The organism is Paenibacillus sp. FSL R7-0345, assembly GCF_038595055.1.
Taxonomy (GTDB): domain Bacteria; phylum Bacillota; class Bacilli; order Paenibacillales; family Paenibacillaceae; genus Paenibacillus_AQ.
The window spans coordinates 5,896,028-5,953,698 of the sequence record NZ_CP152002.1; the positions used below are offsets into that span (position 1 = coordinate 5,896,028).

39 protein-coding genes (2 of these 39 running past the window's edge) are annotated in these 57,671 nt (G+C 54.1%); 13 read left to right on the forward strand and 26 right to left on the reverse strand.

Annotated elements, in window-relative coordinates; genetic code table 11:
• The 4 genes from NST84_RS25470 to NST84_RS25485 all read left to right on the forward strand — a co-directional run.
• On the forward strand, nucleotides 1–636 hold the 3' end of the coding sequence (locus NST84_RS25470) for a DUF6385 domain-containing protein (protein ID WP_342562888.1). 912 nt of this gene lie to the left of the window's left edge; 636 of the gene's 1,548 nt are visible here — the last part of the coding sequence; its start codon lies off the left edge, out of view; the stop codon is at nucleotides 634–636.
• Nucleotides 637–791: 155 nt separating this feature from the next.
• Entirely contained in the window at nucleotides 792–2,879 is a 2,088-nt protein-coding gene (locus NST84_RS25475) for a glycosyltransferase family 2 protein (protein WP_342562889.1), read from the forward strand.
• Nucleotides 2,876–4,600, forward strand: a complete 1,725-nt coding sequence (locus NST84_RS25480; RefSeq protein WP_342562890.1) for a glycosyltransferase family 2 protein — start codon at nucleotides 2,876–2,878, stop codon at nucleotides 4,598–4,600. The genes NST84_RS25475 and NST84_RS25480 overlap by 4 nt, the downstream gene beginning before the upstream one ends.
• A 16-nt stretch (nucleotides 4,601–4,616) precedes the next feature.
• A complete protein-coding gene (locus NST84_RS25485) occupies nucleotides 4,617–6,575 on the forward strand; it encodes a glycosyltransferase (protein ID WP_342562891.1) in 1,959 nt (652 codons plus the stop codon).
• A 755-nt stretch (nucleotides 6,576–7,330) separates the two neighbouring features.
• Here NST84_RS25485 and NST84_RS25490 read toward each other — a convergent pair.
• From NST84_RS25490 to NST84_RS25530, 9 genes are all read right to left on the reverse strand, one after another.
• A complete protein-coding gene (locus NST84_RS25490) occupies nucleotides 7,331–7,507 on the reverse strand; it encodes a hypothetical protein (RefSeq protein ID WP_342562892.1) in 177 nt (58 codons plus the stop codon).
• A 251-nt stretch (nucleotides 7,508–7,758) separates the two neighbouring features.
• The gene (locus NST84_RS25495; RefSeq protein WP_342562893.1) at nucleotides 7,759–8,496 is read right to left on the reverse strand and encodes a glycosyltransferase; all 738 of its coding nucleotides are present in this window, start codon (nucleotides 8,494–8,496) and stop codon (nucleotides 7,759–7,761) included.
• Nucleotides 8,483–9,760, reverse strand: coding sequence for a hypothetical protein (locus NST84_RS25500; protein ID WP_342562894.1), 1,278 nt, complete (start codon nucleotides 9,758–9,760; stop codon nucleotides 8,483–8,485). Before NST84_RS25500 ends, NST84_RS25495 begins: the two co-directional genes overlap by 14 nt.
• Nucleotides 9,757–11,307: a glycosyltransferase gene (locus NST84_RS25505; protein ID WP_342562895.1), complete on the reverse strand. Its 1,551-nt coding sequence runs from the start codon at nucleotides 11,305–11,307 to the stop codon at nucleotides 9,757–9,759. The genes NST84_RS25500 and NST84_RS25505 overlap by 4 nt, the downstream gene beginning before the upstream one ends.
• 387 nt (nucleotides 11,308–11,694) lie before the next feature.
• A complete protein-coding gene (yunB, locus tag NST84_RS25510; protein ID WP_342562896.1) occupies nucleotides 11,695–12,993 on the reverse strand; it encodes a sporulation protein YunB in 1,299 nt (432 codons plus the stop codon).
• A 150-nt stretch (nucleotides 12,994–13,143) separates the two neighbouring features.
• A complete protein-coding gene (locus NST84_RS25515) occupies nucleotides 13,144–13,755 on the reverse strand; it encodes a VTT domain-containing protein (protein WP_342562897.1) in 612 nt (203 codons plus the stop codon).
• A 234-nt stretch (nucleotides 13,756–13,989) separates the two neighbouring features.
• Complete coding sequence (locus NST84_RS25520) at nucleotides 13,990–14,865, reverse strand: glycine betaine ABC transporter substrate-binding protein (RefSeq protein WP_342562898.1); 876 nt, start codon at nucleotides 14,863–14,865, stop codon at nucleotides 13,990–13,992.
• Nucleotides 14,866–14,891: 26 nt separating this feature from the next.
• On the reverse strand, nucleotides 14,892–15,728 hold the full coding sequence (locus NST84_RS25525; RefSeq protein ID WP_342562899.1) for a proline/glycine betaine ABC transporter permease: 837 nt from the start codon (nucleotides 15,726–15,728) through the stop codon (nucleotides 14,892–14,894).
• Nucleotides 15,725–16,924: a glycine betaine/L-proline ABC transporter ATP-binding protein gene (locus tag NST84_RS25530; protein WP_342562900.1), complete on the reverse strand. Its 1,200-nt coding sequence runs from the start codon at nucleotides 16,922–16,924 to the stop codon at nucleotides 15,725–15,727. Before NST84_RS25530 ends, NST84_RS25525 begins: the two co-directional genes overlap by 4 nt.
• A 256-nt stretch (nucleotides 16,925–17,180) precedes the next feature.
• On the opposite strand from NST84_RS25530, the gene NST84_RS25535 reads away from it, so the two are divergent.
• On the forward strand, nucleotides 17,181–17,738 hold the full coding sequence (locus NST84_RS25535) for a GbsR/MarR family transcriptional regulator (protein WP_342562901.1): 558 nt from the start codon (nucleotides 17,181–17,183) through the stop codon (nucleotides 17,736–17,738).
• A 156-nt stretch (nucleotides 17,739–17,894) separates the two neighbouring features.
• Here NST84_RS25535 and NST84_RS25540 read toward each other — a convergent pair whose 3' ends face one another.
• Nucleotides 17,895–22,784 (reverse strand): carbohydrate binding domain-containing protein, encoded by a 4,890-nt coding sequence (locus NST84_RS25540; RefSeq protein ID WP_342562902.1) that lies wholly within the window; start codon nucleotides 22,782–22,784, stop codon nucleotides 17,895–17,897.
• 232 nt (nucleotides 22,785–23,016) lie between these two features.
• Between NST84_RS25540 and NST84_RS25545 the strand changes: the two genes are divergently transcribed.
• Nucleotides 23,017–24,033, forward strand: a complete 1,017-nt coding sequence (locus NST84_RS25545; RefSeq protein WP_342562903.1) for a LacI family DNA-binding transcriptional regulator — start codon at nucleotides 23,017–23,019, stop codon at nucleotides 24,031–24,033.
• Between the two features lie 1,079 nt (nucleotides 24,034–25,112).
• Here NST84_RS25545 and NST84_RS25550 read toward each other — a convergent pair.
• The 8 genes from NST84_RS25550 to NST84_RS25585 all read right to left on the reverse strand — a co-directional run bounded on the left by NST84_RS25550 (nucleotide 25,113) and on the right by NST84_RS25585 (nucleotide 36,490).
• Nucleotides 25,113–26,123, reverse strand: coding sequence for a ketoacyl-ACP synthase III (locus NST84_RS25550; protein ID WP_342562904.1), 1,011 nt, complete (start codon nucleotides 26,121–26,123; stop codon nucleotides 25,113–25,115).
• Between the two features lie 775 nt (nucleotides 26,124–26,898).
• Nucleotides 26,899–28,236: a glycoside hydrolase family 28 protein gene (locus tag NST84_RS25555; protein ID WP_342562905.1), complete on the reverse strand. Its 1,338-nt coding sequence runs from the start codon at nucleotides 28,234–28,236 to the stop codon at nucleotides 26,899–26,901.
• A gap of 156 nt (nucleotides 28,237–28,392) precedes the next feature.
• Complete coding sequence (locus NST84_RS25560) at nucleotides 28,393–29,514, reverse strand: glycoside hydrolase family 88 protein (RefSeq protein WP_342562906.1); 1,122 nt, start codon at nucleotides 29,512–29,514, stop codon at nucleotides 28,393–28,395.
• A gap of 17 nt (nucleotides 29,515–29,531) precedes the next feature.
• The gene (locus tag NST84_RS25565; protein ID WP_342562907.1) at nucleotides 29,532–30,407 is read right to left on the reverse strand and encodes a carbohydrate ABC transporter permease; all 876 of its coding nucleotides are present in this window, start codon (nucleotides 30,405–30,407) and stop codon (nucleotides 29,532–29,534) included.
• A gap of 30 nt (nucleotides 30,408–30,437) precedes the next feature.
• Complete coding sequence (locus NST84_RS25570; RefSeq protein ID WP_342562908.1) at nucleotides 30,438–31,406, reverse strand: sugar ABC transporter permease; 969 nt, start codon at nucleotides 31,404–31,406, stop codon at nucleotides 30,438–30,440.
• Between the two features lie 119 nt (nucleotides 31,407–31,525).
• Entirely contained in the window at nucleotides 31,526–33,094 is a 1,569-nt protein-coding gene (locus NST84_RS25575; RefSeq protein WP_342562909.1) for an extracellular solute-binding protein, read from the reverse strand.
• A 1,215-nt stretch (nucleotides 33,095–34,309) separates the two neighbouring features.
• Nucleotides 34,310–34,861, reverse strand: a complete 552-nt coding sequence (locus NST84_RS25580; protein ID WP_342562910.1) for a CueP family metal-binding protein — start codon at nucleotides 34,859–34,861, stop codon at nucleotides 34,310–34,312.
• 111 nt (nucleotides 34,862–34,972) lie between these two features.
• The gene (locus NST84_RS25585; RefSeq protein WP_342562911.1) at nucleotides 34,973–36,490 is read right to left on the reverse strand and encodes an extracellular solute-binding protein; all 1,518 of its coding nucleotides are present in this window, start codon (nucleotides 36,488–36,490) and stop codon (nucleotides 34,973–34,975) included.
• A 201-nt stretch (nucleotides 36,491–36,691) separates the two neighbouring features.
• Between NST84_RS25585 and NST84_RS25590 the strand changes: the two genes are divergently transcribed.
• Nucleotides 36,692–39,013, forward strand: a complete 2,322-nt coding sequence (locus NST84_RS25590; protein WP_342562912.1) for a helix-turn-helix domain-containing protein — start codon at nucleotides 36,692–36,694, stop codon at nucleotides 39,011–39,013.
• Between the two features lie 98 nt (nucleotides 39,014–39,111).
• Here NST84_RS25590 and NST84_RS25595 read toward each other — a convergent pair whose 3' ends face one another.
• Together NST84_RS25595 and NST84_RS25600 are read right to left on the reverse strand one after the other, a co-directional pair.
• Nucleotides 39,112–39,852 carry a hypothetical protein gene (locus NST84_RS25595; RefSeq protein ID WP_342562913.1) on the reverse strand — a complete coding sequence of 247 codons (741 nt, stop codon included), beginning with the start codon at nucleotides 39,850–39,852 and terminating at the stop codon, nucleotides 39,112–39,114.
• A gap of 60 nt (nucleotides 39,853–39,912) precedes the next feature.
• Entirely contained in the window at nucleotides 39,913–41,676 is a 1,764-nt protein-coding gene (locus tag NST84_RS25600) for a helix-turn-helix domain-containing protein (RefSeq protein ID WP_342562914.1), read from the reverse strand.
• A 459-nt stretch (nucleotides 41,677–42,135) separates the two neighbouring features.
• Between NST84_RS25600 and NST84_RS25605 the strand changes: the two genes are divergently transcribed.
• The 4 genes from NST84_RS25605 to sdaAA are packed head-to-tail and all read left to right on the forward strand — an operon-like array spanning nucleotide 42,136 to nucleotide 46,460.
• Nucleotides 42,136–43,422: an MFS transporter gene (locus tag NST84_RS25605; protein ID WP_342562915.1), complete on the forward strand. Its 1,287-nt coding sequence runs from the start codon at nucleotides 42,136–42,138 to the stop codon at nucleotides 43,420–43,422.
• Nucleotides 43,423–43,424: 2 nt separating this feature from the next.
• Nucleotides 43,425–44,882: an amidohydrolase gene (locus tag NST84_RS25610; protein WP_342566522.1), complete on the forward strand. Its 1,458-nt coding sequence runs from the start codon at nucleotides 43,425–43,427 to the stop codon at nucleotides 44,880–44,882.
• Nucleotides 44,872–45,540 (forward strand): L-serine ammonia-lyase, iron-sulfur-dependent subunit beta, encoded by a 669-nt coding sequence (gene sdaAB, locus NST84_RS25615; protein ID WP_342562916.1) that lies wholly within the window; start codon nucleotides 44,872–44,874, stop codon nucleotides 45,538–45,540. Before NST84_RS25610 ends, sdaAB begins: the two co-directional genes overlap by 11 nt.
• 41 nt (nucleotides 45,541–45,581) lie before the next feature.
• Nucleotides 45,582–46,460, forward strand: coding sequence for an L-serine ammonia-lyase, iron-sulfur-dependent, subunit alpha (gene sdaAA / locus NST84_RS25620; RefSeq protein ID WP_342562917.1), 879 nt, complete (start codon nucleotides 45,582–45,584; stop codon nucleotides 46,458–46,460).
• 78 nt (nucleotides 46,461–46,538) lie between these two features.
• Here sdaAA and NST84_RS25625 read toward each other — a convergent pair whose 3' ends face one another.
• Entirely contained in the window at nucleotides 46,539–48,365 is a 1,827-nt protein-coding gene (locus NST84_RS25625; RefSeq protein WP_342562918.1) for an APC family permease, read from the reverse strand.
• 461 nt (nucleotides 48,366–48,826) lie between these two features.
• On the reverse strand, nucleotides 48,827–49,243 hold the full coding sequence (locus NST84_RS25630; RefSeq protein WP_342562919.1) for a MarR family transcriptional regulator: 417 nt from the start codon (nucleotides 49,241–49,243) through the stop codon (nucleotides 48,827–48,829).
• 138 nt (nucleotides 49,244–49,381) lie between these two features.
• On the opposite strand from NST84_RS25630, the gene NST84_RS25635 reads away from it, so the two are divergent.
• Entirely contained in the window at nucleotides 49,382–49,855 is a 474-nt protein-coding gene (locus tag NST84_RS25635) for a DUF2798 domain-containing protein (RefSeq protein WP_342562920.1), read from the forward strand.
• Between the two features lie 68 nt (nucleotides 49,856–49,923).
• Nucleotides 49,924–50,292, forward strand: a complete 369-nt coding sequence (locus NST84_RS25640; RefSeq protein WP_342562921.1) for a hypothetical protein — start codon at nucleotides 49,924–49,926, stop codon at nucleotides 50,290–50,292.
• Nucleotides 50,293–50,383: 91 nt separating this feature from the next.
• On the opposite strand, the gene NST84_RS25645 is transcribed toward NST84_RS25640, so the two are convergent.
• The 4 genes from NST84_RS25645 to NST84_RS25660 form a co-directional block, all read right to left on the reverse strand.
• Nucleotides 50,384–54,187 (reverse strand): GH32 C-terminal domain-containing protein, encoded by a 3,804-nt coding sequence (locus tag NST84_RS25645; RefSeq protein WP_342562922.1) that lies wholly within the window; start codon nucleotides 54,185–54,187, stop codon nucleotides 50,384–50,386.
• Nucleotides 54,188–54,296: 109 nt separating this feature from the next.
• Entirely contained in the window at nucleotides 54,297–55,181 is an 885-nt protein-coding gene (locus tag NST84_RS25650) for an ROK family protein (protein WP_342562923.1), read from the reverse strand.
• 18 nt (nucleotides 55,182–55,199) lie between these two features.
• Nucleotides 55,200–56,684: a glycoside hydrolase family 32 protein gene (locus tag NST84_RS25655; protein WP_342562924.1), complete on the reverse strand. Its 1,485-nt coding sequence runs from the start codon at nucleotides 56,682–56,684 to the stop codon at nucleotides 55,200–55,202.
• A gap of 114 nt (nucleotides 56,685–56,798) precedes the next feature.
• A protein-coding gene (locus NST84_RS25660; protein ID WP_342562925.1) for an ABC transporter substrate-binding protein crosses the window boundary here: on the reverse strand, nucleotides 56,799–57,671 show its 3' portion. It continues 738 nt past the right edge of the window; the window shows 873 of its 1,611 coding nt (coding positions 739–1,611); its start codon lies beyond the right edge, outside the window; it ends in the stop codon at nucleotides 56,799–56,801.

The following is a 57,671-nucleotide window of genomic DNA, read 5'->3' on the forward strand; positions in this document are numbered from 1 at the left end:
ACGAACCTCTTGAATGGTACGATCACAAGCGTGCTCGGAGCTACAATTACCGCTGGTACATTAACCAACCTACTTGACGGTACGATTACTAGCGTGCTTGGCGCAACTATCACTGCCGGTTCGCTGACCTCTGCCGGTACAGTAACCAATCTGTTAAACGGTACAATCACCAGTGTGCTCGGAGCTACCATCACTGCCGGTTCGCTGACCTCTGCCGGTACAGTAACCAATCTGTTAAACGGTACGATTACCAGCGTGCTTGGCGCTACGATTACTGCCGGTACGCTCAGCAGTGTAACCTCCATTTCACAGCGCAGCTTTATTGAACAGGCCACACTGGCCATCCCGACCGCTGATGCCTACACGCCTCTGCCGGCTAATACAACAAGCGTGCTTGGCACCTACTCCTATTTCATCTTGAATACCGGGCCCAATCCGGTGAACACGCGGGTGGAGATCAGCGCGGATGGAACAAACTATTTTGTCGATACCACCGGAGATAATCCGCTGCCTGCCGGTTCGGTAGATGTCATTGTGCCGGCCCGCTTCCTCAAATACACCCGTCTCTCGTATCAATCGGCAACACCGGGTGCAGCTTCAACGATTAATGTCATTTTTGACGCCCAGGGAACGTAAGCAAGTCGTCTGTCATATCCTGTAGAGGCAAAAGAGTACATGGTTCCTCATGTGCTCTTTTCTTCCGCTGGTAACCTTTCACCGGATACATAGGCCGGACATAGACGGCTGATTGCCGCAGAAACCATTATTTTGCCTGCTAAGGAGGAAGCTTCGTGAACAGACCTACAATTGGAGTTCATCTGATTATCCGCAATGAAGCCGCGCTGCTGCCAGCCTGTTTCCAGAGTGTCGCCGGAGCTGACGAGCTCATAGTCGTAGACACCGGTTCGGAGGATTATTCGATAGCTGTCGCTGAAGCCTATGGGGCCAGAGTGCTGCAGTACAAATGGGAGGATGATTTTGCAAAAGCCCGTAATACCGGACTCGCCCACGCCACAGCCGACTGGATTCTGGTCCTTGATGCCGATGAGGTGCTGAACACTCCGCTGGAAAAAATACGGCAGCTGCTGATAGGCGCTACAGTCGAGGCTTTTACCGTCAGCATAGACAATTTGCTCGGCCGCCGGGCAGAAGAACGCCTGCACCACCGGGCTGTACGCCTGTTCCGGGGTGGACAGGGCTACCGCTATTCCGGCAAAATCCACGAGGGTATAGATCAGGCAATTATCAGCAGGCACGGCACTTCAGTGATCGGACATAGTTCCGTCCAGCTGGTACATTACGGATATTTACCTGAGATCATGCTGCAGAAAAATAAAGCGGCACGCAACTTAAAGCTCCTGCGCACTGCAGCTGCAGAACATCCGGAGGATGACTTTTACCGCTACAATCTGGCGGTGGCCTGCTGTCAGACCGGACTGCTGCAGGAGGCGGAAGAACTGCTGCGCCACACCCTGAACCGTGCTCCGCTGCAGGCCTCGTACCGTCCGGCAATGATCCGCGATTTAGGCAAAATCTTTCAGTCCGCCGGTAAAATGACCGCCATAGACGCATTGCTGGCCCGGGAGCTCGAACGGTACAGTGACTACCCGGATCTGCATTACCTGCAGGGCCAGTCCTGGGAGAGCCAGGGGCTGCCGGAGCGCGCTTTTCAGGCTTATCAGCATGCTGAGGCACTTTCAGCGAATACCCTTGCTCAGGAAAAATACGTCAGCGAGCAGGGAATCTCCACCTTCCGCCCGCTGCATCGCATGGGGGAAATCGCCCGGCAGCTGGGAAAACCGGAGGAGGCCGCGAGGCTGTTTCACCGTTCACTGCAGCATTTTGCACTGTACGCTCCGGCACTGTCAGGAATTGTTGCAGCCTTTCGCTCCCTCGACGTACCGGACAGCGATATTGCCGCGTTGTTGCAGCAGCTGGTTCCGGGTGATCAGCCTGCGGGAAGAGCAGCGATTGTCGGGACCTTGTATGAAGCAGAAGCTTTTGAAGCAATATGCGGTCTGCCGCACAGGGAATTCCCGCTGGAAAAAGAGACGCTGCTGCCGATAAGCACCGCATGGATGGCTACGGGGAATCCGGACACGGCCTTGTCGCTCATCCGCAGCGGCCGGGATCTCCTTACTTCCGGAGACACAGATTCGGGACTGCTGCAGGACCTGCGTGTGCTAGAGGCGTTGTGCCTTTGGAGCCAGGGTTTAACGCTGCAGAACAATCAGCTGGCTGCTATGCCAAAAGGCGATCGGAGCGCCTGGCACAAGATCAATCAGCTGCTGGTCAGGAAATCCGAAAATCCTGCCGGGGAAATGACCGGAGATTTTGCTGGAGACTTTACTGGAGACCTAGCCGGAGATCCGGCGTTATCTCTGCTTTTGACAGAGCTGATTCACCTTGCGGTCAAGCTGCACCTGGATCCGGTTGCTGAAGCGCTGGCCGGGCTCTCGTCTGTTCATCAAGCTGAGCAGGCAGTAGCGCTGTATAAGGCAGGCCGGATTGAAGAAGCCGGAGAACGTTTTATAGAGCTTGCAGGTGCAGGGGATGAACAGGCGGGGAAGCGGATTGCTTTTTATATCGGGGAAATGCTGTATGACAAAAGCCATTATGAACAGGCTGCCGGCTGGTTTCAGCAGGCGCTCACAGTAACGGGGCAGGAGGACGCTGCACGTACCGGTCTATCGGTCTGTTATCTGCAGCTGGCTGCGGCCGATCTGGAAAAGGTGCGTGCAGGCTTCGGCAAAGATTACCCTCACGGGCCGGTACTGGAGGATTTGGCTGCAGTCAAAAATGCCATCGCTGTCCTGAACCGCACGCCTTGGCGCACCAGCCGGGACAGACACAGACAGCCGGGAGGTGCTAAGCCATGAGCAGGCTGCAGCGGAAACCGCTGATCTCGCTCTGCATGATCGTCAGGAACGAGGCCGATACCCTGGCCCGTTGCCTTACAAGCGTGCACGGAATCGCAGACGAACTGGTCATCGTCGATACAGGCTCTACAGATGCCACCCCTTCCATTGCCCGCAGCTTTGGGGCGCGGGTTCTCTCTTTTCCCTGGACGGGAGACTTCGCTGCCGCCCGCAACGCCGGGCTGGAGCGGGCACGGGGGACATGGATTCTCGTGCTGGATGCAGATGAGGAGTTGGATGCGGAGAGCAAGGGAGAGCTGCTGCTGTGTGCGCAGCATACGGAGTATGAGGCGTTTTTTGTGCGGATCCATAATCATAAAGGGACAGAGCATGCTTCACCGGTCATTACGGTTAATCCGATTCTCCGGATGTTCCGCAACCGCCCGCAATACCGGTTCAGCGGCATTATCCATGAGCAGATTGCTTCTGTAATTGTCGGGGCTACTCCGGCAGCGGCCATGCACCTGAGTACGGTAACCGTTCACCACTACGGCTATGCCGACGGAGTCGTAGCCAAAAAAGACAAAATCAGCCGCAACCTCAGCCTGCTCAAAGAGCAGCTGAAGCTGAACCCGCGGGATGCTTTTCACCAGTTCAACACGGCAGTCGAATATATGCGGCTTGGTGATTACACTCAAGCCCTGGAGCATATCCGGCTCTCGCTGGCTGAGGCAGAGCGGGACACCAGCTTCACCCACCTGCTGTACAAATATGAAGTCCGCTGCCGGATCATGTCCGGCGACCAGGCAGGTGCACTGGATGCCTGTATCCGGGGCTGCAAGCTTTTTCCCGATTACCCCGATTTACACCATATCAGAGGGGTTCTGCTGCTGCAGGCGGGAGCCTTTGCAGCGGCCAGGCAGGCGTTCCGGCAAGCACTGGATATCGGTATTTCGCCCCCGGGCTACCATACCGAATCCGGGTTAGGTACTTATCTGACCTACGCTGCGCTCGGGCAGCTGTGCCAGGAAACCGGTGAAGCCGGCGAAGCGGCCGCCTGCTTCACCAGGGCAGCCGGGCTTCATCCCGCCCCCGCTCCGCTCCTTGCGCGGCTGATTCGGATAATGAAATGCGCCGGCCGTGAGCATGAGCTTGCCAACTGGCTGGAGGCCCATCTTCCGCAAGTGACGGCAGACAGGTCCCGGCTGGCCGGGCTGCTGCTGGCAGAGGGCTGTTTTGCGGCCGCAGCTGAGGTTCTAGGTGGCACAGGGACAGAAGTACCGGGTAGAGACATAGGGACAATGGATGCCGATATGCCAAGTGCAGCAGACGTGAAAACGCTAAGTGGAGATACAGAGGCAACGGACATGAGGCCACGGGACGATGGCGCGGGAGCGGCGGATGGGGGGACGAAGACGCATCTGCCCGCTAAGGTGCCCGCTGGGCATGAGGCAGTGCCAGATGCAGATGATGCTGCTGCAGACCTGCTACGCTTGCTGCGGCAGATCAATGCCTCGCCGGCGGACCCGTTGCAGCACCAGGACATCACCCTGCTGCTGAACCATCCCGCTGCTGCCGGGGCGGATTTTGATCCTTCATCGGCAGGTCCGGCAGCCTTGTCCAGCCGCGCCTGGCTGCTGCTGGCCGACCGGACGTTGGCCGCCCTGCCCGCTGCTGCCGGCTACAGCCCTGCAGCAGCGAGAGCACGGCTCATATTGCCGCTTCCCCGGACTGGTGAGTAAACAGGAGGTCTTTTTCATGGATATTCCATCACTCTCCCTCTGCATGATCGTCAACAATGAAGCCCGGCATCTGAGCCGGTGTTTAACCTCCGTAGCCGGGCTGGTATCGGAAATCATCATCGCTGACACCGGCTCCACTGACGGAAGTATGGACATTGCCCGCAGCTTTGGTGCCAGAGTAATCGATGTGCCCTGGGAGCATGATTTTGCCAAAGCCCGGAATATTACTCTGCGCCAAGCCGCCTGCCCGTGGATTCTGGTCCTGGATGCGGATGAAGCTGCTGACGGCTGGCGGAGGGAGGATATGCTGCAGCTTTTGGATAACTCTGCGGTTCAAGGCTATTTCCTGCCTTTTATTCATTATGTGGGCAGCAGGGCCGGAGAGGAATATGTCACGGATAACGTCTGCCGGCTGTTCAGAAACGATCCGGGGATTGTTTTTCACGGGACCATTCATGAGGAGGCTGCCAGCAGTATTTGGGCGCTGCCGGGCGGCCGGATTGCTTATGCGGATCTGTCTATCCTTCATTACGGGTATGTGAACGAGGAGCTGCTGCTCAAAAATAAAGCCTCCCGCAATCTGGACCTCATCCATTCCGCCTTACAGCTTGACCCGCAGAGCTATTCTCTCCGGTATGCGCTAGGCACCGAGTATTATCAGCAGGGGGAATACGCATCTGCCGCAGATCTTCTGCTCCCACTGCTGCGGGAAGCTGTAACCGGACACGGTTATACTGCAGATATCTACCTTAAAGCCGCTTATGCCCTGCAGTCTGCCGGACGCATTCAGGATGCTAAGGCCGTTTACAGTGACGGTCTTGCTAAGTTCCCTGATTTTACCGACCTGCTGGAGAGCTATGCCCGGCTGCTGCTGGAGGAGGGCGCGTTGGCGGCATCCTACCGGCTCTTGCTTGAGGCATTGCGCTGCGGAAATACAGCCCATAAATATCCCTCCTCTTCGGGCAGCGGCACCAGCCGTACCAGCCTGCTGGCCGGGCAGGTCTGTGAGCGGCTGCATCTGTATGAGGAAGCGAAGGCGAACTATATGCAGGCTATCTGCTTCTCGCCGGATCTGACTGCCGCCTGGGCAGAGCTTGCGCCGCTCTGCCTGCTGTCCGGTGATGAGCAGACACTCATCACGGCAACCCTGGCAGCCGGCGGCATACTCTCGCCGGGCACGCTGCGCCTGCTCGTACCGGCTGCGCTGAACGCGCAGGCAGCCGGCTGGCTGCAGGCGCTCGCCGGGGCCGCGCAGCTGCCCGCTGCTGTGCAGCGCGTGCTGCAGGTGCTGCCGGAGCTGTTCCGGCAGCAGGCAGACCTCCCGGCAGTTGCCGCCTGCCTGGAGCGGCTGCTGCCGGAGCATGAGGCCGAGCAGCCGTTTATCCACGGCTATCTCTGGGCCCTTGCCTGCCGCGCCGGGGATGCGGCTGGCGCAGAGCAATGGCTCGGCAGCTTATCCTGCTGCCGCCCGGGCTTGCCGGCGGTGGCCCGGCTGCTGCCGGCAGAGTTCACGGCGCAGCCTGCTGCTGTGCCGCCGCCGGCTGCCGCCGAGCTCGCCTATGCCGCGCAGCTGCTGCTCCAGACAGGTGCCTGGAGCAGCCTGCTGAGCTTATACCGCAGCGCGGGGCTGGGGCTGCAGTGGGCGCGCCTGCCGCAGCCGGTGCTGCGCAGCCTGCTGCAGGCACCGGCCGCGGCACAAGAGCAATGGTGCTCCATCTACGAGGAGCACCATTACGGCACGCCTGCCGGCGCAGCGGAGTGGCTGCTGTATGCAGCCATAGCCGGCTCCTGCGGCAGGCTGCCCCGGCTTGAGCCCGCAGCTGAACAAGCGCTGCGGGGCTCGGGTAGCAAGGCCGTGCTCACCGGCCTTGCTTATCACAAGCTGCAGCTGGCAGCCGGCGCTGCAGCAGAGTCCCTGCCCGCCGGCAGCATCCCCAGGCTGCTGCTCGTACGGTCCGCCCTCGGCGAAGGCTAACGTGTGGCGCATCCCAGGCGGCAGGTTTGGGCGGCGGTTTCCCCTCGCCGCTCGGCGGCCCTGCGGCAGAGCGTTCCGCTGACCTACTCCCAATCTGCTCGCCACGCTCATCTACTCCAAATCTGCTCGCCACGCTCATCTATTCCAAACCAGCACACCCTGCTCACCTACTCCAAACCATCTCGCCCCGCTCACCTACTCCAAACCATCTCGCCCCACTCACCTACTCCAAACCATCTCGCCCCGCTCACCTACTCCAAACCATCTCGCCCCGCTCACCTACTCCAAACCATCTCGCCCCGCTCACCTACTCCAAACCATCTCGCCCCGCTCACCTACTCCAAACCATCTCGCCGCGCTCACCTACTCCAAACCATCTCGCCCCGCTCACCTACTCCAAACCATCTCGTCCCGCTCACTTACTCCAAACCATCTCGCCCCACTGACCTACTCCAAATCTGCTCGCCACGCTCATCTACTCCAAACCAATTCGTCCCGCTCACCTACCTTGCGTTAACTTCCCATCATCCCGCGTATGATTTTCAGACTAAGTGGATTTTTGCTACCTAATTTCCCGCTAAACGCTGCAACCAGGAAACTAGGTGGAAAAACGTCACTTAATTCCGTCAAAACTGTCCTCAGAGCGATAAACAGCCCAGAATAGATGACGTTTTTCCACTTAGATTATGAAATTGTTGGATTTGAATGAAATTAAGTAGCAAAAATCCAACTAGTTTTTTCGATAGCGTTACGTATCAGCTTTCAAGTAACTCTGCGCATAAATCCTCCACCTTGGCGTAGAAATCCAGTCCAATTTTGCTCTTTACTTTACTGCGACCGGTAATCCCTACTTCAAGCCCATCTGCTTCACTCCATACTCCATACTCCATACTCCATACTCCATACTCCATACTCCATACTCCATACTCCATACTTCATACCCCATGCCCAACATTCACATCTGCACTCCCCCACCAGCTTTCCCCCCGCAACACAGCAACACCCCCGCTCCGCAACGGACCAGGGGTGCTCTTTTTCCCGCCTTTATTTAGTTTACACTTAGTTTTTATTTAGTTTCTATTTAGTTTCTATTTAGTTTTTATTTGACTTCTATTCACTTTCTATCACCTTCTAGTGCCTTTTATCCAGCTCCCAAACAGCCTCCTGCCAGCTCCAAACCAGCCTACCCCCGCCGCTCCTGCCACTCCACCAGCCGCGGGTGCTCATCGAGGATGGAGCGGTACTGCTCCAGACTGCCCCATAGGCCTTCGGGATCAAAATCCATATACCGCTCATATTTGCGCCGCAGCTCTTCCGGGGACAGCGCCCAGCCGTAATGCTTCACCCGCAGCTCGGCAAGGAAGCCGGGCAAGGCCGCATAGGACAGCGGAAGCCGGGGCACATGATGGTTCATCCGCGGCGTAAAATAATGATAATCCGGCAGATAGCGGACCAGCGTGCGGGTATGCTTCGTATGGATATTCCAGTGTTCGTCATCGCGGTAATGGGTGGTGCCGCCCCAAAAATCGTACAGCCGGAAGGCTACCCAGTCATAGGCATCCTGATCGATCAGCCGGCGCATCTCCCGCTTTGCCGCTTCCTCGTAAAATTCGTCGGCATCTACCGCGAGCAGCCAGTCGGGCTCCGTGGATACCGCGAGCTCCCACAGCTTTTGGCGCAGCTCCCATTCCCGGCTGAATAGCGGGCTTTCCAGCGATACCAGCTTCGTGACTTTGGCAAAAGAGCGGCACAGCCGCGCCGTACCATCCGTACTGCCGTCATCCACAATAACAATTTCATCGACGAACCCGCTCAGCTCCTCCAGCACCTGCTCCAGATAACGTCCGGTCTCATTGCGTACCTGCATCATCGCGGTCAGGCGGTTTCCGGCGGTTTTGCGCAGCGGCTTAGACGTCCTCATCGGCTGTTCTCCCCCTTAATCGTCCGACAGCTTCCTCCAGATCAGCCATTTCCGCAAAAAGCGTGCGGGCCCCCTGCTCCGCCCCCGCCGCCCGCAAAAAACTGCGGATAGCCGCATGCCTTTTTCCGTACAGCAGGTGCAGCGTTCCTTCCACCACCGGGATCTGGGCCAGGATGGACGCGACTGCGCCGCTTCCCTGGAGGACTACGGAAGCCGGACCACCGGCTGTAGTTTCCAGCTCCTGCTGCAGCAGGAGTGCTTTTTCCCACTGAAAGGCGTCCATATAATTCAGCAGCAGCAGCGACCTGGCCTCCAGACCATCCAGCTCTGCCAACAGCCTTACCGCTGCAGCACCGTCCTCATTCATCCGGAAAAGCTCCGCCTGCACCAGCCCGCGCTGTCCGCTTTCGAGCCAATGCTGCAACTGTGCAGACACCGCCCGTTCCTCAGCTGTAAAAGCCGTTATTTCATACTGGCGGACCGCCAGCTCCAGATTACCGCGCCGAGCCTCGATCGCCGAGAAAAAACGGTAATGGGAATGCAGACAATCCGTATAATCATGCAGCAGCATCAGCTCAAAAGACTGTGTCAAAAGCTCCGCCGCACACCCGTCACCAAGCAAATACAAATACGACGCTGCGAGATAATGTACAGTCGGCTGCTGCGGCAGCTTTTTACACATGGACAGGTAGTAACGGGCCCGCTGCCGGAGCTGAATTTTGGCCCACGGCTCTTCTTCAGCGTTTGTCTCCTGAGGGCACCAGAGCTGTTCGAGCGCTTTTTTCCACACAGCCTCAAAATCCGCAAGAAAATATAACCGCTCCCCTCTGCGGATCATCCCGTAGGACAAAGGGTCATCCCCGCTGAGATATACAACACCGCTACGGCGCAAAAGCTGCTCCAGATACAGCCGCTCCGAGGCCGTTCCCACCAGATCGGCTTTGGCGGCAAGCAGGCCGCTGTATTTATCCCACAGGTTTCCGTCCTCCCCTTCCGGACAGCGCTCCAGCAGGGCTACTATATAGCCGGGCGAAAGCGCCAGCACATCCTGCAGCCAATAGGGTGAGGAGACGAGGACCGTGTAATCTTTTGCCGGGAGCGTGTGGACTTCAGCCAGAGATAATGCGCGGATACCGCTGTCCGTCTGCTGCGGGGGAGTCATTTTTCCGGTAAAAATAACATCTTCCCGTTCCGGCAGCACCTCCAGCAGCCTTTTGTAGCTGTACTCCTCCCAGGGGACTCCGCTGAAAATAATGTAATTCACCGTTGTGTCCCCCCTTCTCCGTCAAAAGCCCTGTCATCGCCGGGGGCCCGTTCTCCCGGAGCAGGTCCCCCCGCAATGTAACCTACCGCCAGCTCCGGTTCCGGGCAAAGCAGCAGACTGCGGCGGGAGAACTCCCGTTTTATAATCCGGCCCGGCATGATGCCGCCCCGATGCGCAGTACGCTCAAGCGGCAGCACTGCGGCCGCCCCCCGCTCCGGATTGCCCGGCAGCTCAGATTCTGCAAGCCCCGGCGCCGCGCTGACGATCAGGGATGCAGAGCTGTGCTGCAGAGCCTTCACGATCCGGGTCACATATTCACTGTCGTAGCTGGCCGAGGCAGACAGGTAGACGGTCACTTCGCTTTTGTACATAGCGGCAATATTCTCCATTGCATGCAGCCACGGCTTCTCTCCCTGCACCGTAATAACGGTATCCTGTTCATGTACGGGAAAATCGGGCGAGCTGTCACTCCAGCTGTCCCGGACGCTGACCCAGCGGATATTCCCGTAGCTCTGCTGCCCCTGCAGCAGAAGCTGGCGCTGAATCGCAGCCGCAGCCGGCCATTTTTCTTCAGAATATACCACTGCCGTCACAAGCGGCAATACTGCCGCGGCGGCTTTGCCAAGCGGAATTACCGGCTGACGCTCCAATGCTGAAGGATCTGCCGGAACCGGCAGGCCGGTTTCGTGCAGAGACTCATCCGGCAGCTGCCATTTGGCGCAGTAGGCCCGCCCCGCTTCTGCCTCCGCAGCCTGTGCCTCACTGCCCGGAAACCCGGCTGTGCCTGACAGCGGCTGAAGCACATGCACATATGAAGCAGTGCTGAGCACAAGCCTTGCACCCTGCTGCCGGGCACGCAGGCACCAGTCGGCAATGATATAGCGCCGCTCACCAAGCGAGAAATCCAGCCCGCCGGTCCGCTGCAGGATTTCCCGGGTAACAAGCAGGCAGGGTCCGCCCAGCACTTCAGCTTCCCTCCATTCTCCCCGGCGGCGGCTCAGCTGGTGACGGACATAAGCAGACAGTTCAAGGTCGTTGCCAAACCGCAGCACCTCCCTCCCCTCCCGCATCTCTGCCGCGGAACGGGGTGCCACCACTTCAGTTCCCGGCTCATCAATGACCGGCCACAGCAATTCGCCCAGCCAGCCCGCTGTAACCATTACAGAATCCTCCAGCAACACGACAAAAGAGGTCCGGGCATCTGCCAAGGCCTCATTCGTCCGGTAACTTCCGCGCTCATAGGGAAGCAAGGACAGCCCCGCCTCTGCGGAGAACTGTTCTACCAGCGGCTGCAGCGCAAAATCCTCCTGCACAGCTACACCGATCACCCGGACAGCAGGCCCGGAATGCAGCAGCAGCCGCTTCAGACATTCTTCTGCCCATTCCTCATGTGCAAGCTCGACCACAATTGTCACCCCATCCTTGGCCGGCAGCGGCAGCAGCCCTTCCCGTTCAAGGTAACTGTATCTTCCAGCCAGCCGTTCCGGACTGGCCGCATCCGCTTTAGCTTCAGTATCATAAGACATCCCCGGTTCACACTCCATCATTTTAGAAACTTTGCTACCTATAGTGTATGAGCCGGTTACAGTGATATCCCTATTTTCTTCCAGCTGCCGTTATCTGCAGCACACACGATCCGCTACCGCCTGTTCACGGTGGAAATCTGCTACCCTGGCAACCTAACGGACAGAGATGACCTTATAGGACGCCTGTGCCCTGCCATTCAATGGCTAACGGACACCTTATTTGCCGAATTTTCTGCGAAAATGGTCCACTAATCAGCGAATAAGTACATCTGAGTCCGTTAGCCTACAGAAACGGGCCAAGTTACGAGAATAACGGCTGTACGGTCCGTTAGCACCGCCGAGGGCTGACGTAAGGCGGTTTGATGCCCGGTGTTTGGTGTTTGGTGTCCGGTGTTTGACGACCGGTGGCTACTCCCCGGCACCCCCGCCGGCATTGCCGCTGTTCCCCGTGTTCCCTCCGCTGCCGGCATTGTCTGCGCCGGAGGACGGAGCGCCGGTGTTGCCGCTGCCGGACGGCACATCCTTGCCGCCGTTTCCGGCACCGCTGTCTGCGCCGGAAACGTTACCCGCTCCCGCATCTGTACCGCTGCCCTCCGCTGCTCCGCTCTTCTCCCCGCCCGGGCTTGGAGCAGGTATCGCAATTCCCGGTGCGCTGCTGCCGTTCTCGCCGACAGGGTTGCCCTGATTGTCGTAATAGTACATCGGCACATCGCCGACCACCATCAGGTAGGATACCGGAATCTCGGTGTCGACCACCTGGGGCTCCATGTCAAAAGGAACAACAACCGCAACCTCGGTGACAATATGGATGTACACCTCGACCAGGATCATATTGATCCCCGCGTTTTTCTGGCGGGTATTCAGCTCTACTTTAACCGCTCCCTGCGGCTCGATCTTAATCGGAACATCCGGTCCGAAAGAGGCAATCAGCGGGCTGTCAAGCGCCTGGCCGAGCGGGATATGCTCCGTCCGGTTGTGCAGATCCTGCAGGGTGGTCTGGATCACCTCGGCAGCCTGCGAGGTGATCCGCATATGCTCCCTGTAATTGAGCATAAACCCAGAGATTTTACCCTCTTTATCGGTCTTCCAGTCGATAAGAGCTTCGGCATCACCGCCGTCCGCAACCTGCGAGGTAATCGCTTTGTTAATGGATTCAGTAGCGATCTGCTTCACCCGGATCTGCGCCAGATGAATGATCGGCGGCCGCAGATGCTGCTCCACATACCGCAGCCCCTGCAGCACTCCGATGACCAGCACCAGGCTCAGAATGAGCCAGAAGCGGCCCCGTCTGCGCGGACGTGCCGGGCTGCCTCCGTTACCTCCGCTCCGGGCAAACAGCTTTCTTCTTCCCCGGATGCCGCCGTTATTCCCTTGCTCCGTGGACAATACGCCCTGGCTTCGGACGCTGCCCTGCGGCCATGATCCAGACAAGCTGCTGCCCTCAAACAGCTTCCCCTGGCCAATACGCTCTTTCTGCCCCGCCGTCCATCCTGTCCGCGTCTTGGACGGCTTGGCTTTAAACGCCTGACTTCGCCCCGCGGGCCGCAATGCCATACCTGCCCGCGACGGCTTAGCTTTAAATGCCGGACTCCGCCCCGCAGGCCGCGGCATGCCGGTCCAGCTGATTTTCGGCAGCCGCAGACGGCCCAAGCGGCGCAGATCCGGCAGCGCTGCCCGCCGGCTTCCCCATTTTCGTATTCTGCCCATGCTAGTAAGTCCCCTCCCGGTATTGCTGCGGCCAAGCCGCCATCGATTACTATAGGGTATTCAGGCATGGGACAAAAAAGAAGAACGCCCTCCCGGTGACAGCCGTCACCCGGGAAAGCGTTCTTCTTTTACGATTTACTGCACATGTTCCTACTGCATCCTGCTGCGTTTATCCTCCTGCAGATGTCCCCAGTGGCGGCGCACAAAGACTGCCAGCAGAACAGCGATGAACACCGCGTACCAGCCCAGAAATCCGCTCCATTCCTCACGCGGCACAATCAGTGAAGAACCGATTGTCCCGAACAGCCAGATGTAAGACAGATTGCCCAGCACCGTTCCCCAGATATAAGCAGAAACCTTAATCGGCGAAACGGCCGCCATAAAATTAATAATATTGCTGGGCATAATCGGAACCGTACGCAGCAGCACAAGTGTCCAGATCCCATACCGGTCCAGGTATCGCTGCCACTTGTCGTAGCGCTTCAGCCTGGATCTCCATTTGCGGTCAAACCAGCCATACAAGTACCTGCGGAACAGGAAATAGATGAGGACCGAACCCAGGTTGCAGGCCATCCAGCTGACCAGCATGCCGCCAATGATATCAAACTCGGACACATGCAGCACAATTAATATGGCCAGGGGAAAAAAACCGAATAAACTTTGCAGCAGTGTAAGCGGTACTGTCGCCAGCAAAATATAGGGTCCGCTCAACCCCAGACTCTGCAGCAGCCAATCGATCCAGCCGTTAATAACATCTGTCATGGAGCTGTCTCCTTTCGCGGCTAATTGCAGTATCAGCTCCGCTGAGTACTTATATATGGTTTATTTTTCAAGAAAAACACCCCTTACGGGGTGTTTATTACGGATTGTAGCTTACGTATTAAAATGTATGTAAAGAACAATTGCCGGCTGAAAAATTACATTTTGTAGCCATATGTTCTTTAATCATAACACACATTATTTGCAGCTGCAAAAGTCACATGACCTTACAGTCCGTTATTCCTGTACTGCAGCAACCCAGGCGTTGACCTGCTCCGCATGCTCTTCAACCCATTTTTTAGCCGCTTCTTCAGGTGACTGGCCGCCTGCAATATCAACCATTACCTGCTCCATATCTTCAGGAGTCCAGTTAAACTGGTCCAGGAAGCTGTACACCTCAGGCATATCATCCTTCAGGCCCGTACGCACCATAGTATGAATCTGTTCTGCCCCGCCGTATACGGCCTTAGGGTCTTCCAGATATTTCAGGTCCATGTTGGCAAACATCCAGTGCGGAGTCCATCCGGTCACAACAATCGGTTCATTGTTCTGGTAAGCTTTTTCGAGCTCCTGCACCATAGCTGCGGACGAGCTTTCGAGCAGTGTGTAATCACTCAGGCCGTACGCTTCAAGCGCCTTTTCAGTAGCCATCATTATACCTGCTCCCGGCTCAATGCCGACAATCCGGTTCTGCAGCGTTCCCGCCAGCTCCGCATTTTTCAGATCCTCGATAGAGTTAATGTCCATGTAGGTTGGAACAGCAAGACCTGTTTTCGTGCCGTCCAGATTCGGGCCTAAATCTTCAAGCTTGCTGCCGTACTGCTCCAGATAGGAAGCATGCGTGCTTGGCAGCCAGGCGGCAACCATCGCATCAGCACTGCCGTCAGCTATGCCTGCCCACATTGGGCCGGCATCGACCTGCAGCATCTCAACAGACATGTCAAGCTTGGATTCCAGTACTTCTTTTACGACATAGGTGCTTGCAATCTCTGAATCCCAGGCGACATAAGCCAGCTTCACCGTCTTGTTTCCGCCTGCTCCGGACGAACATCCGGCTAAGGCAGCCACCACCAGCAGAACAGTCAACAGTAATCCTATGCTTTTCTTTTTCATCAATCACTCACACTCCCATGGTTTGATTAGTTTTGTTGTTTGGTTTTGAACAGCTTCTGTGTAAGACGGTCGAGCAGAATGGCGATGATAACAATCGCGATCCCCGCTTCAAAGCCCGCACCGGTTTTAGCCTGTGATACGGCACGGTAGACATAAGCGCCGACACCCTGGGCACCGATCATCGACGAGATAACGACCATGGACAGCGACAGCATAATCGTCTGGTTGATCCCGGCCATAATGGTCGGCATCGCAATCGGCAGCTGCAGCTTGAACAGCTTCTGTCCCGGTGTGGAGCCGAAGGCATCTGCAGCCTCAACCAGCTCCTCCGATACCTGGCGGATACCCAGATTGGTCAGCCGGATGGTCGGCGGAATCGCAAATATAACAGATGCGATGACACCGGGTACGACACCCAGCGAGAAAAAGGATACCGCCGGCAGCAGATAAACAAACGCCGGCATCGTCTGCATGAAGTCAAGCACCGGAGTAACGATATTCTGCACAGTCTTGCTCTGGGCGCAGAGTACACCGACCGGTACGCCGATCAATACGGCCAGCACAGAGGCGGTCAGCACCAGCGCCAGCGACTGCATCGACGGGTCCCATAAGCCGAGGTTGTCGATCAGCAGCAGCCCGATCACCGCAAACAGCGCCATCCGCCATTTGCCGATCCAGTAAGCAAGTGCAGCTATAATAATGGTCAGTACAATGGCCGGGAGAAAAGTCAGTGCCGCTTCGATCCCGGTCACCATACCGCCGATAATAGCGTGAATGAGGTCGAACAGCGGACCAAAGTAAGTCATCAGCCAGTCCTCAATCCATTCTACGCCCTTACCTATAGGAATTTTGGGAATGTTCATGAGAGTGTACCTCCTTCCGGAACCGCGTTGCCGGCCAGTGCGGACAGCACGGCCCCTTTAATAACAATTCCTTTGAGCCGGTCATTCTCATCGACTACTGCCACCGGCAGATGCGTCGCTGACATCAGCTCAAACAGATCATTCAGCAGGGTTTCCGGACTTACACGGGGAATTTCCCGCTGCATAACCTCCAGAATACTCAGGTTTTCTTTCAGCGCTCTGGACGCATCATCAGCCGTCACAACCCCCTGCAGCTTCATTTCATTGTTCGCTACATACAGGCTGGACACGCCGCTGTCCCGCATCAGCTGCAGGGCTACACGCGGTCCGCGCTCCGGCCGGATCATTTCCGGCTGGCGCATTACATGCGCCGCAGTCAGTACCTTGGACAAATCCACGTCCTCGACGAAGCGCTCCACATACTTGTTGGCCGGCTGAATCAGGATTTCCTCCGGTGTACCAATCTGTACGATTACACCGTCCTTCATCAGGGCAATCCGGTCACCGATCCGCAGCGCCTCGTCCAGATCATGGGTGATGAACACGATAGTCTTCTTCACTCTCGCCTGCAGCTCAAGCAGCTCCTGCTGCATATCCTTACGGATCAGCGGGTCAAGCGCACTAAACGCCTCATCCATCAGCAGAATATCGGGATCATTGGCGAGGCCCCTGGCCAGGCCCACACGCTGCTGCATACCGCCGCTGAGCTGATCGGGGCGGTGATTCTCCCAGCCCTTCAGTCCAACAAGCTCCAGTGCCTCCATGGCACGCCGGGTGCGCTCTTTTTTATCTACACCCTGCACCTCAAGTCCGTATTCGGCATTGGCCAGCACTGAACGGTGCGGAAACAATCCGAACTTCTGGAAGACCATACCGATATTTTTACGCCGGAATGTCCGCAGCTCCTCCGAGCTCATCTTGACTACATCCTTGCCTTTAAATAGTACCTGGCCTCCGGTAGGCTCAATCAAACGGTTCAATAGCCGGACAAGCGTCGATTTCCCGCTCCCCGACAAGCCCATAATGACAAAAATCTCGCCTTCACTGATGCTGAATTCAGCCTTATTGACTCCTACAGTCAGCTTGGCCTCACGGGCAATCTTCTCTTTGGACCATCCCTGCTCCAGTAATGGAAGGGCGCGTCCTGCATCGTTACCGAATACCTTGGTTAGTTGTTTCACCTCTATAATTGCCATGGTGACCTCCTTTTCCCCTTTTCGTTATTCAGGCAGTTGCTCCTCAATAAGTGTAGCGGAGTTGTGAAATGAGACGCAAAGCCCATATACGCTAAAAATTTAGTGTACAGTTTTAACTTTACGTACTTTACATAAAGAATACTCTGTTTTTCGCCATATTCCGTTTCTGTTGCATTCTTTACTTATAGAAGAGGATTTGTTTACAATACATTTGAGAGGTTTGCAGTTTATCAGCCTATTCCTCAGGAGGGACACCATGAATGATTTAGAAGGGCTTGAGCCCGAGCAGATAAAGAGAATCAGTAAGGCCCGCGAGCGGGTAATTGATTCCATCGGCAAAAACATGGATTTATACGGAATTACGCTGTCTATCGGACATTTATATGGTTACATGTACTTTAATGAAGGCCCTGTAACCCTAGATGATTTGAGCCGTACCATGGGAATGAGCAAGACATCCATGAGTACCGGTGTGCGCACCCTGCTGGATTTGAAGATGATTGATAAGGTCTGGGGAAAAGGCACACGCAAGGACCTGTTTGAGGTCGTCCCCGACTGGCATCAGAACTTTAGCGACTATTTCTCAATCAAATGGAGAAAAGCGGTTGAAGGCAACATGATCGCCCTATCGAAATCGCTGGCTGAAATTAAGGACATGCAGGCTGAATATGCGGACAACGCGGAAATACTGCAGCTTTTGACCAATGATGATGAAAAAATCATGGAAGCGATCAAATATTACCGCTGGCTGCTGAAGCTGATTGAGTCGCTGGAAACCGGCAAGATTTTTGAGCTGATTCCTAAGGAAACCTAAGCGCTTATTTAAGTATGTCTTACATTCACCGAAAAAATTACGCAGGTCCCCTTTACTTCCCCCTATACACAAAAAAAGCCGCGGTCCCTCCAAGGGGCCGCGGCCTTTAGTGTTTTTCCTTTATTGGCTTAGTCGCATTCCGGTTCCGTTCTCTTGTTACAACACTTCTGCGAGCGTCACATTATCTATTACAATCTGGTTGCCGGCGCTGATCGCCGTGTTCGTTGCCTGGCTGTTGCCCGTAATCAGCCCCATCAGGAACACCACATGCACCAAGGTGTCCGTTCCGCCGTTCATAGTGAAGGTATAGCTGTATTCCTTCATTTCACTGGTCAAAGCGACACTCTCCGCAGGCAGATACTTCGTATAATCCCCGCCTTTATGCTCGACAGCCACTTCAATCAGCCGGTCTACATCGGAGCGGGCCTGAAAGGTCAGCTTATAGGTTTTACCCTGCTCCAGCTTCAGATCAGCATAATCCACCTGTGCTCTGAAGCTTGCGTTGCCTGTTCCGGTCAGACTGACGGCCAGTTCCCCGTTCAAAGCCCGGGCAGAGCCTGTTCCGTCAAAATACTGCGTCCAGCCCGCCAGCCCCTTCGCCGCATCAAAGGTTCCGTTATCCAAAGTGCCGCTTGCCGGCTGTTCTGGTGTACTGCCGGTTACCTCGGTAATAACGATATTGTCCAGAGACAGGATATGCGCAGTGCTGTTGGCTGTTTTATCCGCACCTGCAGTGGCCCCGATCAGATAATTCAGCTTCAGCGGGCTGTTGTCAGCGACGGTAAATTGCGTACTGTAAGTCGCCCAGGTAGCAGTAACATCGAATTTTGCCTGCAGGGAAGCAGCAGAAGTACCGCTGTATTCCACGATAATCTGCCGCGGTACGGTCGATTTGGCCTTGAAGCTGAGCTCATAGGTTTTGCCGGCCTGCAGCTGGATGCCTTCCTGGTATAACTGGTTAGCCCAGGTCTGGCTGCCGGCCGAGCTGATGTCTATATTCGCAGTACCGTCCACTGCACTTAACACTGCCGCTCCGCCTTCACCGGACCACGTCCTCCAGCCGGTAGTTCCGCTGGCGAACGAGCCGTTCACCACCAGATTGCTGCCTCCGGCCAGAATCAACTGTGTGACCGCTGCAGAGACATACCCTTCCGCTTCTACCGCAATGGTATAGCTGCCTTCTGCCGGGAAAGCTGCGGCATTAATCGTAATCACGCCGGGCCCAATGCTGTATTGCGCCGGAGTAAGTGCTGCTTCATTCACTTTAACGGCCTGAATTTTGCTGCGCCAGGCCTCATTGTCTGTAAATTGAAGCTCAATCGGCTGTCCCGTGCGGTTATTGCTGCTGTCAGCAAACAGCTCCTGCGGCTTGGCCGGGGCACCTTTGATTTCGAATTTCACATTATCAATAATGACATCATGTGCACCCGGTATACTGACGCCATCTACCTTGCCCAGGAGGAATTTCAGCGAAAGTGTATCCTTTATGCCTTGGCGGAATTCGTATCTGTAATGGCCGCCTTCCGGTGTCACTTCAACGAGCTTAGTAAGCGAGGCTGCATACGACGCATTCTCTACGTTCACGCCGATCTTACGGGCAACAGTAGATTTGGCATCAAACTCAATGACGTATTCCGCTCCTGCTGCTGCCTTCAGTCCGTTCTGGAACAGCATTACGGAGTAGTTCTGGCTGCCGGTATTGGTAATGCTGAATTTGGCTGCACCGTCCGTTACCGCAGCCGTGCTTTGTCCGCCCTGCTCACTCAGCAGGCGTTCCCAGCTGCTGAAGCCGAAGCTGAAATCCCCGTTCACCAGCGGATAGTAGACAAGTGACGGATCATAATAGGTGCTGGTCCGCAGCAGCACGAAATTATCGAGCTGCACTGCGCCAGAGGCGCCGCCGAGCCGGAGGACAAACTGGCCCTCATGGTCGGTGACTCCGGCCAGTCCCTTGAATTCGGCACTGATCTCCTGCGCTCCTGCCGCAAGCTGCACTTCCTTGGATGCATATACTGCGCCGTCTTTGCCTAGCAGCTCAATCACGGCTGCCCTGGCGGAAGATGCCGTTGCGTCAAAGGTCAGCTTGTAATCCTGGCCGTTCACCAGGTAGATGCCTTTCTGCAGCAGCTGTACATCGGCTCCTGCTGCGCCGCTGCCCGTAATCTGCAGCTGCAGATGCCCATCTCCGTCCACGGCGCTGCTGACTTGCGCCCCGCCGGATGCGGCGGTATGCCAGAAGCCCAGACGGTCAACTCCGCCGAGGTCGAAGGTGCCGTTGTACAGATGATTGCCGCTGCCCAGCGGCGTTTTGGCACTGTCATGCTCGAACGGAATGCTATCGATCTCTTCCAGCCGGGCATTGCCCAGCCACACCGGGGATGTATTCGTACCCAGGTTGAACTCAACCCGCGCCGCGATATCGGAATTCTCCTTCATCTGGAACATCGTTTCATAGTGAGTCATCGTCCCGGTCAGCTCAGCCTTGAGTCCCCGCGAGTAAGCCTGAAAGCCGCGCGATTCCCCGCCTGTCAGCCTGACATTGATACTCCGCTCCGTGTCTGTTTTGGCGTCAAAGCTGAGCTTGTAATATCTTCCTTTAGCCAGCGATACAATGGCCTGCGGCTGAATGGAGTAAGAATTTCCGCCGGCGCTGCTGATATCCACCTTCAGGAAATTTTGACCGCCGACCGGTTCAAGGCTCACCGCTGCTGCAGCTCCTGCTTCCTTGTACAATACCCAATGTGCTGTATTCGGAATGCCCATGCCGGCATCCCCTTCCTTCTGCTCGGTGAAGCCGTTGTTATGAATGAGGTTGCCGTCTTCCGTTGGAGCCAGGGAGCCTTCCAGATACGGCTCCTTCGCAATCGTTACCGGCACCGGCTCACGGTATTCCCGCCCGGTCAGCTCATATACCCGTACATAATCGACGGACATCGACTGCGGGAACACCGTCTCTGGAGTCGGATTGCCGTCAAAGTTACCGCCTACGGCCAGATTCATCAGGAGATGGAACTCCTGATTAAAAGGTGCCGGGTAAGCATTATTCGCCGGCTGGCCGACGCTGATGCTGTACCAGTCATTTTTGGTCTGGAACAATACGCCGTCCACGTACCAGCGGAGCTCTCCCGGCTCCCATTCTAGGGAATAAGTATGGTAGTCGGCGATGGTTCCATTATCCGGGAAAACATATTCTTTGCCGGAATATACATTATCCGGCCAGAAGCCGCCGTAATGAATGGTACCGGCAACGGTGTCCGGCCGGCTGCCCCAGCCCTCCATAATATCAATCTCACCTGAAGCGGCCCAGTTTCCGTACTCATAATTCTCCGGCAGCATCCAGATTGCCGGCCACATGCCTTTGCCGGTCGGCGCTTTCGCCCGGATATCAAACTTACCGTACTTCTTGCTGAACAGTCCTTTGGTCTTGATCCGCGAGGAGGTATAGTCCTTGCCGTTCACTGCTTCTTTGCGGGCAGTAATAACCAGATTGCCGTCTGTTTCCTTAACATTCTTCTCATCGTCGGTGTACCATTCCAGCTCGTTGTTTCCCCAGCCGGGATTGCCGACCGCAGAGCCGTCGCCCAGATCATAGGTCCACTTCTCTGGGTCAATGACGCCGTCGTTGAACTCATCGCTCCAGACCATCGTCCACTGGTCTGCGGCAGGTGTATTTGTTGGCAGTGGCGCAGGGGCCGGAGTGGCCGCCGCAGCCTTCAGCTCGCTGCTGTTGCCTTTGGCAACGGTAACACCGCCGCTGGTGACACCGTCGGCATTATTGGTTACTATTCCAAAGCTGCCGCTTCCCTGCAGGGCCGTCCCTGAAGCGTTAACGGAGAGCAGCAGCTCCGCTACTCGGGTGTTGTCTGCCAGTGTAATCCGGCTAGGTGTATTGATGGTAAGTTTGCCCAGCTTACCGGAGAGATTAAGCACCAGGCTGCCTGTCTTGTCATCCGCTGTGCTGACTGCATTGAATTCCCCTTTCAGGGTTACTGTCTTGGCTCCCGGGCGGAGCTCGACATCAGTAAAGCCTGCTCCGGTCAGATTGCCTTCCTCCAGCGTTGCCCCGGAAGCCAGCTGTACAGCTCCAACTGCCGTACTGCCGGCGGCATACAGGCGGATGCTTCCGGCCGGTTTCGCCACTTCTGCCTTTCCAAGCTTGCTGTTCTGCAGGCTCACGCTATGTTCTCCGCCTCCGCGGATGTAAGTCATGCCTTTTACCTCTACCCCGTCCAGCAAGGCATTTCCTTCACCAATACCCTCAGAGAGATAAAGGTTTCCTTCAACAACCGTATTCTGCAAAAGAATATCCGCACTGCTGAGCACAACATTCCCCTTCACTGTTCCCAGAGTAGTCTCGCCCGCAGAGGTAACCAGCCCTGCGATCATCAGATCTGTAACCCGGGCCAATTCCGCGCGGGTGATAGCACCGTCCGGCTTGAATAAGCCCCCGGGATAACCCTGCATATAACCTGCTGCAGTAAGCGCCGTCACCGCTTCAGACAACTGGCTGTCAGCAGAAGAAGCCAGATCAGTATATACTGCCGATGACTTGCCCGACTCCAGCTTAAAAATCTTCTGCAGCGCCACAGCCGCTTCTCCGCGGGACAGATTCGCGGAAGGGTGAATCCTGTTGTCCCCGTCTGCACTCAAATAACCGGCAGCGATGGCCTTGGCAATGTCCCTTGTAAACCAGAGACTGCCGGCGGCATCAGAAGGAAGTGCTGTTGACTCTGTTTTGTAATGGAACAGGCGGTTTATCATTACTGCGAATTCCGCCTTCGTAATCTGCTTATTCGGCCGGATGGTTCCGTCCCCGTAGCCGCTCATAACGCCGATTTCACTCCAGCGCTGCAGTGACCCGGCAGCCCAATGATCCGGCTTCAAATCAGTAAACGCTTTCAAATTACCTGCTGCAGCGGACTGCTGGACATTAGTGTCCGGCGTAACGGATGCAGCTGCTGCTGACATGGCCCCGCCCCCCATAGGTGCCAGCAGGCCTGTCGCAAGTACAACGGCAGCAATCGCTGCCGAAACATTCTTTTTCATCCTCTGTTTTCCTCCTCGGGTTTCGGTCTTCCTGAATCAAAAAGTCGAAATCGGTTTCGTCTCAATCATGCACCAGCCCCCGTAATAACCGTTGACTTGCTTCAGGAAGTTGAATAGACTTAACTGTAACTATTTGGAGTACCGGACAAGGCTTAAAATGCAGTAAATAACGTCCGTTCGGCAGTTTTCCGGTCAGGGTCATTATGAAGTGGAGGGTCGATTAGTTATGCAGGTGAATATCAAAAAAATTGCCGAAATGGCCGGAGTTTCCGTATCCACTGTTTCGAAAATCATGAATAATTACAATGATGTTTCCGAAAAAACAAAACAGAGAGTCCTGGAAATTATCGAACAAACCGGATACTCACCCTCTAATTCCGCCAAAACACTGGCCACCAAAAAGTCCAATCTGATCGGTGTCATTTTTGCCGGTGAGCTCAATGTGGAAATCACGCATCCGTTTTTTGTCGAGGTGCTGAACTCGTTCAAGAAGCAGATGGGCGTACTTGGTTACGATCTGATTTTCTTTTCCAACGAAAAATTTGTCAGCGGCGGAGATTACTACTCCCGGTGTGTGCATTTTCATGTAGACGGCTGTGTCATCATTTCCGGGGAGAAAATGGAGCCGGCCATCCGCGACCTGGATATGAGCAGCATCCCCTGTATCGGTGTTGACCTGGAGCTTAAAGGCAGCAAGTCGGGATACGTGATGTCCGACAATTATCAGATCGCTTCCAAGGTGGTGGAGCATCTGTATCTGCTGGGGCACAGAGAACTCGGCTTTATCGGCAGTACCGGCGATTCTGACATTTCCAATCAGCGTGAGGCCGGATACGTCAAGGCGATTGAGAGCTTCGGCCTGTCTCTGAATATGGGCTGGTTCGTTCATGGTGATGACTTTTTTGAGACAAGCGGCTATGCAGCCATGCAGCAGCTGATTCAAGGCGGCAGTCTGCCAAAAGCGATTTTTGCCGCTTCGGACCTACTCGCTCTCGGAGCCATCCGCGCGCTGAAGGAGTATGGGCTGCGCGTTCCTGAGGATGTAGCCGTCATCGGCTGCGACGATATCGAGGCCTGCAAATATACCAGCCCTACGTTGACCACGATCCGCCAGAACAAGGAGCGCCTCGGCGTGCTCGCCGCCCACATGCTGTTCGACCTGATCAACAACCAGTCCGAGGGCGGCTCCTTCGTCGTCGAGCCCGCGCTGATCGTCCGCGAATCCTGCGGCAGCGGTCTGCGGGGCTGAGGCCGGGGTCGCTGAGCCAAGCTCTGCGGGCGGCCCGGCGGTTGCCGCTCGGCGGCAGGCCGAACGCTACTTGGCAGCAGGCGGTTCGCCGCTTCGCAGACGCTTACTACATGTGCAAGGCATACTAAGTGGAAATTCGACACTTAGTTCTCCAGCAAAAGCCCTAAAATGCATTTTAGTTGGAAAAATGCTACTTAAATGTTTAGAATTCACCGCTAGCAGGCAGGATTGGCCGAATTAAGTGTGCTTTTTCCAACTAGTTACTCAGAAGTACAGAAAAACCGCAAAATAAGTAGCAAAATTCCAACTAAACTAAACCCGGTAACACCTTGCCAGCTTAATAGCCATCGCAAATATAAAATTTCCCCAAAACGCTAGACTACACCAGCCGGGCATGCATGCCTGCCACCTGCATCTGTAACTACAACAGGATTTACTACGCCACTATTCACATTATCTACGCCGTACTTATCACAGCAACGACCGCATACCTGCACCGGATTTGTTAAAGGAACTAAAACGCCACGGCATCCGCCCATACCTGCCACATCAATACTCGCAACACCTTTTTCCAGCGTCTAACCCGCTTTGGTTACAGTACTTATCACCGCACAAAAGTAACCACTATGCTGTACTTGCCGCAGCACTTACCGCTACAGCAACACCGTTCACCACACAACAAACGCAGCAACTACGCCCTAATTCTTAGCACCACCCTAAGTACCTTTTTCTACTTGTGATCGCACAGAATTCAACTTCCCTCCTTCTCCTGTTACGAGCAGCAAACTTCGAATACTTTCGATTTCCATGCCCATTTAAGCGCCGAAAATAGCCCGATTTTATAAATAGGGGTTACTTAATTGACGAAAACGTTTTCGATAATATAATCTCTCATTTTATGCAGGCATTCAAGGTACCGTTTTTCCGGTTTCGGGTACGATTTTTCGGTTCTTCCGGGGAAAAAGAGGGAGGAAACATAGACGGATGGACAGCGAAAAATGCCCCTTACCGGATTTTAGTGAATACGGCAAGGGGCTAACCCGGCTTATAAGTTACCTAAACAGCAAGCTAATTATAGGCTATAAAACTTCCGGCGGCGCCACCTGTTCATCCAGCTGGAGCTCCGTCAAAATACCGGCATGCGCCAGTCCGGCGCCGAAGCCATAGAGCAGAACACGCTCCCCGCTCTGCACCTTTCCTTCACGGATACCAAGATCGAGTGCAAGCGGAATACTTGCGGCAGAGGTATTGCCGAAATACTCCAGGCTGTACAAAGCCTGTTCCAATGGATAATTTAGCCGCTCACAGACCGGTTCAATGATCCGCAGGTTGGCACTGTGCGGAATAAACCAGTCTACCTGCTCGAGTGTTGCTCCTGCACTGTCCAGCACCTGCTGCACGCCATGCGGAACCGTGCGGACCGCCCATTTGAACACTTCCCGGCCGTTCTGCACCAGCTTGCCTGAACCTCCAAGCTCCACACCATTAACCGAATGTGACAGACCCGTGCGGTAAACATGATGCGCTCCGCTGCCGTCACTGCCGAGATAATAGCCGAGGAAACGGTCCTGCTGCTCATCTGCTTCTACAAGCACCGCCCCAGCCCCGTCCCCGAACAGGATACAGGTGCTGCGGTCGCTGTAATCGGTAATTTTCGATAAGGCATCCGCTCCGACAACGAGCACTTTGCGGTGCAATCCTGAAGCTACGTAGGCATGGGCAGTATGCAGGCCATATACAAAACCTGCGCAGGCTGCGCTCAAATCCACCGCCCCTGCTGTCAGCGGAATGCCAAGCCTGTGCTGGATGATGGAAGCTACCGAGGGAAAAGAAAAGTCCGCCGTGCTGGTAGCCACAATCACCATATCAATATCCGCTGCAGATTTTCCGTAACGGGTCAGCAAATTCCGGACAGCAGCCACACAAAGATCACTGGTGTACTCATCCTCCCGGCTGATTCTGCGCTCACGGATTCCCGTCCGCTGGACAATCCACTCATCATTCGTTTCCACCATTTGCTCCAGATCACTGTTAGTCAGTCTGCGGACCGGAACATAAGAACCGATGGCTGAAATTTTTGCACCCTTCATTTTCTGATCACCTCGTATAATATATTTAATAGTATCTGATATTAGTACCTGGTACTAAGTATATCTCTTCCTCCTTCTATTTGCAAAGCAAACGATTAGAATTCACTTAGTAATCATTTACACATATTTGAGCCCGATTTGACTGGCAGTAGTATTTTATACATGATCTGAATTAATGATTATAGCCGGAATAATACAGCTGAAGCTATATTTAAATAGTATTAATTTCCATTTATAAGCGAAGGGAGTACCAAAAACTACGAATTACGAGTTTATCATTACATTATTTTCATGCCAAAGGCAGAACTGGGGCATTGGTACTCTGTTCCATAGTTTTAGCGATATCGATTGGTATTATCCCGCTCTGTACCAGCTTCACTTTGCAGCTTATCAACTCTATAATCATTGGATTCGCTATGGGACTGGCGATACCTCTCAGTAATACTGTTGTTGCGGATAGTGCGGATCCGGAAGAACGGTCCATCACCATTGCATCAGCCAGACAGTAAACAGAATTGGACAATTACTAAGCCCGATCATTTTCGGCATATTTTCGCAGAATCCGGGCGTCCATTCTTCTTTCTATCTTGGCGGCTCTCTCCTGCTGCTTATCTCTATAGTTGTTATTTATTTACTGCTGCTCGGAAATAAAAAAGAGGTTTTACAGGATGAAAATGGAGTTGGACTATAAAAAAGAACCATGGCCTCATATGAGGCCACAGCTCCGATTAATCTTGTTATACAGTTAACCTTTACTGGACTATGAATCCTCTACTTATCCGCGTACTGCCTCAACCTGTTCAATCAGTTTTTCCGGTTTGGCCGTGTTTCTGGAGCGGCAGTTCAGGATTTCTACATTCTCGCCACTCTCAATATAAAAGGCAGGCCCTTCGTGATTCGCGACCGTCACATGCTGAAACTTTACATACCTTACGTTGCCGAGGAAAAAGCCCCTCTGCTTCATATCCGCAAGCCCCGCCATCATATCCGGCTGTCCGGGCACAGCATCCTCAGCCATGGAAATATCGATATCGGTAAAGCTGATTTCCGAAACATACTGCTCGGCCAGCCCATACAAAAAGCCTGCGGCGGCATGGACATTACGGGCGGTAATATTGGCAAAATGTATCCGCCGGAAGCACGGCGTTTCATCCGTCACCGGATACGGCTGTTTATCCCAAACGTATTTGTCTTCCCCCCTCGGCCCGCAAAAATAGTACAGGTTCATCGTAAACGGGCAGATCACGCCCTCCATCACGATATTACTGACCCGAATATCCTCAATCGTTCCGCCGCGCCCGCGCCGCGACTTCATGCGTATGCCGCGGTCAGTCTCTTTAAAAACGCAGTTGCTGATCGTCACATTGCGGATGTCTCCGCTCATTTCACTGCCCAGCACGACCGCTCCGTGCCCGTGCACCATGGTGCAGTTCGTGATGGAGATATTCTCACAGGGGATTCGCTCCGCTGTATCTTCGGTTCCGGCTTTGATAGCGATGCAATCATCGCCTACATCTATGTGACAGTTACTGATCCGCACACCGGAGCAGGATTCCGGGTTAATGCCGTCCGTATTCGGTGAATCCGCCGGATTCAGGATGTTGACATTGTCGATTGTCACGTTGCTGCAGACAATCGGATTGACCGTCCAGCTCGGTGAATTGAGCAGGGTGATATCTTTCACCGTAACCCGGCTGCAGCGGTTCAGGCCGATCAGTGTCGGCCGCGGATATTCCAGCTCCTCCGGATGCTCCCGGAACTTGCTCCACCAGGGAGCTCCATTTCCCTGCAGCGTTCCGCTCCCGGTAATAGACACATTCACGGCATCCTCCGCATAGATGCAAGGGGAATGCACCTCACGTCCGACGCCTTCCCAGCGGGCCTCCACCGCGGGGTAGTCTGCCGGATCGGTGCTGAAGCTCAGCACCGCCCCTGGACTTAAGTGCAGCTCAATATTGCTGCCAAGCCGTACAGCTCCGGTATGAAAGGTGCCAGCGGGAACATAAACCGTCCCACCCCCATCCCGGATGGCAGCTGCAACCGAAGCAGCAATAGCTTCAGTCGCCGCCGCGCTGCTGTCCCGCCGCGCTCCAAAATCCTCAATATTGTACAACTTCTATCTCCCCTTTCCTTAATTCGCAAATCTGATACACAGTTTGTGATATCACCATTAAAGATCTGGCCGAAAATCCAAAAAAGTTTGGACTTCCGGCCGTTGTTGGTTTTGTTTCTTTTCAATTCAAGATTTCCAATTCCTGCCACCAGCCGCTTACTCCGTACCGCCAGTCGTCACCCCGTACAACGACTCCATTTCCACACAAGCCATCACCAGCGCCCCAACGCCGTGAAGGTCATTGCTTACTTTTGGTCGGGTCACGTAATTCTCGTAATCCCCTGCCGAGGTGCCGATGCAGATATCCGGCAGAATCAGCCGTCCCTGTTCATCCTCCTGCAGCACCTTAATTAGGCCTTCGTAGCCTTTCCGGGCAGCTTTCATAGCCGCTGCCTCATCAGTCGCAAGGCCGAGCTTTACGGCCTTGGCAATCGTATACACGAACAGACATGACCCGGAAGTCTCCAGCCAGTTGTCCGGCTCATTGCCTTTATCAACCACCTGATACCAGAGTCCGCTCTCCTTATCCTGATAACGGGTCAGCGCCTGTACGAATTCGCCGAGTGCAGCGGCAAGCTCTGCCCGCCCCGGCTCCTCCTCTGGCAGCAGCGTCAGAAACTGTGACAGCGCCAGCCCGTACCAGCCGAGTGAACGGCTCCAGAACTCGGGAGAGCAGCCGGTCTGCGGATTCGCCCAAGGCATGCGTCTGCTCTCATCCCAGGCATGATATAAGAGCCCCGTTGTCTCATCCTTCATATATTTACGCATCAGCCTCTCCTGATGCAGCACCGCCTGCCGCAGCTCCGGCTCGCCATAGGCATCCGCATACTTCAGCGAGAACACCCCGGCCATATACAGGCCGTCAAGCCACATCTGGTAAGGATATTTATCCTTATGCCAGTATCCGCCCTCGGCCGTCCGGTTGACGGTCCGCAGCAGATTCCGCAGTTTGTCTGCGGCAGTCTTGTACTTCGCAAAGCCGGTCCGCTCATGCAGCGTGAACAGCAGCAGCCCCGCCTGAACCGCATCCAGCTCGTCACGGGCAAAATAAAGATTCCCATGCTTATCCACCAGATCATCCACATACTCCTGAATGTAGGCTAGATAACGTTCTTCACCTGAAGCAGACCACAGCAGCTCCATCCCGCACAGGAATACGCCCTGATGGTAGTGCCAGCGGTGGGCAGGAGGAAGCTCTCCCGCCCGGTAAGTATCCATTAATGAATCACAGGCCTTGCGGGCCCATTCCATCGGTGTTGCCGGCAGACTGCCTATCATCCTTCATCTTCCTTTCCTTAACCCTTCATTGAACCGAGCATAGCCCCTTTGGCAAAATGCTTCTGCAGGAACGGGTACACCATCAGAATCGGCAGTGTCGCTACCACGATAACAGCCATTTTGATCGACTGGTCCGGCGGAGGAACAGCCGCATCCAGTGTGGAGCTGTGATCCATCCCGCTGGCCAGGACAACAATCTGCCGCAGCAGAACCTGAATCGGCCATTTGGCACTGTCATCCAGATACAGAATCGCGGTCATATAGGTGTTCCAGTAAGTCACCGCGTAGAACAGGGAAATCGTAGCAATCGCCGGCATCGACAGCGGCAGCACGATCCGGAACAGGATGCCGAAGTCGTTACAGCCGTCGATTTTGGCGGATTCCTCCAAGCCTTCGGGGATGTTCTGGAAGAAGTTTTTGAGAATGATCATGTTAAACGCACTGATCGCCGACGGCAGGATAAGCGCAGCATAGGAATCGATCAGCCCCAGCTCTTTTACAACCAGGAACGTCGGAATCATCCCGCCATGGAACAGCATCGTGAACACAACCAGGAAGTTAACCACATTGCGGCCGTCGAGATCTTTTCTGGAGAGCCCGTAAGCCATCAGCGCCGTAATGAACATACTGAACAATGTACCAATCAGCGTAATGCCGATCGAGACACCCATTGCTTTGAAGATCGTATTCGTGGAAAAAATAAATTTATATGCCTCCAGACTCCACACCTTCGGAATCAGCACAAACTTGCTCGCCGCGATCTCCGCACTTGTCGTAAAAGAGCCCGCCACCACATGCACGAACGGCAGCACGGTAATCAGCGCAATCAGCGCCAGCAGCGTAAAGTTAATAGCGGCAAAAACTCTCCCGCCCAGCGATCTGTCCTCTACCATCTTTCATTCCTCCCGCAGTCTCTCAGTAACTTAATAAACGCCTTCTTCGCCCATTTTTTTGGACAATTTGTTAACAGACATAACCATAATAAGTCCGATTATCGACTTGAAGAATCCGATAGCCGTACTGTAACTGAACTGTCCTTGTCTTAGTCCTGCGGTATAGACATACGTATCGATAATTTCCGCAACATTCCGGTTCATGGAGTTCAGCATCAGATAGACATGCTCGAAGCCAAGATCCAGTACGGAACCAATTTTCAGAATAAGCAGAGTAATGATGACACTCCGGATCGCCGGAAGCGTGATATGCCAGATCTGCCGTATCCGTCCCGCTCCATCCATGCGCGCAGCTTCATACAGCCCCGGGTCAATAGCAGCGATCGAAGCCAGATAAATAATTGTGCCCCAGCCCGCTTCTCTCCAGATAATTTGGATGATGTACATCGGCCGGAACCAGCCCGGATTCAGCAGGAAGTTCACCTGTTCGAAGCCAAAGTAACTCAGCAGCTCGTTAATAATCCCGCCGTCCATCGTAACCATAACGTAGGTAATGGAGACGATGATAACCCAGGACATGAAGTGGGGCAGATAAACCAGCGTCTGGAAAAACCGTTTGAAAAAGCTGCCTCTAAGCTCATTCAGCATCAAGGCCAATATAATCGGCACCGGAAAATAAAGCAGAATATTCATGGCGAACAAAATGAGCGTATTGCCGAGAATCTTCAAGAAATCCGGCTCGGTGAACAGGCGCTTGAAATGCTCCATCCCAACCCATTCACTGCCTGTAATCCCCTGGTAAGGCTTATAATCCTGAAAGGAAATAATCAGGCCGTACATCGGCAAATATTTAAAAAGCACGAAAAACAATATACCCGGTATCAGCATGATGTACAGATACTTGTTTCTCCATAGCCGCTTTTTAAGCTCACTGCTGCTCTTGTAGCTTTTGGGCTTTAGCTTGGAGACCGTACCCGGCTGAGCGGTAACATCCTGCATAGTTCTCTCCCTTTCTGTTTCAATCTCTTATCTTTTAAAAGAAGGCCGGCGAAACGGCTCGGCTTCGCCAGCCTTCAGTATCACGCGATGCCCCGTAGGACGCTGTTCAGGAGCTCCGCTTATTTTTTATAGACTGCGTTGTACTCCTCGATGATGGCCGAGCCGCCGCGGCTCTTCCAGGACTCTACTTCTTTTTCAAAACCGGCTTTGTCCAGCTGTCCATAAATATAGTTGTAAGTAGCATCCGTAATAATCTGCTGCAGCTCTACGCCCTTCGACGTATAAGTGGCAGAATCCAGGGCGGCAGTCGGGTCAGCCACACCTACCTTCACATTTTCAAGAAGCAGCTCTTCCGCATGAATCCGGCCAGGCAGCACGTTATAGCTCTGGTACATGCCGTTGGTTTCGGACTCACCGATTACGCTATCCTTGTAGCCTTTGACTTCGCGTTCGATCAGCTCTTTGTCGTCAGTAGGTTTAGCCTTGCCGTCTACAACGGTATAGTGGGTACCTTCAATACCCCAGTACATCAGGTTGGATACTTCAGGGGTCATCATTTTGTCATAGAAGGCGAGAATGCTCTTCAGCTCAGCTTCATCTTTAACCGCAGATTTCGGGAACAGCACTACGTTGTTGTAGCCTGGAATCATCCACTGGGCGAACTTTCCGTCCGGTCCGGCAACCATACTATGCGTATCGAGCACGGCATCCGGGAAGTTTTTGATCAGATCCTTGTTCAGGGTGTCGATGTCCTGCATCGAGCCGCCGATGTACAGCCCGGCTTTGCCGCTGACGAACATATTTACGGCATCTGTCTTACTTGTAGCTGCAAAGTCTTTGTTCATGTAGCCGCCGTCACGCAGCTTTTTGAAGAAATCCATCGTATCGATGTATTGCGGGAAGGTGAAATCCGGTGCCAGCTGGCCGTCCTTCTCGCCCCAGGTGTTCGGTGTGCCGAACCAGGCGGAGATGGTTTTGAAAGCGCCGTAGACCAGCTCGTTACGGTCCACAACGCCGATGGTGTCTTTTTTACCGTTGCCGTCAGGGTCCTTCTCAGTAAAAGCCTGCGCCATCGCGAACAGCTCATCCACGTTAGCCGGAGCCTGCAGGCCCAGCTTATCCGCCCAGTCCTTGCGGTAGATGATACCCTGGCGGGCCAGCGGCCGTCCGATGTACAGGGTGTAGAGCTTGCCGTCTACTTTGGTGTTATTGAGAATTTCCGGCTTCAGCTTGTTGAGGTTCGGGAATTCGCTCAAGTAAGGGCCGATCTCCCAGAACTGTCCGTCCTTGATCGCTTCTCTCATCTGTACGAACGTGGTCTGGTTCTTCAGGTACGTTACCTGCGGCAGCGAGCCGGTGGCAAAGGAGGAGTTCAGCTTTTCTTCATAAGTATCGGCCGGGAAGAACTGGTAGGTCAGCTTCGTATTGGTCAGCTTCTCCAGCTCGGTCTTGATCGTATCCGGCGGGGTTTCCGCTGTATTCAGCGGGAGCATAATTTTGATTTCTGTCGGCTTCTCCGGCTCTGGCGCCGGTTCTGTAGTTGCGGCCGTGGTTGTGTTCCCGCCGCTCGTGCCTGGATCTTTAGTAGCCGCCGCTTCATTTCCGCTGTTGTTGTTGCCGCACGCTGCCGTCAGCATACTGAATGTCAGCAGTGAGCTGAGAAGCAGGGTGAAGGATTTTTTTGTCATACCTGTTTGACCTCCGTTTGGCTTGTAATTGGTTACACGCCTCACACTACAGCCCCGGCCAGGTTACGAAAACAATCATTTACTCATTATGGGGGCTTTTGGAGGGGAGTCTGGGGAAATGATTATCGGGTGATGGGGGCGGATAAGGTTTGTTTAAAAGCTATTGGGTGACGCTATTCGCTGCTGCGGGGAATGTTTGAACTTCCGGCCGCTGTTAGGTTTGGATTTCCTCATTTAAACCGCTCTTCGCGGTAGAAATCCAAACCTAAAGGCGGACGCTACCGCTCCTTCAGTTCCAAACTTCCCCTCCACTGCTCCCGCCTTCCCGGAAGTTTCCTCTCACCTTATCCGGGTGAAGGGAGGGCAAGGCGGTTCCCGCCGCTTGGATTTGCGGCGGGGAAATGCTGCGGGCGGGGCGATGAAGCCAAGGCAAAGGTCAGAAGAGCACGAATGCAAGTTTGTTTAACCGATCTGTGGAGATAGTTGTGCGATATACAGTTACGTAGTGCAGGGACTGGGTTTGGTGCTTTATGTGTTGAACACACTAATCCCTTGGCTGCTGATCCATTAGCACCCTGGTGCTGCTCAGAGTATAAGTCAATGTTACTGTGAAATCCCATACCCCCGATGCTTGCACTCACTCCGCCAGTCTAACGGAATCAGATGACGTTATTTCCGGGATTTCGAAGTCTCGCAGAGTTTAACGGACACCAGAGACGCTATTTGCTGCTGAAAGGTCCATTTTGCTGCTTTTCACCATGAATAGCGTCATCTGAGTCCGTTAGAAATCCAAAACGTGCGCAGAGCACCGGATAACGTCTCCTGGGTCCGTTAGAATTAGCGAAGCTCCCAGGAACAGAGCCAGACGCATTCATGGCAGCCTTCCGGTCCATTGGCCACTCGTGACACTCTAATAAACAGCGCCAATGTCAGACTCTCTGCCCTTGGCATCCGCCCCGCCAAAACACAGCCTTGCACCGGGCAATGCTGCGGGCGAGACGGATGAGGTGAGGCAAAGAACAGAAGAGCACGAAAGCAAGTTTGTCCTCTGCCCTAAAACCCCAAAAAAGCAGAACAGGGCCACTCCCATAAAGGGAGCACCCTCGCTCTGCTAATCTTTAATGTTACTTACCGGCCCCATACTTCTGCGCATTTCCCACAAGAAGATTGGGGCCCAGCCGAATTTCAAGCTCAATTATACTGCCTCGCCTAACCTCACCCCAGCTGCATCGTAGTCACACAAGTATCATTCTGCTCAAAGGTCGAGATTTCCGACTCTGCCTTTTTGCCGTCCTGCTCAATAGTAACGTTGTACGTTTTATCCCGCGGCAGCCACAGATCGATGAAGCCGTTAGGCTGGGACTTTACGGTCTGCTTGTCCATCACTTGATTGCCCTCGGCATCCTGAACCGATACACTGAACTCCTCCTCTGTCATTTCCCCCTGGCACCCGGTCAGACTGTGTATGGCGCATGGATGCGTCTTGTTTACATAAGGGGCAATGGAGACAATGAACTCGTCCTCCGGCAAGCTGTAGCTGGCAGACTTTCCGTCTGCTTCCTTCACAATAAGCTGTGTAGATGAAATGGATGCTGATTCAGCGGTCAGGCTGCGGCTGCTGTAATCCTGCACCATCTGTTTCAGGGCTGCTGTATCTGTGGAAGCGTCTGAAGCTGCACCTTCCCGGCTGCCATTCCCCGCGTACAAGTAGGCCCCTGCAGCAATAATTACTGCTAACCCGGCAGTCAGCACGACTGTCTTTTTCATGGAATAATCATCCTCCTGTCCCTATTATTATAGTCCAGCCAGTGCACCCGCAAACTAGACGAATCTATGACAAAAATACATCATCTATACCTGTCTGTTCACTGCTCCGCATTACCTGCTGCTCTCCGCTCCGGCCAGCGCGTGTGCATATTCCTGCATAATCAGAGCGCCGCCGCTTGATTTCCACTTTTCCACTTCCGCATTGAAAGCTGCTGCATCCATATTGCCGATAATATAGTTGTAGGTGGCATCCGTAATAATCGTCGACAGCTCGACGTTCTTCTCATCATAGGTCGGGGAGCTGAGCGTCAGCGTCGGATCGTCCACAACAAACTGCTCATTGTCCCGGCTGAGCTGATCGGCCAGGGCGGTCAGCTGCTCTTTTTGCGCGACCTCCAGAATGTTCTTGTTGCTGATATCAGCGATCATCAGGGAATAAAGCGGATTGACCTCGTTGACCCGCAGCTGTGAGGTTTCCTCAGGCAGGATCACCTTGCCGTTCTCCAGCTTGTAATGGCGGCCTTCGATCCCGTACATCATCAGATTGGCCACATCCTTATCCATACTCCTGTCAAAAAAGTGCAGTACCTCCTTCAGCTCCTGCTCGGTCGCAATCGCCTTCCGGGAGAACAGGTACAGTCCGTTATAGTTCGGTATCGACCATACCCTGTACCCTTCCGGGCCTTTAATCCGGTTAATGAGCGTAAGCTCAGCCTGCGGGTTGATGGCCTGGGCTTCAATCGAAAGCCGCTGCACATCCGTCATACTGCCAATGAAAATCCCGGCCGTGCCGCGGATAAATTTATCGCGCTGGACCTCCTTGCTGGTCAGGGCAAAGTCGCGGTTAATGATTTTTTCTTCATATAACTTATGCATAAAGTTCATCGTGTCCATATACTCACGCGTAGCAAACTCCGGGATGAACTGCCCGTTCTCCAGCTTCCAGTTATTAGGTGCGCCGAAGTAGGAGCTCAGTGTTTTGAAAACCCCGTAGACAAGGTCGTTGCGGTCCACCAGCCCGATCGTGTCCTGCTTGCCGTTGCCGTCGGGGTCATTGTAGGTGAACTGCTTCATCACCTCATACAGCTCATCCAGCGTCTGCGGTTTACCGAGCTGCAGCTGATCCAGCCAATCCTGGCGGATAATAATTCCCTGTCTCGAGGAAGGGCGCTCCGTATACAGGCCGTAAATTTTGCCGTCCACCGCTGTCTGGCTGAGAATAGCCGGGTCCAGCTGCTGCAGATTCGGAAAGTCCGCCAGATAAGGGCCGATCTCCCAGAAGGCGTCGGAGCGGACCGCATTTTTGACCAGATTATAGTCGGTGAATTTGACAAAAGTGACCTTGCCCAGCGAATTGGTCGTCAGCGCCGTGTTCATTTTATCCGAGTAGACGCCCTCGGGCACCCAGGTAATCGCCAGCTTCACTCCTGTCAGCCGCTCAATTTCGCTCACGATTTCCTTCGAAGGCTGCTGCGGAAAATGCAGCGGAGCCAGAATGGAGACCTGCGGCAGAGCCTGATCCGGCTGGGCAGAATCTGCATTACTGCATGCACCTAACACGATTAACGGGAGCAAGCCTAGCAGACAGCCATACCGGACTGCCAATCTCCGCATGAGTCCTTCAAACATTCCTGCGTCCTCCTCTTAAGCTATGTATAGTTTAATATAACTGCTAATTATTGAAAAATATTCAAACAGCAGTCATTATTAGAGAAAATGATTATTGCGGCACCAGATGATTATTGTTATTATCCTCCGTGATGCATACACTTAAAGCAGGCTGTTTCTACTAAAGAAAAGGTGTTGAATGCTGTGAAACACTTGAGCTTTTTGAGCAAATTAACGCTGTTTGCCTTTCTGATCAGCACGATTCCGGTACTGTTCATCGGTTCGTTCTCTTATCTCACATCCTTAAGTGAAATTCAAAAAAATGTTAACAAAAGCAAAATGGAGCTTATCTTACAAATTAACTCAAATGTAGAGCATAAGCTGACTACTGTCAATCAGACTTTGAATCAGGTCGTCAACTCATCAGTGCTCAAAAAAGCATTGAATAACCCGCTAAATGTAACCGATTTCATTTTATATAACGAGCTGAGAACCGAAATCCGCAACATGCAGTCCTTTGATACCAAGCTGGAGGATGTCATTCTGCTGAATCAGCGTGAGAACTGGATGATCAAAAACTCCGGGCTCTACCGCCTGAACGAATACCGCAATTATGAGCAGCTGGCCAATTTAATGAATGTGCCGGACTCGGCCTCCTGGGTGCTGAACCCTTCTTCCCTGTTCTATAGCGAGGAGAGCGTCAATGTTACCGGCTGCGATTACAGCATCAGTCTGATCAAGAAGCTGCCGACCAATAAGCTGCAAAAATACGGGCTCGCGCTCGCCAACATTCCGGCCTGCAGCCTGCAGGACTTCATCAATTCAGAGGTTGATCCGCTGGACAGCATCATTGTACTGGATGAATCGGGCCGTATTCTGCTGCATCCCGACAAAACACTGATCGGCAGTCCGGCAGCGGCCAGCGGCTTTGATGATTTTGCGCTTGTATCCGGCATGAGCAAATCAAACGGACAATTCAAGACGGTTATCGGCAAACAGGATTATTCCGTCACTTATCTGCGCTCGCAGCTGAACGGCTGGACCTATCTGTCGGTGACCTCCATTAAAGGACTGACCAAGGAATCCTCCAAAATCGGAACCTATACCCTGCTCATCTGCACCTTCATGCTGCTGCTGTCCATCCTGACTGCGTGGCTCGGTTCGCGGCGGATGTACTCTCCAATCCAGCGGCTGCTGAATCAGATGGGGCTGCGCCGTCCCGGAATCAAGGCCCGGTTTACGGACGAGTTCCAGTCCATCGGCGAGCAGATGCATCATCTGTTCCAGTCCAAATCACAGCTGGAAAAAGAGCTGAGCCAGCATACCCGGCAGGTCCGTACCTTTTTTCTGACGAAGGCCTTTCAGGGTAATCTCAAAAAACGTGAGCTGCTGGAAGAGCTGGAACAGTACGGCTACCGGCCTTTAGTGGACGACTGGGGAACAATGGCCGTCATTACGCTCAGTATCGACTATTCAGCCGAAAGCAGCTATGACAAAAAAGACCTCCATCTGCTGCTGTTCGCAGCCCATAATATGATCGAAGAGCTGGTTCCGCCGGGCGGACGGCTGGCCCCGGTTATCATCGACCACACCATCGTTACGCTGATCGGGAGCACGGAGGGTGATGCCGAAGCTTTTCACAGGACGCTCTACGCCTTCACGGAGAATCTGCAGCAGGAAATTAACAATTACCTCAAGCTGCAGGTGAGTATAGGGATGAGTCTGCCGTTCCACAACATCGATAAGCTGCCTATTGCCTACAAAGAGAGCCTGGAAGCGCTGAAATACCGGATTACACTCGGCAAGGGCATCATTATCCAATACGAAAATATCAACTCAGGCAATCATTATCTCAACCTGAACTATCCGGTGCACACTGAAAATGACCTGATGGATGCCATCAAGCTGGCGGATGCCGATAAGGCGAAGGAGCTGCTGCATAAGCTGTTCGGCTGTATCTTTAAGCCCGGGCTGTCGCCGCAGGAATACCAGATTCCGCTCAACCGGCTGCTGGGCAACATCCTGATTATGATGCAGGAGTCGGGGATCAGCCTGAATCAGATTTATCATGTGAACGGCTCGCTGTTCGAGGAGCTGACGGATCTGCATATCGTTGCCGAGATCGAGGACTGGTTCTGGAGTATTGTAATTCTGCCGATGATCAAGATTTTTCACAGCCGGCAGAATGCGCAGTATCATAACATTTCCGAGAAAATCATTGATATCGTGCAGCATGACTACGATAAGGATCTGACGCTGGAGGAATGCGCTTCGCGCCTGCATTACAATGCCAACTACATCAGCAGTGTCTTCCGCAAGGAGACACAGTATTATTTCAGCGAATACCTGGCGATGTACCGGTTCAAGATGGCCAAAAAATGGCTGGAGGAAACCGATATGCCGATCAAGGATATTGCCGCACGGCTGCGGTACAACAATTCGCAGAATTTCATCCGCTCTTTCCGCAAGCAGGAGGGTATGACGCCGGGCCAATACCGCGAGAATGCGTCATTCCGGCAGCGGGCGGTGCCAGATGATTACTAATCCGGGCAGACGAAAGCCGCCGGCAGTTCAGCATGGAATGCTGAACTGCCGGCGGCTCCTATACAATCGCTATAGACGGTAATGGACAGCCTGAGTGACTACTGCTTCACCTGTCTGCTTTTTCTCACCCGGACATACCATACCGCCGCTGCGCCAAGCAGCAGCACCAAGCCTCCGCCCGCGATGGCAATATTCTGCACCTGCGGCACGTAGACTACCAGCCGGACAGGCTCGGTATCCGCCATACTGATCCGCCAGGTCAGGGTGTTGCCTTCCTGGGTGTCTGCATTGTTAGGCCCGTACAGGTTATACGGCAGCGTCAATTTAAAATTGACCGCCAGATTCTGCAGCATCAGCCGGACCAGCGATTCCGGCACGTTCAGGCTGCCAATGCTGTCAATAATCTCATCCGTGTAGGCATTCAGCTTTGGCTGGGCCGTGACCTCATAACGCGTGTACAGCCATTTGTCTGCCTGTGCGACTTCAGTATCTATAATATCCAGACTGCCGGCGTTCTTTTGCAGCTCCTCAAACGACTTGTAGGTCTTAAAAAACTTATACTCCGTTGCTTTACCGCTTTGGCTCTTGTCCAGCTCTATGCCTGCGGCCGCCAGCTTGTCCCGCAGCACTTCCTCCAGCTTGCCGCCGGCCAGCGACTCCGCCCGTGCACTCAGCAGCATACTGAAAGCCAGCTCCAGGCTTCCGTTCTTCTTAACCGTCACATGCGCTGTTCCGCTGGCACAGCCGCCCAGCAGCAGGGCAGACAGCAGAAGCATTACCAGGCCGGAAGCGAGCAGCTTTTGCCGGAAAGCACCAGCCTGTACCTTTATCTTTTTCAACGCCATTCCTCCCGCTCTCCGTCTCCTGTCCATTATACCTGATTTACAGCCACTCTTTCTTTACTGTCGTCTTCCTTGAGGCAGCGTCTGCCGCAGATAGCAGGCCAGCTGAAGGTGCAGCAGCTGTTCCTGGCTATTAAAGGACATCCCGAGCAATTCTTCAATTTTGCGGATCCGCTGATACAGGGTGTTGATATGAATATGAAGCGCCGCTGCCGCCTGCGAGGCCGAACTGCTGCAGGCCATATAGGTAATCAGCGTCTCCTCAAGCATAGCAGCTTGTCCTTTAGCCGTACGCAGCGGCTCGAACACTTCAGCGATGAACGTTTCCAGATCCTCGGCAGGCTGCCGGATAAACAGCCGGTTGACCCCGATCTCTGCATAACGGATAACTAACAGCTCTCCTCTTGCCTTCTGGTAAGCCAGTGCTTTGTCCGCTTCCTGGTAGCTGGTATTGACCGCATCCATCCCGGCTCGGATGGAGCCCAGACCGCCGTATAGCGGCATCCCTGATTTTTTAACCCAATCTGCAATACAGGTAATCAGCTTCCGCTCCAGCTGTCCTGCTCCATAGGTTTCCGGTGAGATCAGCAGCAGTGTAACCCGACGTTCACTGCCGAAAGCCACCGGCATTACCGGAAGCGTCATGGTGTCCCGCAGAAAAGAAATCAGCTGCAGCGATATCGTACTGAGCGCCGCAGGATCAGCGGGTTCAGGAAACTCCAGCAGGCCGACCGAAATCCGGGTAGCCGGACCGATACCAACTTCGCCGGACCTTTCCCAGTACTCTCCCGATTCCTTGCTCAGCCTCAGATCATTGAAATACTGCTGCGTTTTTTTGAAGTAAAATTCAGCCAGCGACTGCTTGCGCATCAGCTCCAGCGCCAGGATCGAGCTCCCCTGCTCCAATGCCATAAGCTGCAGTGCTGTGAGCGCCCCTTCTGAACGGAGCATGAGATACCCCAGGCACTGGCGGGCGGAGGCAATCGGGTAGAGATGGAGCGAAGGTTCTTCCAGTGCACCGGGGACAACGGTCAGGTAATCCGGGGAACTAAGGGACTGGTAAAGCTTCAGCAGCCGCTGCATGCCCCACTCCTTTTCAGCCTCAGTACGCCGGGGGTGCCATTCATTATCGATAAAGTCCACAAAGGTCAGCGGCAGGCCGATGACCTGCGACAATTCGCCTACTATTGAGCCGACCCCCTTATTCTGCAGCGACAGTTTCATTAGAGAAGAATGAATTTCATCCCGCCGGATCAACGCTTTGTTCTGTTCGCTCAGATGCGCATAAAGCTTCGCATTGGTAATCGCAATGGACACCTGGTCGGCAAAGCTTTGCAGCAGCCGCACTTCGGCCCGGCCGAACAGGGGAACAGCCCCTTTTTGATAAAAAATCAGTACGCATTCGGTTTGCCCCTCTACCTTAATCGGCACCGATATAATGGAACAGACATCCTCAAATTGATAAGCTGCATACAGATGCCGCTTGTTCTCCTCGGACATATTGCCGATATCCTCTTCCAGAATGCGCATGTTGTCGTATAGGCGCGGCTCCCCCCTGACGTAGGTTTTACCGATGATCCCCTCCCCCGGCTTCATTTGCATCCGCAGCATCTCTTCGCCCATTTCCCCTGCCCGGGCTTTTACCTTAAGGGCGTCCAGTTGCGGATCATAGCTCCACAGCACACCGATGCTTTCATATGGAATCACAGCAAGCGCACTCGCCAGAATCCGTTCAAGCAGCTCTGTCAAATCCAGCAGCTGAGTGACATCCCTGATTCTGTTCATCATCTCATTAAGGGCATGCTCATGTCTGACTGCCATAAATTCGGTATAACACGGGTACAGGAGAGATGTAAGAGCCTCTAACTGCCCCCTTGCAAGCTCCCATCTTCTAAAAATGCGGATTACGATGCATACATTATTCTCATATGTCAGGTATATTAACGTACAATCATCCTTTTCCACATTTATTAGCGCCTGCCTTAAAGGCAGTCTGATATCCATGACAGGCGGAGCTGTCTTCCGGTCTCCAGCGTGATAAACCTGTACCCAATCCGTCCAGTTTCCGCTGATCCACACGGAAAATCCCGTGGTCTCCAAGTATTCACTTAGCATTTTTTCAAAGAAAGCCTGCATTCCGCCCACCCCTGTCAATGTATATTTTCCTATTAGATTAGACTTTATTATATAAGAACACATATTGTAAAGAAACCACTGATCCTGTAATTTTGATATAACAAAAGAACTTAAATAACATTTAATGAGAAAGAAGGTAACATGATGTCGAAGGTGATCCACAGCAAGCATTTCAAGCACATTATACTGGCCCTGTTGTTTCTTGGTTGGTGCCTCGGAAATCTGGACCGCTTCGTCATCAACTACGCCGTAGTCAGCATTTCTGAGGACTTAGGGCTGAGCGCTTCTTCGCAGGGGATTATTCTCAGCAGCTTTTTCCTCGGCTATGCGATTATGCAGATTCCCGGCGGCGCCCTGGCAGACAGGTTCGGCTACCGTAAAGTAATCCTGTTCTCCCTGTTCTCCTGGTCCGTCTTTACAATGATAACCGGCTCGGCCTGGTCTCTGGTTTCCCTCGTGCTCGTCCGTTTTCTGTTCGGGATCGGTGAGGGCGGCTTCTTCCCGTCGGGCTCAAAGGCCATTGCCGTCAACTTTCCAGTCAACCAGCGGAGCAGCGCCATGTCTGTCATGCTCGCTTCCGGCGCCATTATGGGTGTTGTTACCCCGATTGTCTCCGGCTTCGCTTTGGAATCCATCGGCTGGCGCACCCTGTTCCACATCTTCGGCATTATCGGCCTTATCATTACCGCCCTGATGTTCTTCTTCCTCAAAGAACCTGCCCGTACTCCCGCTCCCGTTCAGATTTCTTCGCCTGCATCCAAAAAGAATGCTTCGTTAAAAACGGTGCTGAAAAGCCCGATTATCTGGGGCCTGTTCCTTAGCTATTTCAGCATCTATGCCGTCAATTGGGGACTGTCCTCCTGGATGCCTACGTACATGGTCAATGTGCGCGGACTGAATCTGAAGGAAATGGGTATGCTGTCAGCCATTCCGGGCCTCATCGGCATCATCACCATGCTGCTGGGCGGCTACTTGATGGACCGTATTCCCGCAGGCAAAGACCGTACAATATCTGCCGTGTTCGGACTTATCGTCGCCGCCTCCCTGTACCTGATGAGTACAGCGGAGAGCATCGCCCTCTTTATTACCTATGAGACTATCGTCAGAATCGCCGCAGGCTTCGTGTCTACGCTGATCATTTCCAAATCCGTGAAAGCAATGCCCGAAACCGTTGCGGCGACAGCCAGCGGGTTCGTCAATACCGGGGCCCAGCTGGCCGGCTTCCTTACCCCGATGCTGATCGGCTTTCTGGTCGATGCCTCCGGCGGGTCATATAACACTGCCTTCCTCATGCTCATCGGCTTCGCTGTCATTTGTTCCATTTCCCTGCTCTTAACCGCCGTACACAGCCAGTCCTGCCGGCCGAGCCGCAAACGACCTGATCATCTACGCATGCCCTATTCTACGAAAAAGAGGTGTCTTCATTCATGAATATGACCATCGATTTAACCCGTTTTGTATCCGAAGCCATTGAGCGTAAAAAAGAAGTGTTCACTTCAGCCAGCGACCAGATCTGGGGCTTCGCGGAAACGCGTTTTGATGAATACCAGTCAGCCGGTGTACTAATCCGGGCACTTGAGGCCGAAGGCTTCAGTATTGAAAAGGGAGTGGCCGGACTTGCGACAGGCTTTATAGCCTCGTTCCGCGCAGGCTCTGGGGGTCCTGTTATTGCACTGCTAGGCGAATATGACGCTCTGGCCGACCTGAGCCAGGAGTCAGGTCTCAGCGAATACCGGCCGGTCCAGCCGCGCGGTAACGGCCACGGCTGCGGCCATAATCTGCTGGGCGTAGGCGCGCTCGCCGCCGCCGTCGCCGTCAAGGATTATATGGCCGGGCATCCGGAAACAGCCGGCGAAGTGCGCTTCTACGGCTGCCCCGCCGAGGAAAGCGGCTACGGCAAGACCTATCTGGCCCGCGAGGGTTATTTCAGGGATGTGGATGCTGCCTTCACCTGGCATCCGCATGCTATGAACGCAGTGATGCACGGCAGCTCGAACGCCGTTATCCATGCCTCTTTCTCTTTCAAGGGAATCAGCGCACATGCGGCCGCCGCCCCGCATTTGGGCCGCAGCGCACTGGACGCCGTCGAGCTGATGAACATCGGTGCCAATTACATGCGTGAGCATATGCTCGACCAGGCCCGCCTGCATTATGCCATTACGAATGCGGGCGGCTTTGCCCCGAATGTGGTCCAGGCTGACGCGGAAGTGACCTATCTGGTACGGGCACCGAAATCGGCACAGGTCCGCGACCTGTTCGCCCGGCTGGTCAAGGTCGCTGAAGGCGCCGCTCTGATGACCGGCACGCAGATGCAATTCCGTTATGAGGGGGCCTGCGCCAACCTGATTCCTAACAGCACATTGGAGCGGGTACTGTTCAAGCATCTTAACGCTCTGGATGCTCCAGCTTACAGTGAAGAGGAATACGCTTTTGCCAAAGCGATTTACGAAACCTTGCCCGAGAGCAACAAACAGGAAGCGGCGGCGATGGTCGGTCCCAAGCTGGCGCCTCTGCTTGCCGAGCGGCCGCTGAGCACCTTCATCGTTCCTTATTCGGACGAGAAGGAAATGTTCATGGGCGGATCGACCGATGTCGCCGACGTGAGCTGGAACGTGCCAACCGCCCAATGCGGAGCAGCCACAATGGCATTCGGAACCCCGCTGCATGCCTGGCAGACAGTGGCCCAGGGCAAAGCATCCTACGCACACAAAGGCATGCTGCTGGCGGCCAAGGCCATGGCAGCTGCAGCTATCGAGACGCTTCTGCATCCCGAGCTCGTGGCGAAGGCGCAAGCCGAGCTCAAGGAGCGGCTCGGGGGTGAGGTCTACGACTGCCTCGTACCTGCAGACGTGCACCCTCCCAAGACAGGGGCGGCTGAGCTTGCGGTTTAGAGATGTATTCTCGATCATCGGCCCGGCCATGGTCGGGCCCTCCAGCTCCCACACGGCCGGCGCTGCCCGGATTGGACGCGTGGCCCGGCAGATGTTCGGAGAATGTCCGGGCTCAGCCGATATTCAGCTGTATGGCTCCTTTGCCGCCACCTACCGCGGCCACGGAACGGATACAGCACTTGTAGGGGGCCTGCTGGATATGACAACCGATGACCCCCGGCTGCCGGATGCCTTTGCGCATGCCGAAGCTGCCGGGATGACCATCAGTATCCGGCCCGGTAAAGGGCTCTACCCGCATCCCAATACAGCCGAGCTGACGCTGGTTAATGCTGCCGGAGACCATACCTTCACGCTGACCGGCACATCGATCGGCGGCGGAAATATTGAAATTGTCAGGATCAATGGCTTCAGCCTGAAGCTGACCGCTGCTTATCCGACCGTTATTATCCGCCATTTTGACGAGCCTGGCGTCATTGCCATAGTCAGCGCTTTACTTGTGGACAGCGGCATTAACATCGCACGCATGGCTGTTGACCGCCAGAGCAGGCGCGGCGAAGCTATGATGGTTATGGAGTGCGACGCAATGCTTGACCGTGATCTTACAGACCGGATTTCACGGCTCCCCGGTGTACAGAAAATCAGCCTGTTAGCAATGTAAACAGCACAGCCTTCCAAATTGAAGCGAAAAGGAGCGGCATCATGAACTTTCGGACTTTAAAAGAGCTTGCCGGATTAGCGGAAGCCCGTTCCATTACCCTGGGCGAGCTGATGCTGGATGAGCAGTGCCAGGAATCAGGCGAGGACAGGGACAGCGTGTTCCGGCAGATGTTTGAATATTATCAAATTATGAAAACGGCAGTGGAGCAGGGAATCCTGACCGATACCGTATCCAAAAGCGGTCTAACCGGCGGCGACGCACGCCGGATGGCGGCTTACCGGGAGCAAAGCCCATCCCTGCTGGGAGAGCATGCCAGCCTGGCCATGACTTACGCCCTGGCCGTTTCTGAAGTGAATGCCTCCATGGGCCGGATTATTGCATCACCAACTGCGGGGTCCTGCGGGATAATCCCCGGCGTGCTGATCAGTAGCCAGGAGCGGTTCGGCTGGAGCGACGACCAGATGGTGTACGGACTGTTTGCAGCTGGTGCCATCGGCTATGTTATCGCTAATAATTCCTTCATCTCCGGCGCCGAAGGCGGCTGCCAGGCAGAGGTCGGGTCAGCCATCAGCATGGCTGCCGGAGCGCTTGTAGACATTAGAGGCGGTACCCCGGCGCAGGCGATCCACGCCGTCGGGCTCGCCCTGAAAAATACGCTCGGCCTGATCTGCGACCCCGTCGCCGGCCTGGTTGAGATACCCTGCATCGTGCGCAACGGCTTCGGGGCCATTACTGCACTTGGAGCCGCTGATATGGCGCTGGCCGGGGTGCGCAGTGTCATCCCGTCCGATGAGGTTATTCAGGTCATGCTGGAAGTAGGCTCGGCCATGCCCGAATCGCTGCGTGAGACCGCCGGCGGCGGGCTGGCCCAGACTCCGACCGGACGGCGGATTACCCGTGATTTGCAGCAGCGCTCCTGACCTCGTAAATTGCATTACAAAAACACCTTCAAGCAGATACCACCCGTTAAGAGGAGGCGGCCTGAAGGTGTTTTCCGGTTATTTTTTCAAATGATAGGGCACTGTAGTAATAATTACATTTCTGCGGTACAGCAGATGCGTACGGATCAGCAGACTGGACTGGTTATGCAGAATGTTATGCCAGCCTTTCTTGGGAATGAACTGCGGCACGATCACCGTCACCTGGTAATGCGATTCGTTCGCCTTGCGCTGGACGGTATCAATAAACTTGATCAAGGGATGGATGATGCTGCGGTACGGTGAGTACAGCGACACCAGCCTTACCTCAGGGTGGAACTTTTTCCACTTCTCTTCAAAAGCATGCTCTTCTTCCCGTTCAAAAGGCACATGCACCGCAATAATCTGGCTGGCAGACAGCGACTGTGCATAGCGCAGCGAGTTCTCTACGACATGTGTAATCCCGGCCACCGGCAGGATAATGACATTCCCTTCAATCGCCAGCGGTTCCTCTTCACAGGTGGAGAGGCGCAGCTGGTCGGCCACAGTCTCATAATGCTTGCGGATCCGGTAAAAGAGCAGAATAATCAGCGGCAGGAAAACCAGCACCGGCCACACCTGCGGGAACTTGGTCAGGAAGAACACGATCGTAACCACGAAGCTGATCAGCGCCCCGGTTGTGTTAATCGCCAGCTTGCCTGCCCAGCCCTGCGGTTTTTCACGGATCCATTTGATCATCATCCCGGTCTGGGACAGGGTAAATGGAATGAATACACCGACCGCGTACAACGGAATCAAATGCTCCGTGCGGCCCTCGAAGGCAATGATCAGAATGATCGACAGAATTCCCAGGCTGAGAATACCGTTGGAATAGCCGAGCCGGTCACCGCGGACGGTGAACATTCTCGGAATAAATTTATCTTTTGCCAAATTAACCGCCAGCAGCGGAAAAGCCGAGTAGCCCGTATTGGCCGCCAAAACCAGAATGAGTGCCGTAGTCCCTTGTACGAAAAAATACATAACATTCCGGCCGAAGACCTGCTCGGCAATTTGCGAAACAACAGTGACCTGCTCATTCGGGATTACACCGTAGTAATACGCCAGAATGACAATACCAGCAAACAGCACCGCCAGCAGTATACCCATAGCTGCGAGCGTCTTGGCCGCATTGTTCGGGGCAGGCGCCTTAAAGTTGGGAATGGCATTGGATATGGCTTCGACCCCGGTCAGCGCCGAGCTCCCTGAAGCAAAGGCCCGCAGCAGCAGAAACAGGCTGATGCCTGCGACCGGCGTACCAATCGGGGTATGAAGCGCTGCCGGAACGTCGCCGGCCACAATCCGGAACAGGCCCACGCCGAGCATAATAAAGATCGCCAGCACGAACAGGTATACCGGATAAGCCAGAAATGACGCCGATTCGGTAACCCCGCGCAAATTCAGGGTTGTAATCAGCAGTACAAACAGAATGGCTATGGGCACATTATACGGATGCAGACTGGGAAAAGCGGAAGTAATCGCATCCGTACCCGCTGATACACTCACCGCTACCGTCAGAATATAATCGACCAGCAGTGAGCCCCCGGCAATCAGCCCCGGATATTTGCCCAGATTCTCCTTGGACACAACATAAGCCCCGCCGCCTTGCGGGTAAGCAAAAATAATCTGCCTGTAGGATAAGATTAGTGCAGTCAGCAGTACAAGCACCCCGACAGCAATGGGGATGGAATACCAAAAAGCCGCAGCACTGATCGTTACCAGCACAAGCAGAATCTGCTCAGGTCCGTAAGCAACCGAGGATAAAGCGTCTGAGGAGAGAATGGCCAGCGCCTTCGTCTTGTTCAGTTTCTGGTCGCCCAATTGCTCCGATTTCAGCGGCCGTCCGATCAGGAATCTTTTTACCGAGATCATCGTCTGCCTCACCTGACTTTTTTTTAAAGTTATATTACCCATGGAAGCCATCATTAAATTCAATCCATAATATACATTTCCCCATCAGGTTAAGCAACAGATTTCATTCGGGACAAGCCCGCGCTTCTCCGGCAAAAAAACCTGCAGTGCACAGCCCGGTATGGGAGCGGTGGATTGCAGGTTTTTCAGGCGGGCATAAGCCCAGCATAAGCTATCACTATCGCTGTAATCGTTCCGTTTCACCTTCTAACGGACATCAGCGGCGTTATTCGCGGTAATTGGGGCAGTTTTGCAGTTTTTCGCTGAAATAACGCCTCACAGGTCCGTTAGAATTCTAAAGTGACCATTTTGGAAGCAATAGCGTCTCCTGAGTCCGTTAGAATTACAGGGGGACCTGCGTTGTCGCAAATGAACCTAAACAGAGTGAAAATAGCAGCGGCTACCTGTAACTTCTGTTCCCCCTACAGCCAGTCCTCCGCCAGCAGCTGCTTCAGCAGTTTAACCTGATCCCCGCCGATTCTGGCGGCAATCTCCTGCTCAATTGTCTGCTTGATCTCCAGCATTCTGTCGCACACCTTCTGTCCTTCCGGAGTCAGCGTTATATATTTGTCGCGGCTGTTCCCCTCCACCTGGACGGTCTCGACATAACCACGCTCCAGCAGGGCATTGATCACCTTTTGCGCCCCCTGACGGGAAATGCTGATCCGCCGGCTGATGTCCGAGATAGACAGCCTGCCGTGCAGCTCAAGCTTGGCCAGAATATGCGTCTCTGTATGGTTCAGCGGATCTCCGCTGCTGCTGCTTACTTTTTCACGTAATACTTTATGCTTCTCACTGACCAAATCTATCAGATTTAAGCCGAGGATATATTCCTTCATCAAAAGGCCTCCAGTTATCAGAATACAATTCCCAGTTTGAACGTTCATCAGGATTATTGTCAACTTGGTTGACAATAATCCGCCCCACTGCTAATATGAGTGAAGCATAAAAAACCTAAAGCTAAGGGAGTTTGAATAATGGGCAGAAATAAAAAGGAAGCATTGGTCTTCACAAGTATGACGTGCTTCCTGATGGTCGTCGGAATGAGCTTTTATAATGTAATCATATCGATTGGCGCAACAAATGAAGTCTTTCTTCAGGTTGCAGTCGGCCTGCTGCCGGCGCTTGCAGTCGCACTCGTGCTGGATATTTTTGTGGTCAGCAAAATCGCCAAAGGGCTGGCGTTCAAGCTGCTTAAGCCATCCGATCCTGTTATCAAAAAAGTACTGACCATCTCGTCCTTTATGGTTTGCGGTATGGTCCTCTGCATGTCCCTATATGGCACACTAGCACACTACGGTTTCGGAGACAACTTCTTCCGTCATTATCTGTCGATACTCGGATTGAATTTCATCTGTGCGCTGCCGCTGCAGCTGCTGGTTGTCGGTCCGCTGGCCCGTTTCTTATTTACAAAAATCTATCCGGCGAAGGCAGCGGTGCAGAGCGTTTAGTCCTTGCTTGATTCAGTAGAGCTTTGGGTAATAATGGATAACAAACTGCTATGAAAGGATGTTGTGCCATGCTTGCTAAAAAGGATGGTATCTCACTCTTCGCGCTAATCGCAGCCCTTATCCTTATTAATATTTTCGGCACAGAGCTTGAATCCAGCATGTGGGATAATTTCACTTTGATTGCGAATTGTTTTTTGGCTCAAGGTGTATTTATTACGCTGCTGAATGTGTTTAGAACAAGTAGCAGCCGTAAACCTTCTGTTGGACTGGTTTTACTGGCGCTGCTGACCGGGTTTATCACCGTTGTTCTTATTATCACAGCCGAGACAACCCTGATGAATAAGCTGCTATTTTTGTTTATCCAGGCTATGATTACCTATGCCGAAGCTTACCTGCTGCGCAAGGAGCTTAAAGGAGAGGACGGACGGCAGATCTAAAGGAACACACCGATCAAGTAAGCCTGCCTCAACATACAAGCAGTCCCGGTGCTATGCATTCGCACCGGGACTGCTTTATTGTTTAAGCCGTTCAGAAGCTCAGCTTCCATTTCTGGCCTGCTGCACCAGCCTGCGGAGCTGCAAGGCTTACACCTGATCCGTCTGCTGAAACCGTCAGCGCCAGATGATTGTGAAGCGAGAGGATCGCTGCTGAACCGTCCTCATTTCTCCGGATGATCCAGCGCTGATTATCGTAGCCCAGGTATGAATAGAGCTGGATGACATTCTGCCCGGTGTTCAAGTCAAGGGCCTGGCCGGAGGCTGTACGGATGGAATAGGAGCCTGCTTCATCGCCGGTCGGCACAAATATCCATTTCTGGTCTGACGCTGCACCGGCAGCTTTGACTGTTACGGGCTCACCATTCGTCAGGCTGCCTGTATACAGGGATTTCCGGGAAGCTTCATTTACAAGGCTTGAAGCCTCCAGCTTCGCCGGTACAGCACCGCTCACATTTACGTTCTGATAGGAAGCCGTTCCCCCGAATACATGCAGACCGAAATGCCCCTCGGCAAAGGTACCGTCCTGCACATCCATCAGTTTTTGCCCGTCCAGGTACACTGTAATATGAGGGCCGTCTGCTTGTATCTTCAGACGGTATACCCGGTCCGGCTGAATGAAGGCCGGCACCCGGGCCAGCACCTGCCGTTCTTCAAAGCGCCCGCCGATCTTGTAAAACAAACGGAACGACTTCATATTCGGGTCCAGATTCAGATAATAACCGCTGCGACCGTCCGTACTTGCCCTGAACAGAAGAGAGCCTGCTCCCCCTGCACTGCCAAGCTTCATATCAGCTTCATAGATGAAGTCTCCCGCCTGTTCTGCCGCAATATACTGGGCATCGCCGGAGTAGCTTCCGCGGATGCCGTCTTCACCGGCCAGCCACGGGGCCCTGGCCAGATCCTTCGTCCAGCCGCTGAGGCTGGTCCGGAATTCCCCTCCAAAGACCTGCACACGGACACTTGCAGTTGCTTTTCCATTGGGGGTGGCTGCCGTAATAACAGCTGTTCCGGCTTGTACCGCCTTAATCACCGCACCGGAATTACCGGCCTGCTGTATCGCTATAACCCCGGGATTGCTCGTTGCCCATTTCAGCGGATTTGCGCCGTTGCCGGGTCCGTTTTCTACCGCGGCCTGCAGGGTTACACTTTGACCGGCACTCAGCTCACGTTCGCTGGTATCCATCATGATCCCGGTGGAGACATCCACCCCGGTATTCCATACCGAAGCCAGCTTGTAAGCCTTTAATGAGACCACCTTTACATTGCCGCCCTTGGTATAAAAGCTCATACCCCGGCTGGCCGGGTCCGGGAAAATGACATCCGAGAACACGGCCTTCCCGCCGTTCACAAACACCTCAATCGAGGCTTCATCCACCAGAATACGCAGCTTGATCCGGCCGTTCTCCGCTAATGCCTGCGCTTCATGTCTGGTACTGAACAGGCTGGAGAAATCGGTCACTCCAGACAGGGAACGGTCTACAAATACCGTGCTCCCGCCCGGCTTGTAACCCACAACCGTCTTCACGCCTTCGCCCTCCCGCACATTAAATCCGAACTCTGATACACTGCTGCCGGCGGGAATCTCCACCTCGGCTTCCAGTTCGTACGCTCCGGCAGTGATGCCCTTCAGCAGATTCTGGGAAGAAGGAGAAACGCTCTTCCCGGAGACCGAATAGAGCGGGCTGCGCAGCGATTCCAGCTCTTTAACCGGGCTTTGGGCCAGCCGGAGCCCGTCACCCGTCCGGATCAGTGCAACTTCTCTCGGAACCGTCAGCTCCCCCTTCCAGCCCGTTGTCGGAAAGGCGAACGGATAATCCCAGTTCGACATCCACGCCAGCAGCACTCTCCGTCCATCCTGCATATCCGAAAAGGACATGGACGCATAGAACTCCTTGCCAAAATCGGTTCTCAGCACCGTTCCCGCCGGATTATCATTAACGAATTTCCCCTCAGCTGTCAGATTCCCGACAAAATATTCCGCATCCGATCCGCCCGTTGCCGGATTCGCTCCTGTGCTGATCATCAGCACCCACTTCTTCTCTGAGGTCCCCTGCACCGTAAGCGGGAATAGATCTGGGCATTCCCATACCCCGCCGCGGATATAGCTCCCGTACCCCCAATTATCGGTTAACGTCCAGTCGAGCAGATTGGTTGAGGTGAAAAAGCGGATATGATCGCCGCCCGAGACGACCATCACCCAGCGGTTATTGGCTTCATCGCGCACTACCTTGGGATCGCGGAAATCCCAGCCCCCGGGGTCCTCCCCGTTCTTTCCGGGATTCTCTATCACGATTGGACGTTCTTTGGCATACTCCCAGGTGCGTCCCTTATCCTTGCTGTAAGCCAGACCAATCTGCTGGTTGCCGTTGGCGGCATCCGGATTGTAGGAGGTGTAGTAGGCGAGCAGCCCCTGGCCGCCCGAATCCCCGAACAAACCCGAGGAGTTATCCAGATCGGCTACGGCAGACCCGGACCAGACATGCCCATAATCATTCCACGGGAGGGCAATCGGGAGGCGCTTCCAATTTAGCATATCTGTACTGACTGCATGCGCCCAGGTTCCCCCGTCCTGATGGAACAGATGATATTCTCCCGCAAAATAGACCAGCCCGTTCGGATCACTGACGGAACCGCGCATCGGGGTGTAATGGTACTGCGGCCGGTATTTTTCATTATTATAGCTGGCGAAATCTGTTACATAAGTATGCTGAAAATAGGCAGTTCCGCTGTTTACGACCAGCCCCGAGTTCCCGGATACATATGAGCTGTCAGTGACATCAATAGCCGCCGGAGTATAACCGTCCACAAAAATCTGAATCCGGCTCCCCTTCGCCTGTACCTCCACCGCATGTTTGGCCCCGGCTACACCAGGGTAAGTGCGGCTTGAGGTAGCAACCACCGTCCCGTCCGCTTTGGTTAAACGGACACGGAGCTGATTGCCTGTCTTAACCAGAGCGGCTTCGTATCCGCCCGAGCCGTCCGAAGCGGACCGGAAAACAAGGCCGGCAGTGCCATCCAAAGGAAGGGAAATCTGTCCTTCATACACGAAATCGGCGGCAGGCCTGTCATAGAGCAGCAGCGCTTTGCCCTGATTGCCGGAGGAGCCCTTTTTACCGTTCAGATCCGGCTGCCAATGGCCCTTGCTGGCCAGCACCGACCCGAGATTCCCCTGCAGATCACTCACCAGAATGTTCTGGAACAATACAGCCCCATCCCAGACGTGGAGTCCAAGCTGACCGGAGGAATACGTATCGTCCTCAATATCGATTACCGGCATATACTGGTTCCCCCAATACACTTTCAAAGAGGAGCCCTGGGCCTTCACCTTCAGATGATAAATTTCGCCTTGAGCCAGAGGAACCTGGCGTTCCTCCTGCAGGCTGCCGGCTCCATGTGCCGCATCCCTTAGACGGATCACACCGGCTTGCGGCACAATCTGCAGCATATAGGCCTGTTTCCCGTCACCGCTTGAGCGGAACAGCAGCGAGGCATCGGGCTGCCCCTCTTTGATCATCACATCCGCTTCATAAATAAAATCATCTGCGGAAGCCCGCGATAAAGCCGCCACATTTTCCCGCTGGTCCGAGGTCAGCAAAAGTCCTTCCGCTGTGTTCTCCTGTTTGCCTTTTCCGGCTGTGTACCATCCCGTCAAATTAGTATTCAGTTTGGTAGCGGTTTCAAAAATACTCGTCTCCCCCTCGCTTCCTTGGCCTGTGGCCCGCTCTGCCGCTTCAGCCCTGTCTGCCTCAGAATGGAATGGTGTTACCTCTGCCGAAGTGAATATGAGTCCCGCACTCAGCAGAATTTTCAGCCCTAATTTCGCTTTACGGTTCATCCTTCTACCTCTTTTCCTCTAAATGATAGTCCATAATGAAACACAAGGCCGGCTTGCTGCTTCTGCATCACTCCGGCCTTGTCTGTTGTTATTTCAATAATAGATTGAACTACTTCAGGTTTTTGTCCATTGCTGCAAGACCCAGGGCCAGCGCACCGCATAATCCGGCCTGCTGTCCGAGACCCGGAGCCACAATATACTCATCCATTTGCGTGAGAATAGCATCCGCACTGACATATCCGTTAAGATTCCGGCTCACGGCCTCCCGGACCAGCGGGAACAGCTGGGACTGCTGCATAACGCCGCCGCCGAGTATGATTTTCTCCGGGGAGAGCAGCAGGACAGCCTGGGTTACGGACTCGGCAATGTAGAAGGCTTCAATCTCCCATGCCTTGTGCCCGGCAGGAAGCTCATGCCCCTTTGCCCCCCATCTGGCTTCAATAGCTGGCCCTGCGGCCATTCCCTCGAGGCAGTCCCCGTGATAGGGGCATCTTCCGGAATAATGATCCTCCGGATGCCGTCTCGTCGGAACATGCCCGCCCTCAGGATGCACAAGACCATGAACCAGCTGCCCCCCGGCATAGACACCGACACCGATCCCCGTCCCCACGGTAATGTACAGGCAGCTGGACAGCCCCTGGGCCGCCCCCCATTTCACCTCGCCATAGGCTGCAGCATTAACATCGGTATCCCAGCCCAGCGGAACCGGAAAAGCATGCTTCAAGGTCCCGAGCAGATCATAATTGGCCCAGCCCGGCTTGGGCGTGGTCGTGATGTAACCATAGGTCGGGCTATTCAGGCGGATATCAATCGGTCCAAACGATCCGATCCCGATGGCTTCTGCCCCTTTGTCCCGGAAATAATCAATTACTTGAGGTATCGTCTGATCCGGATGGCCGGTCGGGAAGCTGATCTGATCCTCAATCCGTCCGTGCTCATCCCCGATGCCGCAGATAAATTTGGTTCCGCCTGCTTCTATAGCTCCTATACGCATGTAGACTTCACCTCCCGCTTACTTCCTGCCGCCGGCTGCGGCAGATGAGGCCAGCTCATAAAGCTCCAGCGACAGGAATACCTGCTCTTCCTGTTCTGCAAAGGCAGCCAGACCGGCGGAGGCAGGCCCCGGGAAAATAAGTTCCGTAATAACCGCTTGACCGCCGCCCGCGAATACCTCCACCGAGGAACGGTCTACATAAATAGTCAAATCATAGACTTCAGCCGGTGCCGCAAGCTTCGCAGCATGAACCCCCGCGAACAGACTGTGGAAATCAGTCTTCCCGGAAGCACTGCGGTCCACGTACACTTCTTCCGTCTGCGCATTAATCCCGGCAACGGTATGCTCCCCCGCACCTGCTTTTAAACGGAAGCCGGCAGACGTACCGCGCGGAAGCTTCGCCTCTATGAGGTAGGCGTCCAGTTCAAGCCCGGCGCAGGCCGCATTAATTTCTTGCACCGAAGCATTCTTAAGGGACAGGACCGGGGTACGTGCTGCTTCCAGCTCTTTGGCAGGCTTCTGGATGAGCGCTGCTTCCCCGTTTCTTGTTTCCAGTGAAAGCTCACGGGGAATCGTCATTGCGCCGCGGAAGCCTTCCGTCGGTGTCTGCGGAGCATACATCCAGTTGCTCATCCAGCCGATAAACAGGCGTCTTCCGTCTTCTTCAGGAAGATCGGACCAGCTCACCCCGGCATAATTATCCCTGCCGTAATCCACCCAGCGGATGCGCTGCGAGGCTTCGTCAGGCATGAATACGGCCCCGTCGAAGCTGCCTGTGAAATACTGCGTTCTGGAGCCTTCCTCAAAGGCCGGATCAGCACCAATGCTCACAAGCATCACCCATTTAACGTTATCCTTGTCTCCATCAACCGGCAGCGGGAAGAGATCCGGGCACTCCCATACTCCATCATGCGAGCCGATCCCGGCACCGAATTCGCTGGCGAAGGTCCAGTGAATCAGATCAGGCGAGTGGTACAAGCACACCGTCTGGCCGCAGGCCACGATCATCACCCAGCGGCTGGCATCATGATCCCAGAAGACCTTGGGATCACGGAAATCGATGAAGCTGTCGTGGGTCAGCACCGGATTTCCGGCATATTTGATCCAGGTTCTGCCGTTATCCTTGCTGTACGCAATGCTTTGATACTGAACGGCGGGCTGTCCCTCCGGCATGTTCAGGTGATGGGTAAAGATCGCTACGAGCCCCGGCTTATCCCCGAAAAAGCCCGTCGTATTTTTCCAGTCCACAACGGCGCTTCCCGAAAAAATCATGCCCAGTTCATCCGGCACCAGCGCAACCGGCAGCTCTTCCCAGTTGATCAGGTCCCTGCTGACGGCATGGCCCCAGTGCATCTCCCCCATACTCATACCGTCCGGGTGATGCTGGAAGAACAAGTGGTACTCCCCTTCGAAATATACAAGCCCGTTCGGATCGTTCATCCAATTCTTCTGGGGTGAAAAGTGATAGGCACCCCGGTAGTTTTGCTCTGTGATTGCTGACATATATGATTTCTCCTTTTCTCCCGGATAGATTGAACCGGGAATTTAGAGAAAAGGTCTGGCTCAGCTCCCTTTTCTCAAGATTCCAGTTCAATCATTATTTTTATTTTGTATATACTACTTCCCCGTTGCTCTGTCGTAACCGCCCTGCTTGATCTTTAGCCATTCCTGCAGGCCAAGGCGGTCCAGCTCCTTGAGATAGTCGTTCCACTCGGCATCAATTTTGCCGTTCTGATACCATTCGGTGCGCATTCTGAGCACATAGGCGAACAGGTCGGTTTCAATGGTCGTCAGACGGTCCAGCTCGTCAATGGAATGGAATACGCTTGGCATGACGTTCTCCGCTTTCATTTTCGGAGCCATGATGTTTTTGACGATATCCATTCTGCCCTTGGCATCATCCGGCATCGTAGTGTACTTGCCATAGTAGGAATCCAGAATCGCCAGCGGTCCGCCGATGCTTGTTTTCTCACGGAGCTCAACCGGAGCGGTGCCTTCCAGCGGCAGATGCTTCAGCATCCCTGCAGCTTCATCGAATTCAAAAATGTTCTGCTGGGTATCATCCCCGTAGGTTCCCCAGTTGTTCTGTACAGACTGGACCGGATCATACAGCTGATCGACCCATTTCGCCGTGGTTTCCAGGTTTTTGTTGGCACTGGTTACGACCATTTTTCCGCGGCCCAGTCCCAGGGCGTTCGTCCGGGTTACATTCACTTCACCGTCCGGTCCGGCCAGCGGCGGCATCACCTCATAGGCATCGTTCGCACCGGAAATATTCGCCTTATCCCAGGAGAAATAAAGGCCGTACTTCTGATCCTTCCCCTTGGCCAGATAAGTGCTCCAGTCCTGGGTGTAGGCTTCGATATCGATCAGCTTTTCTTTGTACAGCTCATTAATAAATTTTACAGCAGCTTTATAGCCTTCTTCGGCAGCGGTAAAGACTACTTTACCGTCATTGCTTACCACCGCATGGTCGGGGTTCTCGCCGAG

What these genes read in the sequence shown, in the direction of transcription:
- NST84_RS25640 (WP_342562921.1), top strand. Translation starts at nt 49,924, where the DNA reads ATGCTTGCTAAAAAGGATGGTATCTCACTCTTCGCGCTAATCGCAGCC.
- NST84_RS25645 (WP_342562922.1), bottom strand. Translation starts at nt 54,187, where the DNA reads ATGAACCGTAAAGCGAAATTAGGGCTGAAAATTCTGCTGAGTGCGGGA.
- NST84_RS25550 (WP_342562904.1), bottom strand. Translation starts at nt 26,123, where the DNA reads ATGAAGGGTGCAAAAATTTCAGCCATCGGTTCTTATGTTCCGGTCCGC.
- NST84_RS25495 (WP_342562893.1), bottom strand. Translation starts at nt 8,496, where the DNA reads ATGAGGACGTCTAAGCCGCTGCGCAAAACCGCCGGAAACCGCCTGACC.
- NST84_RS25575 (WP_342562909.1), bottom strand. Translation starts at nt 33,094, where the DNA reads ATGACAAAAAAATCCTTCACCCTGCTTCTCAGCTCACTGCTGACATTC.
- NST84_RS25565 (WP_342562907.1), bottom strand. Translation starts at nt 30,407, where the DNA reads ATGGTAGAGGACAGATCGCTGGGCGGGAGAGTTTTTGCCGCTATTAAC.
- NST84_RS25600 (WP_342562914.1), bottom strand. Translation starts at nt 41,676, where the DNA reads ATGGCAGTCAGACATGAGCATGCCCTTAATGAGATGATGAACAGAATC.
- NST84_RS25560 (WP_342562906.1), bottom strand. Translation starts at nt 29,514, where the DNA reads ATGATAGGCAGTCTGCCGGCAACACCGATGGAATGGGCCCGCAAGGCC.
- NST84_RS25610 (WP_342566522.1), top strand. Translation starts at nt 43,425, where the DNA reads ATGACCATCGATTTAACCCGTTTTGTATCCGAAGCCATTGAGCGTAAA.
- NST84_RS25635 (WP_342562920.1), top strand. Translation starts at nt 49,382, where the DNA reads ATGGGCAGAAATAAAAAGGAAGCATTGGTCTTCACAAGTATGACGTGC.
- NST84_RS25585 (WP_342562911.1), bottom strand. Translation starts at nt 36,490, where the DNA reads ATGTTTGAAGGACTCATGCGGAGATTGGCAGTCCGGTATGGCTGTCTG.
- NST84_RS25480 (WP_342562890.1), top strand. Translation starts at nt 2,876, where the DNA reads ATGAGCAGGCTGCAGCGGAAACCGCTGATCTCGCTCTGCATGATCGTC.
- NST84_RS25655 (WP_342562924.1), bottom strand. Translation starts at nt 56,684, where the DNA reads ATGTCAGCAATCACAGAGCAAAACTACCGGGGTGCCTATCACTTTTCA.
- NST84_RS25630 (WP_342562919.1), bottom strand. Translation starts at nt 49,243, where the DNA reads ATGAAGGAATATATCCTCGGCTTAAATCTGATAGATTTGGTCAGTGAG.
- NST84_RS25485 (WP_342562891.1), top strand. Translation starts at nt 4,617, where the DNA reads ATGGATATTCCATCACTCTCCCTCTGCATGATCGTCAACAATGAAGCC.
- NST84_RS25625 (WP_342562918.1), bottom strand. Translation starts at nt 48,365, where the DNA reads ATGATCTCGGTAAAAAGATTCCTGATCGGACGGCCGCTGAAATCGGAG.
- NST84_RS25520 (WP_342562898.1), bottom strand. Translation starts at nt 14,865, where the DNA reads ATGAAAAAGAAAAGCATAGGATTACTGTTGACTGTTCTGCTGGTGGTG.
- NST84_RS25605 (WP_342562915.1), top strand. Translation starts at nt 42,136, where the DNA reads ATGTCGAAGGTGATCCACAGCAAGCATTTCAAGCACATTATACTGGCC.
- NST84_RS25540 (WP_342562902.1), bottom strand. Translation starts at nt 22,784, where the DNA reads ATGAAAAAGAATGTTTCGGCAGCGATTGCTGCCGTTGTACTTGCGACA.
- NST84_RS25530 (WP_342562900.1), bottom strand. Translation starts at nt 16,924, where the DNA reads ATGGCAATTATAGAGGTGAAACAACTAACCAAGGTATTCGGTAACGAT.
- NST84_RS25570 (WP_342562908.1), bottom strand. Translation starts at nt 31,406, where the DNA reads ATGCAGGATGTTACCGCTCAGCCGGGTACGGTCTCCAAGCTAAAGCCC.
- NST84_RS25505 (WP_342562895.1), bottom strand. Translation starts at nt 11,307, where the DNA reads ATGATGGAGTGTGAACCGGGGATGTCTTATGATACTGAAGCTAAAGCG.
- NST84_RS25580 (WP_342562910.1), bottom strand. Translation starts at nt 34,861, where the DNA reads ATGAAAAAGACAGTCGTGCTGACTGCCGGGTTAGCAGTAATTATTGCT.
- NST84_RS25535 (WP_342562901.1), top strand. Translation starts at nt 17,181, where the DNA reads ATGAATGATTTAGAAGGGCTTGAGCCCGAGCAGATAAAGAGAATCAGT.
- NST84_RS25515 (WP_342562897.1), bottom strand. Translation starts at nt 13,755, where the DNA reads ATGACAGATGTTATTAACGGCTGGATCGATTGGCTGCTGCAGAGTCTG.
- NST84_RS25525 (WP_342562899.1), bottom strand. Translation starts at nt 15,728, where the DNA reads ATGAACATTCCCAAAATTCCTATAGGTAAGGGCGTAGAATGGATTGAG.
- yunB (WP_342562896.1), bottom strand. Translation starts at nt 12,993, where the DNA reads ATGGGCAGAATACGAAAATGGGGAAGCCGGCGGGCAGCGCTGCCGGAT.
- NST84_RS25490 (WP_342562892.1), bottom strand. Translation starts at nt 7,507, where the DNA reads ATGGAGTATGGAGTATGGAGTATGGAGTATGGAGTATGGAGTATGGAG.
- NST84_RS25650 (WP_342562923.1), bottom strand. Translation starts at nt 55,181, where the DNA reads ATGCGTATAGGAGCTATAGAAGCAGGCGGAACCAAATTTATCTGCGGC.
- sdaAA (WP_342562917.1), top strand. Translation starts at nt 45,582, where the DNA reads ATGAACTTTCGGACTTTAAAAGAGCTTGCCGGATTAGCGGAAGCCCGT.